Source organism: Saccharothrix sp. NRRL B-16314, from assembly GCF_000716595.1.
Taxonomy (GTDB): Bacteria; Actinomycetota; Actinomycetes; order Mycobacteriales; family Pseudonocardiaceae; genus Actinosynnema.
Window position 1 is genome coordinate 1 of the sequence record NZ_JNXC01000044.1, and the last position, 50368, is coordinate 50368.

Here is a 50368-nt window from a genome sequence, read left to right on the forward strand (position 1 = left end):
AACGACGCCACCTACCGGTTGGTCAGCGGGTACATCACGTTCGCCGACACCTCCGTCACCAACGCCACCAACGGACAACCGGTGCAGTCCAGCGTGAGCCCAGGGGTGCACAGCCTCAACGCCGGCACCCCTGTGGTGCGACTGCCCGCGCTCGACCACTTCGACCTCCCCTCGACCGTGCAAGGCCTCAACGTGGTCGGCGACGTCGAACTGATGATCTGCTGGCCCAGCACGCCATGTGACAAGTACGGGACGGCGCTGGTGAAGTTCACGCTCTTCGTCAACCAGTGGAAGTCGGACGGCACACTCTGCAAGACCGACAGCAGCGTCGAGGTCACGCACGACGTGCCGTACTGGGTGCACCACAAGTACGTACCACTCAACAAGGTGGACTTCACCGTGAGCAAGGCGCCGGGCTGCATCCCCCGGTTCAACGCCTACGTCAAGGCCGAGTGGCTCAGCGGTGAGACCGCCGGTACCCAGGGAACGGCCGTCGGACTCACCGACTCGCGCGGCTCGACAACCAAGCACGACTCCGACATGAGCCACGCGTACGTCCTGCCGTATTGAGCCCTTTGCATCGTGATGGTGCAGGTCACGGCGCAAGGGCTGCGGGACGGGCAAGGCACCCGGTAACACAGCAGGCGACCAAAATCCGATGCCACAACCGGGAGCCTCGCCGTGCTTTCTTACCTGCCTCGATCGACTGTCCAACCTGTGGGGTTCCAGAACTCTGCGTTGGGACGCTGAGCTGTGAGCTGCGGCGATCCTGCCCTCTGGGCCTCAGAGCAGGGTCGTGAGGTATGGCGTTACGACTGCTGTACCTGATCTTTGTCCGGCTTGTCGGCTGGCTGGCCCTGCTCGGCCGATCGTCGGCGACCAGAGATGTGCAGTTGCCGCCGCTGCGGCACAAGGTCGCCGTAGCGCGCCCGGACCAACCCGCACCCGCGGACCGCACCGATCACACAGCGATCGCCGCACCGGTGCATCAATCCCCGGCTGCTGCCCGACCACCGGGCACCCTCCCGTAACGGCACCAGCCCAGGACGTAAGGAAGCGGACCAGCACACGGTGGCAGCCGATCCGACCTGGCAAGACGTCGCACAACTCGCCCAACCGACCCGATCGGCAATCAACCGCACCCTGCGATCTCTTCGGCGCGTACGAAGTGTTCACCACGACACTTCGAATGTTGATCAAGACCATAGATGCGCGACCAGCAGTTTTATCACCGGAGACGAACGAATCCGACCACAAATGCGATCGTCACTAAAGGAGGTCTGCTCCCAGACTGCTCCCCAGAACGATCACCGGCCCGCAGACGATGATCCGCCTGCGGGCCGGTGACCTGCACAAACACACTGTGGGCGATACTGGGATCGAACCAGTGACCTCTTCGGTGTGAACGAAGCGCTCTCCCGCTGAGCTAAACGCCCGTATTCGGTTGTCACACCCGCTCTCGCGGTGTGGCCATAGCTTACAACATCATCCCCGCGAACCAAAAATCGGGCTCTGCAACCAGGCCCAGTCGAGCCCGAACCAGCCGCCGACCAGCGCGAACGCACCGAGCAGCCAACACGTCACGGCCACCACCAGGCCGGTGGCCGCCAGCACCAGCGCCTTCACCACCAGGTTCTGCCGCTTCAGCCACGCGACCCACGCGTCGTAGTAGCGCTTGGCGAACCTCAGCACCTTGCCCGCCCACTCGAACTCGGTGGCCAGGATCGCCAGACCCGCGAAGACGACCAGCCATCCCGGTCCGGGGTACGGGATCATCAGCACGCCGGCCAGCAGCACCAGGCCGCCGACCACTCCCACCCCGATGCGGTAAGTCATGTTCATCGCGGGGTTGCGACGGAACCAGTGGCGCTGCTCCTTGCGCTCGCCGGTGTCCTCGCGCTGCTCTGCGGTCATGGACACATCATCGCTCATAAGCCCCGCCCCCTCTGGGTCGAGCTCGGAAGACTTTCGCGGTGCCATGCGGGCACCTCGGTGACCGGATCGTCCGAACCGGCCCACCGGCCTGACTTGTGGCTGACACCACACCACTCGACGCGGCAGCGGTCGCCTGGCACAGGCCCGCACACCCGCTCCCTTGCACACCGCACCTACGCGCTACGGCACCACGCACCCTTTCAGTGATCGCGATGTGTGCGACCTCACCATGTTCACAGGTATATCGATCAGCACTCCACCTCCTACCTGCACAGACGCGCCGACTTTCGGCCGGGCGACGACTTCGTCCCGCTTCTCGGCCAGCCGTACCGACCCCGCACACCCTTTCGGAGACCTGGCCTGACAACGGGGCACTTCGTCTACGGTGGGTGTTCTCCCGGCGCACCGCGTCGACCGCGCGGTGGTGCACGACGGCCATCGATCACGCGCCGAAGCCGCCACGCGATCAGCCGTAGCGCGCCGGGTTGCCCAAGGTTCGGGAAGACCTCCCGGGCCGGGTCCTCGGTCAGGTCGCCGACCACGTCCGAGGTCGACGCGGATGCGCGGGCGAGTGAATACACCGGTTTTACTTGCCGGTCGTACAGTTCACCGAATGCCGCGCGGTCACCGACCGTCAGCCGTCCGACGAGCTTCACACGTCGGCGGGACGCCGGTCGGAGCGGACGGGCGGTAGGCCGTGCGGGGCAGCCACCAGAGACCCCCTCACGTCCAACATTCGCGCAACAGCCGGTACCGGGTACGGGCCAAACCCAGCAAGATGGGAGCGAGCCGGACGCAGTGGACACGGAACGCATCGAGCTGGTCGCCTAGTGGAGTGATATGGCACCAATCGGGTGATAAACCACCTGATCTCGAGCGTTCCACGCCACATATCCGTCACAAGTGGAGAACTCGGTCGTTCCATTGGCCGGGAAGGGAGAAGAGGGTAACGACGATGCGCAACGACCACGTGACACTCCGCTCAACAGCGGTGTTCGACCTGCTGGCCCCGAGGACCCCGGCCGTCCCGGTGCAGGTGGAGCTCCGTTATGACACGAAGGACCCGTACGCGGTAGTCGCCGCGTTCCGAACCGGTCGTGCCGGCTGGGTGGAGTGGGTGTTCGCCCGCGACCTGCTCGCCGACGGCCTGATCGCCGACGCGGGCGACGGCGACGTCCGAATCCGCCCCGCCGCCGACGACCCCGAGGTCGTGGTGATCGAACTGAGCTCCCCCTCCGGCCACGCCATGTTCGAGGCGTCCGCGCAGGAACTGGCCGACTTCCTCGACCGGACGTACGACGTCGTGGTGCCCGGCAACGAGCACCTGTGGGTCGACGTCGACGAGGCCCTGACCCACCTCATCTCCACCGATCTCACGTAAAAGCGCAGGTGGCGGGCCTGTCGAGAGATCAAGGGACCCCCGATTTGATCCCGCCGCGGTCCATGTAATAAAGTTCCTCTCGCACCGGGGAAGACCGGAACGACAGCCCCAAAAGGGAAAAGTTCCAAGAAATCCACGGAGCATGCGGATGTAGCGCAGTTGGTAGCGCATCACCTTGCCAAGGTGAGGGTCGCGAGTTCGAGTCTCGTCATCCGCTCGGCAGAGGGCCCTTGGGCTCAGGCCAAGACTCCTGAGTGCTAGCCTTCGGGAATCATGGCGGAGTGGCCGAGTGGCTTAGGCAAGGGCCTGCAAAGCCCTGTACACGGGTTCGATTCCCGTCTCCGCCTCGGACGATTAGCTCAGCGGGAGAGCACTACCTTGACACGGTAGGGGTCACTGGTTCAATCCCAGTATCGTCCACCAGCGATATACGCAGGTCAGAAGCCCGGCCCTCGATCTTGAGGCCGGGCTTCTTGCATGTTGTGCAAGATCAAAGGAGACGAATCGGAGACGATCTTCTCGCAAGGTAGTGCTCGTAGGTCTGCGACGGTGGTCCGCAGGTACGGGAACCATCCGATGATTGTGGCCAACTCGTCCTCCCGGAGCGCCAGCAGCGATCCGAGCCATCGCGCTTCCAGGCCGTTGATCAGCTGAGCCTTCATGACGCTCGTCACGGTCATAGACCCTGGCGATGCCCTTCATCTTCTGTCCGAGCCTGGCTCGACGGGCGACCTGCGGCACGCCGTCCTCGACCATCCAGGTCGCGTGCGTGTGCCGGCCTTCTTGGAAGGTGATCCAGGGCAGGATCGCCGGTGTGTGGTCACGTGCATTCGGCTGTTCCGGCTTGCGCCCGTCCCAAGCCGGTCGCCAGAACCGCTGTCGGAAGTTCGCCCGTCGCAGGAGCGCGCCGTCGGGCGAGGTGAAGGCGAACGATCCGCGGTGGCTGTCGAGCAGCGTTTCGTAGAACACAGCGATGCTAGGCGGCAACGCGATCGGCCTGGTCCCCGCCGGGGTCTTCGTCCTACCCCGCTTGCCCTTCGTGCGGCGCGGAGTGATGTGTCCCACATCCGGCCGGGCCGTCGGCCGGTCGTGCGATACCTCGACTCCCGCCTTCAACAGCTTCCCGTTGACCTCTTTGAGGGGATACCGGATGGTGATCGCCCGCTCGGACTCGTCGTACTCGTGCCGCTCCTGCCCGACAAGTTCGCTCCAGCGACCTCCTGTGTAGAAGTCGAGAAGGCACAGCGTGAACCCGGACAGGCCCATCTCGGACTCGTACAACCTCATCGCCGCGCGCAGCACCTGCACCGGCGTGGCGAGCAGCCGCTCGTTCTCGAATTCACCGCCGGTGACCCTGATGCCGTAGCACGGGTTGGCCGGGATGATCTTCGCCCGGACACCGGCGTTGAGGATCGTGGAGAACGTGGCGAAGATCGAGGCGATGCTCGACTCGGCGTACTCCTCGTCGTGCAGCCCTGTCAGCCACCGCTCGATCTCGACGTAGCCGTTGAAGATGCCGATCATCGGCCACAGCCGCCGCCACTGCGGCAGCAGGTGATTGTCCAGGTACGAGCGGTACTTGACCCTGGTGTTGGGTTCCAGACGCGGCACAACCGCCTCGTACCACTCTTCGGCGAACTCACCGAACGGCGTCTCCGTGTCACGCGGGTCGATCCACATGTTCCGACGGATCAACGCCTCTTGCTCCGCACCCCATTCCTTCGCTGCCTTCTCCGAGGGAAACCCTGCCTTGCTCCCCCACGTCCCATCGGGCCGTTTGTATCGGCATCGCCACCCGTTGGGGCCGTTCGACTCTTGTTCTCCGTATGCCACGTAGTGCTCCCGTTCGTCGGTTCCCGTGGGACGGCACCCGATCAGGCGATGTTCAGGCGCTTGCGCCGCGGCTTCGCCGACTGTTCGGAGAGCCGCAGGATCGCGCTGATGTCGCTGCGGGAGAACCGGTAGTGCCTGCCGAACCGGTGATGCGGCAGCACCCCGGCGGCGGCCTGGTCCTGCAACGTCCGAGGCGAGAGCTGGAGCAACTCCCCCAGCTGCTCGGCCGTCAGCAACGCGTCGGGATCGGCCGGAGCCCGCTCGGCCCAGACGCGTGCGAGCGTCGTCAACGCGGCGAGGCACTCGACGACCTCGTCCGGCAGGACGACACGCACGAACCGACCGGAATCAGCGGACTCCATGCCTCCTCACACCCCCCGAGTGATCAGCGCGACGCCCACGGCATGGCCGCGGGCCGCCGACGAAAAGTAGCGCCCTCCGCCCCGAACGGCCGATACCTCGATCGTGGCCGGCACCACCGTCACGCAGCCGCTTCGGTGTCGACCGACGCACCAGATCGGCAGGACCACGGCGAGCACCCGTCAGGATCGGCTTCTTCTGCCGGGTCGACGGCGAGCAATTGGAGGTGTCGTCTGCGCTTCGCCGGAGCGTCGAGGTCGACCCGATCCAGGGGGAGGCAGGAGCGGTGGAGGAAGTACTGTCCGCGCAGAGGCTGGCCTTGGGCTGTGGCGCGCGGGTGACCGTGGCGGATGGCCCTGTCGAACTCGACCGCCTCGGTCCAGCCGTCGGGGTCGTTGTCGCGGATCCATCGCCAGCCGGCGTTGCCGTGGAACGGGCAGCCGACGCATGCCGACTTCACCGTGTCGGCGAACCCTCGTTCGGCGAGGTAGTCGAGGCACGCCGTTCGATCGAGACCGAGTTCGATCAGCGGGAACACGTTGCGCAGGAATCGCAGGCCTGAGTCCTTGGCGCGCGTGAACTCGTCGGTGCTGATGCCGATCGCTTGCTCGGCGTACACGCCGCGAGGCACGCGGTGGGGATGCGGGTACCCCAGGAGTTCGCGAGCTGTCTTCTTCAGTGGCGTGATCTTGTACTCGTTCGTGCACTGCCTTCGTGCGAGACCACGTGACCCGTCGGGATTGAGCGTGTGCAGAGGCATGGAGACGAACCGGTGCCTGGGGTCGAGTGCGTCGGTTCGGATGTTGCCTGCGGTAATCGTGCGTACGGGTATGCCCTTCGATCCGGCGAAGGTGCGGAGTCGGTCCAGGTTGGCGTAGACGGCGCGTGGTTCCCAGCCCGTGTCTGCGAACAGCGCGTAGTCGAACCTGGGGATGGTGCCTTCACAGGCGAGCAGTAGGACCGCGGTGCTCTGCACTCCCGCCCCGAGCGACAGCAGACGGAGTGATGACGTTGTGACCGGCAGTCGAGTTGGAGGTGTCATGCCGCTTTTCCCTCGTCTTCGCTCATGGTTTCGAAGGTGACGAGGTCGGCCAGCATGAGATGCACGGCGTACGCCGCCTGCTGGGGGACGACGCCATTGCCAAGTGCACGAAGCTGTGCCACCCGCTTGAGCGCGAGGTCGGTTACCCAGCCTTCGGGTAGACCCATGAGCCACTCCACCAGGCGTGGCGCCAGCATGGGGCGTCCCTGTTCTCCCTGTTCGGTCGGCGCGGGAACGGCTCTGCCTAGGCTCGATTCCCATTGCTCGATGGCAGGTGCGTAGTCACCCCAGGTATCACCGGCAGTTGGAGGATGGTCGACGACAAGGTCAGATCGCCCTTCGAACCGCGTTGTCTTGGCGACCCGCTGACCCCTTCGGTGGCACGTGGTGTCGGCAGTAGACGGAGCACTTGCTGGCTCAACAGTGGGCGGAATCCGGGGCTTGACTTCTGGGTTGTGCCGCGGTCGGTCGCTCTTGGGGTTGGCAGGAGCCGGACCGCGATGGAGAGCGGCATACCCATGCCGTTGCCGTTGATTCCTCTGGTCTTGTGTGTCGTCTGACGGGCGAGCCAGGTCGAGGGTGATTCGCCGTCGTTGGGTTGCTGCCTGCCGGTGTGGGGAGCAGTCGCACGGCGTCGGTCAGCGAGGCGTCCGATGGCCGTCGGCTGGGGTTGGGTTTTCAATGGGTCAGCCGCGCGGAGGCTCGCGAGTCGCTGGCGGTCGGTGTGGGCAGCAGTCGGACGACGACCTCGATCGGTCGCGGCGCCGGTGTCGTGATCGGCGATGAATCGCGTGCCTTGCGGGAAGGCGAGGATGAAGACGCGTTCGCGGCGGTGAGGGGCGCCGACGTCGGAGGCGCGAACGCTTGTCCAGTTCGCGTCATACCCGATGTCGGCCAGGTCGCCGAGTACGGCGCCGAGCCCGCCGTTGCGCCAGCGCAACGCCGCAACGTTCTCCACGATGACGATCGGCGGTCGTAGACGACGAACGGCTTCGACGACGTGTCGCCAGATGCCACTGCGGGCCCCCTTCCGGATGCCGAGGCCTTTGCCGGCTGCGCTGATGTCCTGGCACGGGAAGCCGGCGGTGATGATGTCGACCTCTTCGACGTGGTCCCAGTCGACGGTGCTGATGTCGCCGAGGTTGGGCACGCCTGGTGCTCGGGTGGCGAGGATGGTGCGGACGTGCGGGTCGGGGTCGGCGACCCAGGCGACGCGGCCTCCGCCGAGGGCGGCGAGCACGCCGAGGTCCAAGCCTCCGTAGCCGGTGCACAGCGAGCCGAGGACGAGGTCCTGTTCGGCTGTAGGGCGCGAGGAGACGTCATGCGGAACGGTCATGTGCTGCTCGCCTGGGCGAGTTGGGTCGTCGTGTCGGCAGGTGGCGAGATGTCGAGACCGTTCGACGGCACGCAGAGCGGGCAGGTGTTCATGCGACTCGCCTCCGGGCCTGGTCTTCGAGACCGGAGAGGTTGTGACGTGTGGTCTGCATGGGTGAGGTCTGCCGGTGGGTTGCGGCGGAGACCAGCTCGGTGTCGGCGGCGCGTTGGAAGACGAGGACTTCGTGGTGAGCGGTGAGTGCGAAGGGTGTGCCGGTTGCGCACGAGCGGGCTGCGCGGCGTTCGGCGAATGTGGCGCGGGTGATCAGGCGGTTGCCTCGTAGTTCGGCGGTCAGGGCGACGCACCGGTCGACCGCGATCAGGCGTGCGGTGACGCCGGCGGTGATCAGCCGGGTGGTGACGTCAGCGAGGGATCCGTCGGGATGTCGCACAGGGCGGGCGATGACGATCAGGTGTCCGCCGGGGCGCAGCAGCGGTTCGCAGTGGTTCAGCGTCGTGGCGACGTTGTTGAAGGCGGAGTCGAGGTCGCGTTCCGGGCCTGCCGGGTCGGCGGTGGTTGTGCGCAGGGCGGTCAGGACGAGCCCGACTCGGCCCACCAAGCCGGCGGCGCGGGCGGTGGCAAGTGTCTTGGGTTCGGCGTCGAGTACCGAGCCGTCGTGGCAGGCGCCGTCGCGTCTGGCCGCGGTGACGTTGGCGCGGGCGATGGCCCACCAGCGCGCGTCGGAGGTCAGGCCGAGGGTGTGCCGACCGGCGCGCAAGGCTTCGGTGAGGACGGTTCCGGTGCCGCAGTCCGGGTCGAGGACGAGTTCGCCGGGGTGGGTGTAGGCGGTGATCGCGTGGCCGGCGATGGCGGGTGGAACGCGGTCCGTGTCGGCTTCGGTGCCGGGCACGTAGCCGCTGTCGTGAAGCTGGGTGACGTGGTCACGTTGGCCGGTCAACCAGACCGACAACCGGCGAGTCGCCGGACCTGGCGAGCGGTCACGCATCGGAGGTCTCCTCCCCACGGTTGCCGTTGAGGAGGTTGGTGCGGCGGGTGAAGAGGAAGAGTTCGGCGTGTGCCTGGATGTGCCGGGCAGGTGCTGTTGTCTGCTGGGGTGGTACGTCCGGACAGCCGCGCGACCCGGTACTCGAAGGGTCGGGAAGGCGGGTATGGAGCAAGGCGATCCGGTCGAAGTAGGACAAGCCGGCGTGGTGCGCGGCGCGTACGAGTGGGCCTGCCGGATCTATGAGCCTGCCGGTGGATCGATCACAATGTGTGACGACGGCGAGGGTTCCGTTCGGGTTGAGGAATCCGGCCCAGTTGGTCGGACGAAGCCCGTCGAGGGCGAACGGTTCGGCGGCGGCGATGATCAGGTCGAAGCGGTCCGGTCGCGGCGCGGTGGCAATGACGGGCGGATCGGGTCGGCGGTCGGGAGACTCTTCGGGACCGTCGTCCTGGACCAGGTGGACGGTTCGCGGTCCGGATCCGGTCTGTGGGTCAGCGGTGCGTGTATGGACGTCGCGGTCGAGTCGGGCGACGGTTCGGGCCGCGTCGAGCAGTCCGTCGTAGTCGTTCCGCGCGAGGCGGGTCCGGAGTTCGGTTGAGGCGGGTGCGGGCGGCCGGGCCGTGTCGGGGGGCGAAGCGAGCAGTAGGACGCGTTGGCCGGGTCGGGTGTAGGTGTTGACGATCTTGGCGACTGCGGCGAGAAGCCATGGGGTGCTAGCGGCGTCCGCGCGCGCATGCCTGACCAGCCTCACCCGCAGCACCCAGTTGCTCGACGGCAAGAGCCTGACCGGGACCGAACCCGACCCCGTGGTGGTGCTCAACCGCGACCTGCTGCGCAGCCCGTCGCTGCGCATGGACGGCAGGCTCGCGCCCTTGGACGACATCACGGTTGACCACATCGCCGCTGCCGCCGCCACCAGTTGGATGGACGCATTCGAGAACCGCCTCGCGCACGAGGACTACGTCGCCGCCCGCACAGTTGTGGACGTCATCGCCGACGACGAAGCCGACGCCGACCCGGTGAAGGTTGAAGAGATGTCCAACCGGCTGGAGCAGGGCATCACCCGCTCCCGCCAAAAACTCCGCGCGTTTCGCCAGGACATCTCCTCTCGCGTGAACAAGGCAGCGCGGCTGGGGCAGCTCGGCACGACAAAGTACGCGCAGGTGATCGCGGCCCTGGAAGCCGCACAAGTCGAGCGGCACGATCTCGGAACGGTGCGCCACCAGCTCATCGGTATCGCCGAGGACCTGCCCAGGTTCGCCGAAGAAGCGAAGGCTGCCCTGTGGTCGCGGGTGCAACAGGAGCTCAACGCCGCCGCCGGTCGGGTTGCGGACAACGCGGCGGAGACCATCAAGGCGTGCATCGACGCCGGTGACCTGGCCACGGCGGAGGAGTACCTGCTCAACGCGTTGGCAGGCGGAGAACCGCCAACTGCGGAGGTGTCCGAGCACCGGGCGGCGTTCCTGGCCGTGGCCCGGTCGTTCGGCACCGGTGTGGACAGCGACATCGTCCAGGTGGCAGAGCGTGGCGGATCCGTACACGGCTTGGAGTTCGGCCATCTGTCGGACGCCGCTCGGACTGCCGCCGAGGAAGGTCTGCGCCAGTGGGTGGGCATGAAGACCGTCCGGGAGCGGCGCGGTGCTCGGATGAAGTCGGTTTTCGCCGTGCCGTCGTCCCCAACCGCAAGTGGTTTGAGTTGACCGGGTTCAAGCGGATGCCCCAAGCGTTGATGCCGGCGTTCGGGTCCCGGACCGACGACAAGCTGAAGATCATGATGTGTTGGGGAGTACAGGACGCGCAGACCCTCCTCACATGGGTCGCGCAGGACGTGACCACGGACCCCATCCTGATCACGTTGTTCGGCACCATGACCATCGACCAGCGCAACCTGCTGGCGAAAGCCTGCGCCGACCAGCCTGACCGACCGATCATGGTGCTCGACGATGCCGCGATCGCCTACCTGGCCACGACCGGCGGAGGCCAGTTCCCGACGACCGAACGCATCCTGTTGCCGTTTGCGGCGACGAACCCCTATCACCCCCATGCGATCGGCAACGTCCCGCAGGAGATGTTCTTCGGACGCAGGCACGAGCTGCACCAGGTCATCGACGACTACGGAACCAGCCTCCTGTACGGCGGTCGGCAATTGGGCAAGTCGGCTCTGCTTCAAGCAGCGGCTCGTCAATTCGAGCTCGTGCCGGAACGTGTAGCCGTATACCTGTCACTCCCCGTCGGGTTCGGTTCCACCGACCAGGTGGACGACCTGTGGAGCATGATCGCCGACAAACTCGACCAACGCGGCATAGTCCCGTTGCAGCGCCGCCGGCGTGACAGCGCCCAGTTCGTCGAGGCGGCCGTCACCGCATGGCTGGAGGCGAACCCGAGCCGGCGACTGCTGTATTTGCTCGACGAGTGCGACATGTTCTTCGACGCGGACGCCAAGACCGGCTTCCGGCACACGACTCGGTTGCGCGAGTTGATGAACACGACCAAGCGGCGTTTCAAGCCGCCGGTTTTCGCGGGCCTGCACCAGGTGCAGAGGTTCGCTCACCTGCCCAACCAGCCCTTGGCCGGCGCCCACTTCGGTGACCCCATCGTGATCGGTCCGCTGTCGCCGGATCCCGCGTACCGGCTGATGTTCACCCCGATGGAGACCCTCGGCATCACGTTCGAATCCGACGAGCTCGTCCACCGAGTACTCGCCTACTGCAACTACCAACCCAAGTTGTTGCAGCTCGTCGGGGACGCCCTCGTGCGGGAGTCGTTGAGCCGCCCCGGCACCGAAGGGCCGGATTACCTCATCCGCGACGAGGATCTTGAACGGGTCATCGGTTCGGACACCGTTCAGCGCAAGGTTCGGGAGACGGTCCAGCTCACCCTCGAACTCGATTCGCGGTACAAGCTGATCGCCTTAATCGTGGCACTCGACGCGTTGGACAACGGTGCCGACCACACCGTCGACACCAACACGTTGCGCGACACGTGCCACGAGTGGTGGCCCGACGGGTTCCCGCATCGGGGCCCGGACGAGTTCCGCTCGTTACTCTCTGAGATGAGCGGACTGGGTGTGCTGTCGGAGCGGAACGGTCGGTGGCGGTTGCGCTCCAGCAACGTTCTGCGGCTCCTGGGAACCAAGGAGACGATCGAGGACGAGCTGTGCGGGGAGAACTGGAAGGACAAGGTCACCCGCCTGTCGGCCGAACACGTGCGTCGCACCTTGAAGGACGGATCGATCTCGCCGCTGACCGAGCGGCAGCTCGCCACGGTGATCGAGCGGGCCAACCGGTTGCTGCTCGTTGTCGGTACCCCGGCCGCCGGCATCAACCGGATCCAGCTGCTCCTGAACGAGGAGGCCGATCGGATCGGCGCGCGGTTCACCATCCACAAGGCTGGAAGCCCCGCAAGGTTCCGGAGGGAACTGACCGGTGGCACTGCGGGAGACCGGCATCGGGTGGTGGTGTCGGACCTGTCCGGAACCCGCCTGGAGAACGCCATCGGTTCTCTCCAGCAGGCTCTCGACATGATGCCGAATGCCGGAGTGACGAGGACGGTGGTGGCGCTGGTGGACGTCAGTACCAGCGATCTTCTCACCCACCCGGACGCGCCGCACCTGGCCGGCTTCACCGACCAGGTGATCGCCATGCGCCGACTGTCCGCTGATGGCTTGCGGTCCTGGGCGGTGTCGGAGAACGAGAAGGTCTCCCGGTTCAGCGACGCCGCCAGCCAGAAGTTGCTGATGGACGCGACCGGGGGCTGGCCGACGCTGCTCGACGAGGCCGCCCAGCTCGTTGCAGTCGGTCGCAGCGCCCGACGGGTGTGTGAACTTCTGACCGGCGGCGTGGCCACCGGCAGGTAACTTCCAAGATCACCAACAGCATCCGGAAACCGTGCCAGATCCAGCATTCACCCGTCGGCGACAGCCTCCTGCACACCGAGCAAGTTCATGACCGCGGGCACCGCGCAGACGTAACGATTTTCGACCTCGACGTAGTCGCGCAGAGTCAGTTCCCGGCCGTCGAAGACCTCCCCGATCTCATCGAACAACGTCAAGCCCCACTCACGTTCGGAACGAACTCGCGCGCGCTCCGAAGGTGAGTGCTTCGAGATGTTGAGGTAAACATCACCTCCTGACCTGCACGGACGAAATTTTCGGCAAGCACAACGGCACCGGGCCGAGCCGGACGTCGATCAGCCCCCTTGCTGGTGAAGGTGGGCGAAGAAGTTCAGCCATGCGCCAGGCCTCTGACTGACGGCCGCGATTCAAGCAGGCAGTTGTCGCGGCGCAGGCCACCGCCCGCACAGTCACGGCTGCACCTACGGGAACGCCGATCTTGGAACAGTGCCCCGTCCAGGCGCTGCTGTCTACAGGTCGCCGTGCTCGGCGAGGTACGCGGTGACAGTGTCGATTATCCGCTTGACGCGGTTATCCCCCGCTTCGACACCCGCCACCGATTCCGGCCACCAAGGCGGAGCGGATTTGTCCATGACGTGGTCGAACAGGTGGCAGTGCGCGCACCATTCCACGCCGTCCGCGGGGTTGACATTACGCCGGGCCTTGTCCTGCAGCCACTGGGGAGCAGCCGCCAGCTCCGCGGGGTCGGCTCTGCGGTGGCGGACGTAGAACTGGCGCAGCGCCGTAACCCCGCAGTTGGGGCAAGGGGAGTCGACTCGGATCGAAGGCTGCTCCCAAGCACGGTGAAACGCCTGGGACCACGACTCGCCGAACCGGCGTGGAACCACCTGCCAACGGCTGTCGCGGGCACCGTCGTCTGCGGTCGTCATCGCCTTCCCTCGATCCACTCCTGGAGCGCGTTGCCCGAACCGAAGGGCGTGCCGTCCGCTACCGACTGCTCGGAACCGTGCACTTCGTGCTCGAACGTTCCGTGGCGCAGGTAGTAACGGGCGTGGCTGAGTTCGTGGGCGATTGTATTGGCAGCCTCTGCGTCACCGCCCGCCAGGCCCAGTCTGCCGACTCTGATCAGCAGACCGCCGTCGCGACCGCGGGTCGCACCAGCCGACGGGATCCCTGGATCGAACATGACCTTGATCGTTGCACCCGCGCCTCGTAGGTTGATGCCGTAGCGCTTCGCGATCGCCTCCAGGTAGGCATCCGGGTCGTAGCCGGGCGACGTTTCGTAGGTCCGTTCGAACGGACGCGTCGTTCCTGGACGGTAGGCAACTTCATCGGACGATCCGCAGCCCCACAGTCCTGCGGATCGTCCCACCGCGCCGAAAACGTCGGCTCGCAGGAGGCCTCCGGTGTAACAGGCGTTCTCCAGGTATGCCTGGGCCAGGGTCGGTTGTGTGAAACCGGATCCGTACGACGCGGATTCAGGCTGGAACGGCTGCTGGCCGGCGGAATTCTCGACATGGATGACGCCGAGGTCGAGCGCGCTCATGGTGTTGGCGGCGTCGATGGCGGCTTGGACGCCGGCGGCGATGGTTGTGGTGAGAGCTTGGCGGGTGGCGGGGGTGAGTGCGTTGGCGAGCACTTGTTCGGCGTGGTAGTCCGGTACCGGGACTGGTTGCGGCACGGTGGAGCCGCCCGTGTAGTAGCCCGATCCGGGTTTGTGGCCGGATAGGGACGGGCCGGGTGGGGTGGTGGGCGGAGGGGTGTAGCCGGAGCCGGGTTTGACGCCGTCGGGGTAGTTGGCCCGACTGTTCGAAGGCGACGGCTTGGGCTTGGGTTTGAGGTTGATCTTCGGGTGGTGGAAGGTGGCGGTGGTGCCGCCCAGCGGAATGGCGAATCCGGCGCTGCTGGCCGCGCCTGCCAGGGCAAGGAAAGCGAACGATCCGGCCAGGCAGCCGCCCACCGCCACCGGTGCACCTGGGCCGGCCGCCAGTCCGGCCGCGCAGTGCGCGTAGTGGCCGGTGGGGTCGGTGTGGGTGAGGGGGTTGGCGGCGGCGTAGGCGTGGCGGTTGGCGTTGAGCAGGTCGGTGGGGTGGAGGGCGGCGGTGTCGCGGCTGGCGAAGGTGCCTGTGCCGGGTTGGTACCAGCGGGCGCCCATGTTGACGTTGCCCGTGGCGGGGTCGGTCCACTGGTGTTGGTAGCCGAGACCGGGCTGGGTGCCCGCGGATGCCTGGACTGCGCCGAAGGGACCGTAGGTGCGGGATCCGGTGACCTCGCCGGTGGCGGGATCGACGACGGCTACGAGGTCGGTGTGCAGGTCGGTGACGGCGGTCGCGGTGGTGGTGCCCTGCTTGACGCCGAGCGGGGTGCCTCCGGGTGTATGGGTGTAGAGGTCGGTGCCCGCGGAGATGATCGTCTGGCCGGCGCCTTGGTAGGCCAGGGTGTCGTTGCCGGTGCCGACGAGGCGGCCGAAGGCGTCGTAGGTGTTGGTGGTGGCGCCGTCGGTGACGAGTTCGTCGTAGGCGTTGAACGCCAGGTTCACCGTGGTGCCGTCGGTGGTGCGCGAGGCCAGGGTGCCGCGGGCGGTGTACGTGTTGGTCAGGCCGCCGCGGGTGAGCAGGTGGTTGCGCTGGTCGTACGTGGCGGTGGTCGGGCCGTCACGGGTCAGGTTGCCCGCGCCGTCCCAGCCGTAGTCGGTCGTGGTCGAGCCGTTGTTCCAGCTGACCAACCGTCCTGCGTCGTCGTAGCCGTAGGTGTTGGTGCCGGCTCCGGCGAGCCCGGTGGTGGTCTTGCCGGTCAGGCGGTCCTCGGTGTCGAACGTGTAGCCGGTCGAGGCGGTCACCGTGCCGCCGGGCGCTATCAGAACGTCGGTTGCCGGGTGGCCCAAGGCGTCGTAGGTGAACGTGCGGTTGGACGCGCCGGTGCCGTAGTCGATCGCGGTGGCGCGACCAAGTGCGTCCACTGTGTAGGTGGCGGTGCTGCCGGTGATCGGATCCTGTGCCGAGGCCAACCGCCCTGCGGCGTCGTAGCCGTATGTCGTGTCACCTGCCGAGGTGGAGACCGTGGACAGCCGGTTCTGGTTGTCGTAGGCGAACGTCGACGCACCGGATGGCCCGGCGGCGTTGACGAGGTTGCCCCGGTCGTCGTAGGCGTAGGTGTTCATCCCGTCGGATGCGCTTGCGGAGGTCATCCGGCCGGTCCGGTCGTAGCCGAACACCCGGTCCGGTGTGGCCGCCGACGCGCCCGAGCCGGTCTGCTTCAGCAGGTTGCCCAGCGGATCATAGGTGTTGGTGATGCTCACACCGCCCGGCTTGGTCAACACCGAGATCCGGCCGGTCGCGTCGTAGGCCGCGGTGAACGTGCGGTCGACGGCGTTGGGGGTCTGCGCGGTCGCGGGCTCGATGGTCGACTCCGGAAGCCCCCACGCGTTGGTGGTGAACGTCGTGGAATCGCCGTTGCCGTTCGTGACACGGGTGACGTTGCCACCCGCGTCGTAGCCGTAACCGGTCGTGATTCCGCCGGGGCGGGTGATGGACCGCATCCGGTTGAGGGCGTCGTAGGCCCAGGTCGTCGTCTTGCCGAGGCTGTCGGTGGCGCTGACCCGGTTGCCTGCGTCGTCGTAGGCGAACGTGCGGGAGCGCAGGGTGGTGCCGGCTGGGTCCACGTCGGCCGTGGTGATGAGTCGACCGGCCGGATCGTATGTCGCTGTGGTCTTGCCACCGAGGGGGTCGGTAGCCGTGACGAGTCGTCCGAAGGCGTCGTAGGCGGCGGTGCTGACGTTGCCCAGCGCGTCGGACGTCCAGACCAGGTTCCCGAGGTCGTCGTAGAGGTGCTTCGTCTCGTGGCCGTCGGGGGTGACGACTTCGCTGAGCCGGTTCACGCGGTCGTAGTCGAAGCGTGTCGTCAGGTTGCGGGTGGGGGCCGGAATGCGCTCGACGACCGTGGAGGTGATCCGGCTGCCCAGCATGTCGTAGGTCGCGAAGGTTTGAGCGCCGGTCGGGTCGGTCGTGGACAGCTGTTGACCGGTCGGGTCGAACGTGGCGGTCCACACGCCGCGCTGGTCCTGTCCGGGCAGGAGCGGGTCGGTTCGCCGCACCTGGTTGCCCAGTTGGTCGTAGCCGAAGTCGGTGGTGTTGCCTGCCGGGTCTGTCGTGCCGCTGACCCGGCCGAGGCTGTCGTAGGCGGTGGCAGTGGTGGCCGTGATCGGTTGCGCCGTGGACGGTGGCGCGTAGGTCGGTAGCGTTGTTCTGGTCGGCCTGCCTGCGGCGTCGCGCTCGGTGCGGGTTCTCTGCCCCAGGGCGTCAAGTGAATCGACGACCTCGCCGTAGGTGTTGTAACCGATCTTCTCCGTGGGGAAGGTCGTAGTCGGCGCGGCACCGTTGGTCTCGGTCTGCACGGCCGGACTCGTACGGGTGACCAACCTGCCGGCGTTGTCGTAGCCGAAGGTCCTCGTGTGGCCGTTGCCGCGTGGATCGGTGATGGTCAGCGGCAAGCCCTGCTCGTCACGCGTGGTGGTGGTTACCAGCGTGGACGGTCCCGCGTGGACGGTTCGGGTGAGTTCGCGGCCGAGGGCGTCATGGGTGTAGTCAGTCCGGGCGACCTCGGAGCCGACGGGGTTTTTGGTTACTTCTGTGGTGATGTTGTCGTTGGAGTCGTAGGTGTAGACCTTCGAACGGACGTGGCCGGTGTGGTAGCACGGCCAGCAGTCGTTGTCGTTGTCGCGTCTTTCCACCACCCGACCGCCCGGGTCACGGACGTATTTCGTGTGCTGGATGCCGCCCCACGTGTCCAGCCCGGTGAGCTGGCCGGCTCCGTTAAAGCGGTAGATGTGGAGGTTGACGTCCTTGACCGCACCGGTCACCGGGTCCTTGTACCCGAGGAGCGTCTCCGTCTGGAGCATGCCGGTGAACGCGTACTGGTATCCCGTCGTGCGCCCCATGGCGTCGGTGCGGCTGGCCAGTTGGCCGACCGGGTCGTAGGCCCGGGACTCCAGCACGACGTCGCGCGGTTCACCGCCGTCACCGGTAAAGCCCTTCACCGTGGTGGTGGCGGGCTGGTGCAGCGTCTGCGTGTAGGTGTAGGTGAACTCGGTGCCGGCGGCGTCCACGAGGCGGGTGCGTTGGCCCATCACGTCGTACTCGGTGCGGGTCACCGCACCGAGTGGATCGGTCGTGGTGGCGACGCGGCCGAAGGCGTCGTAGGTGAAGCTCGTACTGCGGCCGGGGTCGTTGAGGGCGGCGTCGTCGATCTTGGTGGAGGCCGTTGTGCCGTCCGGGTTGTAGGTGTTCGTGGTGCGCTTGCGGTGTGCCACACCGGTGACCGCGTTCGTCACGGCCGCCTCGGTGCGGGTGACGAGGCGGGACAGACCGTCGTAGGTGTAGGTGGTCGTCGCCCCGTTCGGGACGGTGGACGACACGACCTTCTCGTTGATCAGTCGACCGAGCCCGTCGTACAGCCTGACGGTCTTCCTCCCTGCCGGATCGGTGATCTCCCGCAGGTTGCCGCGGCTGGTGTAGGCGTAGGTGGTGACGCCGCCGCCCGCGTTGGTCTCGGTGAGCACGAGGCCGGCGGGCATGGTGCCGCCTTCGACGGCCGGTTCGGCGCCCGTCGTGTAGGTGATGGACGTCGAACGGCGTGACGTCGCGTCCGCCCCGGGCAATGTGGTTCCCGCGAGGTCACCTGAAGGGGTGTAGGAGTAAGTCTTGAGGAAGGCGTCGTTGGTGGCGCTTCCCGACCTGGCGTCGCGGTGTTCGATGACGCGGTCGTTGCGCGGGTCCAGTGGGTCCGCGGCGTTGAGGTAGTACTTGGTGTATCTGGTGTACTTGCCGCTGGTCGTGCTGTTCCAGCCGACGGTCTCGGAGAGCCTGTTGCCCCTGGCGTCGTTGACGAACGTCTCCAACACGTTGTTGGCGTTGACGGTCTTGTTGAGGAAGCCGCCGGTGTCGTAGCCGAACGTCTTGGTCGCGTTGCCGGGTCGCGTGATGCTGGTGAGACGGCCGCCGCGGCTCGGGTCGAACGTCTGGGTGGTGGCCTGGCCGACCGGGTTGGTCATGGTCGCCACGGTCTGTGTCTTCGACACGAGGGTGAGCGGGGCCAGGGTCCACGTCCCGCCGTTGGCGTCGACATGCATGCGCGCCCGGTCGGTGGCGTTGTCGTAGGCGATCTGGGCAGCGACGCGTCCTCCGGGCAGCGTGATCTTCGCCAGCACCTGGGAGGCGGCGGTGGCGTTCCAGTGCTCGGTGACCGTGCCGGCGCTGAGCGGCCGGTCGTAGATCGCGACGTCGGAGATGGTGCCGTTGAAGTGACCCCAGTCGTCCGCCGGGCGGGCGGGCCAGCCGCGGCTCGTCATCAGGCCAGCGCCGATGTGGGTATAGGCGTCCACGTGCGCGATGCGGCCGCTCTGGCTGCCCACCGCCTGCCCGTCGAGGTACAGCGTCTGGGTGTCCAACGCCCCGGACAGCACCACGTGGTGCCACTTGCCGTCGTTGACCGGCGCGGCGGTCGAGATGCCGGCGACGACGTCGTTCCAGAAGTGCCCGTAGAGCTTGCCGTCCGTGCCGACGTAGAGGATTGGCGCGGAGCCACCGGTCGGGGTTGTGTTGGGCTGGGCCTGGCCGGTGGTGCCCAGGAGCACACCGCCTGCGGTCGAGCTCGTCTTGAACCACAGTTCGGCAGCCAGGTGGCGCTTCGTGCCGATGACGCGGTCAGGCAGGCGCAGGAAGGAGGTGGTGCCATCGAACGCACCGGAGCCGATGGCCGAGCCTGGCATCGCGCCGGGCGCGCCCAGGGTCACGCTGGTGTATGTGCCGTTGGCCCTGTGGCCCGCCGATCGGGGCGCGATTCTCCGCGGTGGTGCCGGTGGCCTCGTCGAACCGCCAGTACGCTGCCGGGTTGGCGTCGAGCACGACATTGCGGTAGTGGACGACACCGCTGTAGTCGTAGGTGGTGCACCCGCCGGTGGGGTCGCAGACCTTGGTCAGCTTGTCGCCGTCGTAGGTGTAGCTCCACGTCAACGTGACGGTCGAGCTGGTGGTGACCTGGGTGACGTGCCCGCCGGTCCAGGTGAACCGCAGACTCCGGGTGGAGACCGTGTCAGTCGCCGAGCTGAGTCGGCCGCCGGTGTCGTAGGCCAGTGTCTGGCTGCGGCCGAAGTCGTCGGTGATCGAGGTGAGTTTGCCCGCCGCGTCAAAGGTATAGTTGACGTAGCCCTTGGTTACCAACTTCCAACCGCCGCCGGTGATCTGCACCAGGGTGGCGAACCTTCCCGGCGGCGGCGCGTAGCTGCCGTCGGTGTTGCGACCGAAGCGGGCCTGCTGCCCCTCGGGGTAGGTGACCACGACGTTGCCCGAACCGTCGGTGTCGGGCCTGATCGTGGTGTCCCAGCGAGTGGACCAGCCGGCTCCGAACGCCAGGTTCCGGCGCGGGTCGAGGCTGTTATAGTTGCGCACCACCGACAGCGCGGGCCCGACCGCACTGGCGACCGCGTCGGTCGCCGACGTCGTGTAGTTGCCCACACCCGGATCCACGGCCCCGCCGGGATCGGTGGACGAGGCGCCGAGGTGGCTGGTGATCGCGGGCTGCGGGACCTGCGCCGTCAGGTAGGAGCCCTGGCTCAACGGACTGTTGCTGCCCCAGTCCCCCACCGAGCCGTACCAGACGTAGGACTTGCCCCAGGTCATCTTGCCCGCGGGCACCGTCCAGGTGGACGACGAGATCCACCCGGACTCGGTGCAATTCTGCTGTCCGTCACCGCCTGCGTCGCACATCTTGAACAGGTACGCCAGCCCGTGGCCGGGGTGGTTGTCCGGATCCCGGCCACTGATCGCCAGCGTGGGTGTCAGCACCTCGGCGACGTAGTTGCTGGGCGGTGACATCGACTCCAGCACCGGGATCTGGTTGGCGACGGTGAACGTCACCGCCTGCGACATCGGCACGCCGGTCGAGCTGAATTTGGTGGTGCCGTAGTGATCCATGTCGAAGTGCAGCTTGTAGGCGCCCGGCTTGAGCTTGCCGATCGTCGCCGACACCGTCGCGGTCTGTCCCGGCGCGACGTCGTGCGGCACCGAGGTCTGCGCGACACCGCCCAGCTCCGTTCCGGCGCTGTCCCACAACCGGTAGCTGAGCTTGTAGTTGCTGCCCGGCGTCCAGGTGTCCCGACCGTGGTTGGTGACGGTAACCTGCATCCTGCCGTCCTGGGTAGACGTCAGCGGGGTGGTCATCGCCCCGACGTCGTAGGTCGCCCAATACGGGTTGTAGGTGATCTCCAGGTATGGAGGGTTCGCGCTGTTGCGGCTCGCGAACTTCTTCCAACCGTAGCTGTCGGACTCCGACGCCCGTACAGTCAAGCCGTTGTTGGCGGCACCGTGCGTCCACCCGTGCACCACGTTGCGCCCGTAGTCGCCCAACTCGATCTTCTGCCACGCGCCGCCCGGGCTGCACCCGCTGTAGCCGCTGTAGCCGCTGGCGAAGCTCGCGCTGCCCAACACGCCGCCGAAGGACGGCCCCGGCCACGACTTGTTGCCCGACACGGTCCAGCCCTGCGTCACCTCGTGCGCCCACACGGTGCGCGCCTGGCACGAGTAGGACCACGTGTTGTACAACCACAGGTTGGCGCCCAGGACGTACTGTCCGGTCAGAGCCGAGCCGACCGAGTCGAACTTGAGGAACCCGTTCGCCTTGTTCGTGCCGCCGTCGAACGTGCCCACGCTGAAGTTCGGGTCACCGGAGTAGTCGTTGGTCCACGGCGCCTGTACGAACGTCGTGCCGTCCGCCGTCTGCGCCATCACGCTCGGGTCCGCCTTCACCGGGAACACCCGCGCCGGATCCGCCAACCACGCCCGGTCCAAGCTCACGTGCAGCACGTCGCCGTCCAGGCGATACGCCACGCCCCACGACCGGGCACCCTCGCCCGAACGCGGGTCGATCGCCGAGTCCTCCATGAACCCCGGCGGGATCACCGCCTGCACCACGCCCGAGGAATCCTCCAGCCGCACGGAACCCGCGTCCAACGATGCGGTCAACCCGTTGAGCCGCATCGGGAAGTCCCACTCGGTCGGCGCATCAGCCGACTCCAGGACCAACGTCTCCTTGATCCCGCCCGGTGACGCCACCAACTCCAGGTCGACACCACCACGCACGTCGGAGTACGTGATCGTCCCGCCGTCGACCCGTCCGCGCGCATTCGCCGCACCGGCCACGCCGTAACCGAACGACACCCCCGGCGCCAACTCCAACGACACCACCGTCGACGCGTCGGCCGACTCGGCGAACCGCTTGCCCATCGAGTCCGACCTGCTCCGCCAGGTGGTGTCGTCCCACACCAGAGACAAGTCGATCGGAACCCACAAACCGTTGCGCGAAAAGAACTTGCGCCCTTGGAACATCCGACGCGTCTGCGTGCCGTCCGGGTTGACGAACACCTGCGTGTCGCGCGACCGCTTGTTCAACAGCTCACGACTGGCACCCTGTTCGAACCCGCGGACACTCCCCGCCGTCGCAGGCTCGCCACCGACCCCCACCACCGTTTCCGGCGCCAGCGCCACGTCGCCCAACTCCGGATCCGGGTACCGGACGTCGTTCGGAAAGACCACCCGTCGCGGGTGGCGCGTCGGGTACCTCGCCCGGCTTCTCCTCCGCCGCGGTCTGCTCGCTCGTCGCCTCGTGACTGCGCCCGGCCGCCGATCCCCACTCCTGCTGCGGAATCTCACCGACCACCCGAGGCTGCCCGGCACTAGCGGCAGCACCGCCGACCGAACCCGGCACCACCAACGAAAGCACGACGGACAACGCCACAACACGGACAGCACGACGCACCGGGCCCACCGTCACTCCTCAGCACAAGCGAGGCGACACGACGAAGCCTCAACGAGCCAGAAGGAATCCTCACCTACCGGGAGCCCTGATGACGATCGGCTGAAAAGTGATTGTCGCCATCCGCTGCCATGTAACGCTCACTCTCGGTGGACGACAACGGCCATAAAATCACACTTTGGTCACGCAGCGCACCGACACCGTTTGACCAACAAGATCTCTTCGCCGTAGCTAGCTGACCACGAGAATCTCGATCCTCGATCGCGCTCCGCGCAGAAGCGCGAATACTTCCTGAGCAACTCCGGGTCTAGGGCGCGCAGCACCCGGACCGGGACGCCCAGTTCCGCTATATCAACGAGCGGGTCAAGTGGCACCAGGCCGAGGGCGAGCCAGCAATCAGCGTGGACACCAAGAAGAAGGAGATGCTCGGCCGACTGCCCAACGCCTGGCGACAATGGCGTTCCGAGGGAGACCCGGTCGAGGTGGAGGACCACAGCTTCTTCACCGCACCGAAAGGCGAGGTGGCGATTCCCTACGGGATCTACGACATGGCGGCCGACACCGGCTGGGTGAACGTGGGCGTCGACCATGACACCTCGACCTTCGCCGTCGCGTCGATCCGCCGTCGGTGGCAGGCCCGCGGCCGGATCGACTACCCCGATGCGACCCGGCTGCTGATCACGGCGGATGCCGGCGGCTCCAACAACCACCGCTACCGCGTCTGGAAGTCCGAGCCGGCCAACCTGGCCGTCGAGACCGGCTGCACATCACGGTCTGCCACTTCCCGCCCGGCACCTCGAAGTGGAACAAGATCGAGCACCGGCTGTTCTCCCACATCACCTCGAACTGGCGCGGCAGGCCGCTGACCAGTCATGAAGTCGTCGTCCGGTCCATCGCCGCCACCCGGACCCGTGCCGGACTGCGAGTGGAGGCCGAACTCGATTCCCGCGCCTACCCGTTGGGGATCGCCGTGAGCAAGGAACACCTGACGCGGTTGGCGGTCGACCATCATGCCGAACGTGGTGCGTGGAACTACACCATCAGCCCTCGCGGCCCCTTCACCACAGCGACGCCGATGGCTTCGGTCCCGGACCGGACCCGCCGGGAAGCCCTCGCGATCCTCTCCGATCCGGAGCTCACCGGCATGCGTCCCGAAGCGCTGAAAGCCCTGACAGAGCAACTGATCCCGCACCTCGAGGCATCACGCGAAGAACACCTTCACCGGCAGCGAGGAGCCGCCTGCGGCAGGTCGGAAGTCATGGCCGCCCCATGCTCACCGGTGCCGACAAGGTCCTGGTGACCGTGCTCTACCTGCGCCACGTGTGCTCGCAGAACGTATTGGCGGACATGCTGGGCATCACCCAGCGCACCCTCGGCCCAGCGATCAAGGAGGTCCGCCGGGCACTTGCGGCGCAAAGGGTCACGATCACGCCCACCACCCTGTGCTTGCCCACCCGCCACGATGTCATCGCCTTCGTCCGGTACGGCACACCCGACGCCGGCCGATTCCACCTCTCCCAAGCCCTGTCCGATCCCGTATTGACCCGAATGAGCAGACAGGATCTCACCGTGCTGACCGAACGTCTCTCGGCGCGGCAGGCGGCCTTGATCGAGAAGCGCCGACACCGACAGGGCGGCGGCCCCCGCCAACCAGGAAGCCGAGGCGGCGTGTTCCGCCAGAAGATCACCGACACGGAGCGGATCCTGGCCGCAGTCCTCTACGGGCGCGAAATCGGAACGCGACCCGTTCTCGCCCATGCCTTCGGCGTCAGCCTCAGCACCCTCAACAACGCGCTCGCCGACGCCCTACCCGTTCTCCACGAAGCAGGAATCACACTGCCCCTGGCCACCATCCGCTTCCGCACCGGAGCCGAACTGCTCGCCAGTGTCGGCAACCCACCCGACGAGCACCCCATCGGCAGCGACACACCGACAAGTTGATTCTTTACGGCTCCACCTGCTGCGCAACAGATTCCGCTATGCTGGCCGCCGGCACCGGGACATGATCGTCAGTGGCCTCAAGCCGGTCTGCACCGCACCGACCGAGGCCGCGACGAAGTGCGGTTCACGGCCGCCGGACGCAAGTATTCACCGCGCGAGCGGGATGGTCCCCCAAGCCCGCCGCCAGCGTGCGTCGACGTTCGTCTTCCCCGCGCGAGCGGGGATGGTCCGCAGGTCGGACGCGGCGAGTTCCAGGCGGAGCGGCGACCGGTAGCTAATGTATCGGAAACCTTCGAGCCCCGAACGGCCCAGCCTTGCTGCCGGCCACGTTCCTAGTCGAGTGCAAGAACTGGAGCAGCCCAGTCGACAACGGAACGCTTGGATACTTCATCAACACCCTCGCCAACCGCAGTGTCGAGGTGGGGCTGATGATCGCGGCCTGCGGTATCACCGGCGACCCCCAGAACGCGTCCTACGCTCATTCCCTTCTACTCCAGGCGTCAGCACGCGGCATCAGGGTCTTAGTGATCACGACGGAGGAACTCACCGCCCTCAGCCGGACGTCAGACTTCGTCGAGTTGCTGAACAGGCGCTACCTCCGTGCCATGGCAAGTGGGATGGGATTCCCCAATTGGACAACCTCACCATCGCCGAACTGGTCGTCCCGCCCCGATCGACCCACTCGCACCCCACAGGAGATCCGCGACGCCGCGCGAGCGCATCGTGATCGGCAACCAACCCGAACCCGCCCAGCGCGCTACGAGGACGGTCGACCCGACGCTGGTCCGGGCGTGGGCGCGCCGAACCGGCAGGCAGGTGGCCGATCGCGGCCGGATCTCGCAGGACGTCGTCGACGCCTACGAAGCCGCTCACGGCTGATCACGCGCGCCAGCGGGTGCAGTGGATCACTCCGTGCACAGCACTGAATTCGGTGACCTCACGGCAGTCGACCTCCGAGCGGACCCATCTGCACAACCGGTTTCCCGGTTGCACGACCGTCCGCGCTGTCCCGTCTCCGGACATGGTCAAGACCAGCGGACACCGCCTCGTCTCGAGTGAAGAGGCAGTCCGCGTCACGCGGTCAGCGGCGACCGCACGACACCCGTTCAGCCCAGCAGGCACCACCCGTTCAGCGCTACGGCGAGGACGACCAATCGCCGTATGTACCACAAGACGATTAATCGGAACTCATTTGATGCACAAGCACCACTCAAGCCGAGTCGAGACATCCAAAACCAGCACATCACCGCACAAAAGGAGCACAAATATGACGGACGGCACTGCATACGACAAGCTCACCAAGGACCAACTGTCGGGCGTCAGTTGCATCCACTGCGGACGCGTTCCAGTCAATCTGAAGGTAGTCCAAGAAAGTCGCGACACGATGCTGGTTGCCTGCTCAGACGAAGATCGCGTGATGTGCGAGCGCAAGGTTTTCTGGCTGGATTCACCTTGCCCGCCGTGGTGTAATGGGCTACACGCGGATAATGACCACCCCGATGATCGCAATCACTATTCTTCTTGGCAGGGCAGGGGTGCCGTTGATCAACGATAAGGCGGAAACCTGCGGCGACCTGTCGGAGGGGCCGTTTCAACCGGAGTACGTCGCGCTCCACATTCGCCAGATGGTCCGTGAGCATGGTGCCGCGATCTGGTGCGGCCTGGGCGAGACCGCGAAAGGCTGGCACCTCACTCCCACGGAAGCTCGCACCTTGGCCAAGGTGTTGATGGAGGCCGCCGATTTGACCTCTATTGCTCCGAAGATGGCGCCGACCATCAAGGCTGCGTGACCGGCCGCCTCCACCTGGGCGACAGCAGGAGCACCTTGGCAGACGTCCGTACCGGTTCGGGCCAACTCCGTGCTTGCCCGGCCCGCTGGGAGGAGCGTCGTGCGAGCGGTGGCGGAGCTTCAGCAGTGAGAGGACCGATTGCGACCGCATCGAGTCATCGGAGGTGGCAGCCAGCCGACCCACGCGGAGGTCCGATGAGCTACTCGCCGATCGACCAACCGCAAGCAAGATCAAACGGCGATTTGGCGGCGACGGGAACGCGGCGGAAGTTGCTGGAACCCGACTTGACCGTCGGGAACGACCGGCTCTGACCTGCGCGAGGCGAGAAAGCGCAGGTCAGGGCCGGACCCCCATATCTTGACCCGGTTTGTCTCCGACCACGTCGAGGCGGCGCGGGTGGCCCGCGACCGCACGACCCGCCGACACGCTTTGCGCGTTCACGCCACCCGTCGCACCGCACCGTGGCGGGAGGACGCCGGGCCAACCAACTCCGGACCCGGCGGCATTGCTCCTGTCGTGCCCGCCTTGAGCGACGTGCTGCGCGCGGCGGTGGCGGGACGGCTCGCCGTCCGCGATGACCCAGCCGACATCATGCACAACCTGCTCCGCCCGCTCTTGGCCGTGACCACCGACGAGGAGGGCGCCGCGCGGATGCCGGTAGCCGCAGTACCCCTCGAACCCGCCGACACCACTGCGGGGCCAGCGACCACAACCGAGTTGCTGCGAATGGCTGGGATCAGAGCTCTGGAAACCCGGTCGAGGGCGACCTTCGTCGATGCCGTTGACCACTTGGTCCGCATGGCGAGCCGTTCCGCCACGACCCACCACGCGGAACTCATGCTCAGCGTGCTGGGTGCCGTGGCGTGCCGGTTCGACCCCCGCAGTGCCCACTACGTCCTCGACCGGCTGCGCGACAGCTCACCGGAAGGGCGGGCTGCGGGCATGTGGCGGATCGGTGCCGCCGCGCTGGTCTGCGGAACGTTGTCCGTGGCGGTGTCAGCCGCACGGCACCTGGCCTCGACATCGGACAGTACGACCCTGTTCTCGATCAGCGATCATGACGAGGCGATAACCGACGAACGGTTCCGGGCTGCCGTCTATGGCGAGTACCTGGGCGACGCACCCGAGACCACCTTGAGAGGATTCCTCGCGTTCATTCAGCGCGTGCAAGCCCTTCCTGGGTATTCGCCAACCACCGGACCGTGATGACGTCGACCTCGACTCCGGTCATCCTGAACGGCTGATCGAGGTCAGCCGACCCGCGCGGCGAAGGCTTCGCTACGTTCGCCGCCTTGGGCCAGTACCACGACGCGGAGACCGGCCTGCACTACAACCACTTCCGGTTCTACGACCCCAGGACCGCGAGGTACGTCTCCGCCGACCCGCTGGGGCTCGGCGGCGGCTACGCTCCGCACAGTTACGTCCGCAACCCCGGCACGTGGTTCGACCCGCTGGGTCTGACCGAGGACAGCCCCGTCGGGACGGTCGTCAACGACAGGGGCGTGCGAGTGCAGGCTTACTCCAACGACCACGCTCCCCCGCACGCCCATGTCAAGGGCGGTGGCGCGGAAACCCGGACCGGCCAGAACGGCAAACCGCTGGAGGGCGACCCCGAGTTGTCACGCAGGCAGCAGCAGGTCGTAGACGACCACATCCGGGAGATCCGCAACGCCATCCGCCGGGACATGCGCCGCTACCGACCCTGCGGGGGCTCGGGAGGAGGGTCGTCGTGACCGAGCACGATCGGTTCCCGGAGTTCGTCGCGGCGACCGGCTTGCAGGACGTGGACGTGAACGCGGGCGTGCACGACGAACACGTGCGGCACGAGGTGTACCTGCGTGCGTTGGCGGACGCCACACCACCCGACGGCCTCCCGGTCATCACGCGCGTGCTCGGAGATCCGGACCAGGTGATGGCGGTGGCCGCCGTCGTATGGCACCTGGATCGGATGGGCGAGTCACACCCGGACTTCGACACCTGGGCGGAAGCGGTGCTGCCAGTGCTCGGCGGTCGCGAGTTCCCGACGCGCCGAGTCGCCGAGTGGCGCTTGTACCGGGATCTGGTGGCGGGCGGTGAACCGGATCGCGATCGACTGCGAGAGGCGTCGGACTGGTTGCAGCGCAAGGTGGCCAACAACCTGACCAGGCCTGCGGTGCTGGAGGTGTTGGCCGAAGTCGGCCGGACCAAGCGAGTGCGCAACATCGCCAAGTCGAAGATCCGATGACCGCCTGGTTCGACGGAGGTGTCTGGCGTCCACGATGTGCTCCGTGTGCAGCAGCTCGCGGCGATCAAGCTCGGCATGGGTTCTCCGAGGACTTGCACGTCGGTGACGGTCGCGTCGGGTGGTGAGCACCTTCACGACCAAGTGCGGCGATCCCACAACGATGGTGTGCCTGCCGACAACCTCATCCATGCAGATAGAAGACGCACGCAGCCCGATACTTCGAAGCGCTCACGGACATGGTTGTCATCTGCCGTGGCATCGATCAGCGGACTCCATGCCTCCTCACACCCCCCGAGTGATCAGCGCGATGCCCACGGGGTCGGGCGCCGACGAGTCTTCCCCGCGTGAGCGGAGGTGGTCCGGCGGTCACACCCCGTTCGGCCTGGCCGTCAAGCCTGTTCGGTGAGGAAGGTCAGCACGGCGTCCAGGAACTCCGTCGGCCGTTCGACGTTCGCCATGTGCACCGTGGGCAGGACGGTGAAGCGCGCGCCGGGGACGACGGCGGCGAGCTCTTCCCCGTGGCGGGCGGACGTGACGGTGTCGTGCTCGCCCGCGATGACCAGTGTCGGGTTGGGAATGAGCGTGGCTGTGCGGCGCAGGTCGTAATCGCGCACCGCGGCCCAGCTGCCGGCCACGCCCTCGCGCCGCGTGGCGAGCAGTGTGCGGCGGAAGCTCTCGACGACCTCGTCGTCCCCTTGCCGCATGCGGGACGGGAACCAGTTCCCCAGGAACATCTCCGCGGTGGCCTCCATGTCAGGGGCCTCCAGCAGCTCGGCGATCGGCCGGTCCCACTGCCGGGGCGGGCCGAGGTACGCGGCGGTGTTGGAGAGCACGAGACGGTCGACGCGCTCGGGCACGTGGTCACCCAGCCACTGCGCGACGATTCCGCCGAGGGACAGGCCCAGCACGTGCACCCGCCGCAGGTCCAGCGCGTCCAGCAGCTCCACCACGTCACGTCCCAGCCGGTCCAGTGAGTACGGGCCGCTCGGGACGTCGGAGGCGCCGTGGCCGCGTGCGTCGTAGCGCAGCACGCGGAAGTGTTCGGTGAGCGCCGGCACCTGACCGTCCCACATGGAGAGGTCGGTGCCGATGGAGTTCGAGAGCAGCAGCACCGGCTTGTCCTGCCCGCCGTCGAAGCGGTAGGCGATGCGGACGCCATCACCGGTGGTGATGGAGGTGAGGGTCTGAGCGTGCATGTCAGCTCCAGGATCTGGTGGCGATGTCCTCAGCCTACGAATGCCGCCGGAGATTGCTATTACAAAGATCAGACCTGCTCTGTAGTCTGCTTCGACAATGTCGAGCTTCACGTTCCACGAGTTGCAGTGCTTCGACGCCGTCGTGAGCGACGGCGGCTTCCAGGCCGCCGCCGAGCGGCTGCACCGCTCGCATCCCTCGGTGTTCGCCGCGGTGGCCAAACTGGAGCGCCAGTTGGGCCTGACCCTGCTGGACCGCTCGGGCTATCGGGTGGGGCTCACCGAGGCAGGGCGGGCCTTCCACCGCAAGGTCCGCCTGCTGCTGCACGAGGCCGAGGAACTGCAGACGTACGCCACGCAGCTGGCGATGGGCGAGGAGGCCGAGCTGCGCGTGGTGCTCGGGGACCTGTGCCCGCTGCCGCCGGTGCTGGAACTGCTCAGCCGATTCTTCGGACAATGCCCGCAGACGCGACTGCACCTGCAGTTCGACACGGTGACCGGCCCCTGGGAGCGGCTGCTGGAGGACGAGGCCGACCTCATCGTGCACCGTGTCCCCAAAAGCGACGTGCGGATGGAGTGGATCGACCTCGGCCGCGTCGCGCTGGTGCCGGTCGTGGCACCCGGTTTCCTACCCTTCCCCCCGACGAGCGACATCACACCGCAGCGGATGCGGGCCTTCACCCAGTGCGTGATCCGCGATTCGGCGCGGAACCCGTCCGAACAAGGCCACTTCCTGCTCGAAGGCGCGCCCCGGTGTTCCGTGCCGGACCACCTCATGAAGAAGGAGCTGATCCTGCACGGCATGGCGTGGGGACACCTGCCGCGGTTCATGATCGAGGCGGAGCTGCGCGACGGACGCCTGCTGTCCGTCGCCGGACAACACTTTCCCGGTGTGGTCGAGGAACTCGCGGCGGCCCGCCGGCGCGACCGGCCGCACGGGCCCGTCGCCGACCAACTGTGGGACTACCTGGCCGGCCATGCGCCGGTGCTACGGCCGACGGTGGGCCGTATACCCGGAGTGAAGAGAGCACCGGCCGGCTAGCCCGCTGCTGCCTAGAAACCGACGTGTTCTGAGCCGTGTCACACGGCCTTGACCAGACACTCGAACGGGTGAGGTGGCAGCCACTGCAACCATGGTCAAGACCTCGGCGACCGGGCGAAAACCTTTGTTCCCGATTCAGCGACCGGGCAGGCCGGTTCACCACCTCGTTCGACACGGTCCTCGCCGAGGCCGTTGTTGACGTCGTGAAGACTTCACCAGGTGCGAACGGCTTCGCCGAGCCGTTTGTCGTCATCGTCAGCCACGACCGCGCCCTCATCTTGATCCCTGGCATCGTTCCCGATCCGGTAACGCGTTCATGTCCTCGCTGCGAGATCCGATGGGCCGGAGGCCGGTTCGAGATGCGATTCGCCGTAGAGCGGTCCCACACCAAACCGATGCTGAAACGGCGACTCGTCGCGTAACGTAGCTGGTCGAGAAGTGTCTTCCCCGCGCGAGCGGGGGTGGTCCCGGCTTCAAGGGGCCTACGAGGTGCTGTGCTCGGACGCGGTGACGAGGTTTCGCACATCCTGGGGCGTGTGCGTCAGGTAGTGCCGCAGCAGGTCGGCGGTGGCCCTGGCATCGGCGAGGGCTCGGTGGGCCGTGCCCTGACTGGTGCATATGCCGATCGCGGCGATGCAGTCCTCCAATTTACGGCGACCCGTCTGGTGGACGTGGTCGTCGAGCTTCATCGTGCACAGCGTCCCGCTCAACGCAAGCGGCGTGCTGGTGCGGGCGAACTCCGCGTTCAGGAAGTTCAAGTCGAACGAGGCATTGTGAGCCACGACCACGGCGTCGCCCAGGTGAGCAGCGAGGGTGGGTGCTATGTCGGCGAATGCAGGAGCGTCCGCCACGTCGTGCTCGGTGATGCCGTGAATCTTGGAGGCGGCGAGTGGACGTTGAGGATTGACCAGTGCGCTCCACTCACCCAGGACGGTGCCATCGTGGGCGACGCGGATGACCGCTACCTCGATGACCCGGTCCTTGCCCCAGGCGGCGAAGCCGGTGGTTTCGACATCCACGACCGCGTAGGCGGTCGGGATGGCGACGACTGGTGGCGGAATGGAAGGGATTCCGGTGATGACGTCGACGTCGTGCTCGGGCAGCCTGCCGACAAGGTCTGCCAGCGTGGAACGGGCCCCTGCCATGTCGAGGCACCCAGCGGCGTAGCCGCGGGTGCGCAACGGCTTGCCAAGGTGGACGTCGTGCTTCGCCACGACGGTGTCGGGCAGTGCGGAGGCGATGTCCTCGGCGGTGGTGTCGTCCTCCAGGGACAGTTGCTGGAGAACCGCACGCAGTTGGGCCGGTGTGCAGTTGGGCACTGTGAAGGCGACGCCGTCCCGGACGGCAGGCACACCCGCACGGGTCAGCCAGGCTGTCAGGGTGTTGAGGATGCGATCGCCGCGCCAGGGGAAGACGATGGTGTCGCTGCCCTTGGCCAGCGCCGGGTTGCCGGTGAGATCGAAACGGCGGTAGGCCGCGCGGCCTTGGTCGAGGAGCCGTTGCGCAGTGGCGTCGAGGTAGGCGGGGACGTCGTCGGACTCGTACCAGACGCGCATGCGGCGGCGGACTTCGTCGTGGATCTCGGCACGACCGCCGGCGAACTTGGGTGCCCGTCCGCCGTGCGAGGGCTCCACCTGGATCAGTGCCGCCTGGTCGTCCACGGAGACGATCTTCCAACGCCGGCCCGCGAAGATGACGAGGGAACCGACTTCGGTGGGTGTGGTCACGTGCAACACGCCGAGGGTCCGGGAGCCGTGGATCAGCCGGTACTCCTGCTTCTCCGCGAAGACCGCGTAGAACGAGTAGTGGTTGACGATCCGCTCCCCGGCCCTGCCGAGCAGCAGCAGGCCGTCGGGCTCCTGCTGGACGAGTTCGGCTTGACCGAGGTCGCGGAGCAGGGTGGCGAAGGTGGCCTTGTCGATGTGCGCGAACGGTCCGGAAAGGCACAGCGCTTGGAACAGCTCTGCCGGGTGGGCGCCCTGGTGCTGGGCGATGATGGACATGATCTGCTGGATGAGCGTGGACAGGTGCAACGAACATGTGTCCGCGGGCTCGTACCAGCGCTCGGACAGCAGGCTCATCATCGCCACGGCCTGGAACAGCTCAGCGCGCAGCTCGTCCTGGGGCGCGATGTCGGCGTTGATCTCCTGGGCGGTCACGTACATGCGCAGCACGGCGGGCTCGCCACGACGTCCGGACCGACCGATGCGCTGACGCAGGCTCGCCACGGAAGGCGGCGCTCCGATCTGGGCGACCGAGGTGAGTGTGCCGATGTCGATGCCCATCTCCAACGTCGAGGTGCACAGCACGGTGACCGGCCGATTGCTCCTGAGCAGGCTTTCGACGTGCTCCCGCACGTCTTTGGCGAGGCTTCCGTGGTGCGGGAAGAACTCGTTGGGCACGCTGCGTTCCTCGCTGCGGCGGCGCAAGCGGTCGGAGTACAGCTCGACGTCGCCACGCCGGTCTAAGAACACGAGGTTGTTGCCACCGCGCAGGGTGGTGAACACGTGGTCGCTGATCTGCTCGACGGAGGTCCCCTCGTCGGATTCCTCATCCTGGGTGGCGGGTGCCTCATTGAGGTACCCGCGGATTATGGCGCTGATGTTCCCGCTCTGGTGCGTAGCCGCCAGGAGGTGGACGTCGTCGCCGTTGCCCGGGCGCAGGTAGTCCCGCGCCGATTCCATGTCGCCCAGGGTGGCCGACAGGCCGATGCGGGGCACGCGACGGCGTGTCGCCAGCTCGACGCGGTGCAGCAGGGACTGGAGCTGCGCGCCGCGCTCGGTGCCCATGAACGAGTGCATCTCGTCGATCACGACCCACCTCAGGGCGCGCAGCAGCCAGCCGATCTCCATGCCGCGCAGGACGAACATCGCCTCCAGTGACTCCGGCGTGATGAGCAGGATGCCGTCGGGCTTCTTGAGGACCTTGGCCTTGGCCGAACCGGGCACGTCGCCGTGCCAGCGGTGCACCGGCAGGTCGAGTTCGTCGCACAGCTCGTCGAGGCGGCGGTGCTGGTCGTTGATCAGCGCCTTGAGCGGCGACACGTAGAGCACCCGGATGCCGCCGTCGTCCACCTCGTCGAGCAGGGCGGAGCAGATTGGCAGGAATGCCGCCTCCGTCTTGCCCGACGCGGTGGCCGCCGAGACGATCACGTCCTCAATACCCTTGAGCACCAAGGGGATGGCCTGTTCCTGCGCGTCGTTGAGCTTCGGCCACCCCTGCCGGTGGATCCAGCGCTGGACCTTCTGGTGGAGGCGGAAGAACTGCGAGGATTGCGGCGGGGTGTCAGAGGCGGAAGGTGGCCAGCTCATCGTCCACTCTCGACTCGTCCTGCGCGACCGGCTCCAGTGGTTCGAGGTCGGGGTTCAGCTCTGCCTCGAACCGCACGCCGCCGACGAGCGCTTCCCACGGTTGGCCGGGGTTGTGCTCCAGTACCGACAGCAGGTTCAGGAACTCCCGGATCGTGGTGCGCGGCGTGCGGAAGTAGGCGTCGCCGATGTTCTGCGAGCAGTGGTGCATGAACGCGTGCAGCGCCTCGTCGGGCACGAGGTACCGCTGCGGGTCACCCGAGGCGTGCACGTGGCGCAGCTTGGTGAGCAGGATGTAGAAGTCCTCTTGCGTCAAGTTGGTCAGCCTCAGCACCGGGCCGGAGTGGTCCACCAGGCCGTTGGCGGCGAAGGCGTTCTCGGCCAGGCGGGACTGCAACGCCTCGTAGGAGTACAGGCCGCGACGGGTGTCCATGAGGAACTCCGGTGTGCCGCCGAACAAGAAGCCCACGTGGGTGCTGATGCCCTGGAGGCTGTCGTTGACGATGCGCAGGATCTGTTCGTAGTTGGCGGAACGGGCCTGCGAGGAGGTCAGCTTGTAGAGGTTGACCATCTCATCCAGGCACACCAGCAGGCCGCTGTAGCCGGCCATGCGCACAAAGCGGGACAGCAGCTTGAGCTGGTCGTAGAAGCTCGCGTCGTCCACGATCGTGCGCACGCCGAGCGCCGCGCGAGCCTCCGTCTTGGTGGTGAACTCACCGCGCAGCCAGCGCACCGAGTCGATCTTGAGCTGTTCGTTGCCGGTGTCGTGGCCACGCCAGTACGCCTCGATGACGGTGCCGAAGTCGTAGCCGCCGACCAGCTCGGACAGCTCGGCCATGCGCTGCCGGATGACGTTCTCCGGTGACGTGCCCTGCTCACGAGCGGTGGTGAGTGCCTGGGAGACGAACCGCTCGACGATGCCCGCCAGCGCGCCGCCGTCCGGCTTGGCCGAGGTAGAGGTGTTGCGGGCCAGTTCGGCGTAGAGGCTGCGGGCCTGGCCGCCGGTGGCGTGCAGGCGACGGTCGGGCGCGAGGTCGGCGTGCACGGTGACCAGGCGCTTCTTCAGCGCGGCGGCGCGGATGAGGTTCAGGAAAAAGGTCTTGCCCGAGCCGTACTCCCCGATGACGAAGCGTGCTGTGGAGCCGCCGTCGGCGACGCTGTCGAGGTCGCGCAGCAGCGACTCGACCTCGCGCGCACGCCCGACCTGCACGTGCTGCTGCCCCGAGCGGGGTACGACGCCGGCCCGCAGCGACTGGATGATCGCGTCGCGGTCGCGGGGCCGGATGCGCGTGTCGTTCATGCGAGCAGTTCTCCCATTGCGTAGTCGTTGATCACGAGCTGGTCGCCGTCGTCCTCGACGACCGGTTCGTCGGCGGCCTCGACCGCCGCTTCGTTGAGCACGTCCAGCGCGCCTTCCGGTAGCAGGCGTACCCCGGCGCAGAGGGCATCGAAGTCGGCACGGCTCCAGGACGGTCGTGTGGCCAGTTCACGCAACAGAGTCGAGTGGGAGGCGTCGAGGGACCCGACGAGGTCCACCGCGACAACCGGTGCGAGTGGCGGTGGTGCGGCCTCTTCAGGGTCGTCGTCGAAGACGTCAGCGAGCAGCGCGGCCACGGCGGCGCTCTCCCGCATCTTGGCCTCCACCAGCGCGGGGTCAAGGCGCACGGCGCCGACCGGTGGCTCGGGCTTCGGTGGTGGCGGGATGAGGTAGCCGGTCGGGCCGGTGTCCGCGGGCACGACGACCACGGGTTCGGTGGCCGGTGCGGGGCGGGTGGACGCGGCGGTGAGGGCGTGCAGTTGGGTGTACACCGAGTCCGGTTCCTGCCCCAGCAGTTTGTAGATCTTGCGCAGCGTGTCGACCTCGCCGGGCGAGACGACGCCGTCCACTGCCGCGATCGCGGTGGCGAACTCGGCGACGTGGGCACGTTGCGCGTCGGTGAGGCCACCCAGGCGCTTGGTGAGCCCGGTCAGCTTCAGCTTCGAGGCCAGCAGCCAGTCCAAGTGGGCGGTCAGCCTGACCCGCTCCCCCGGCGTCAGGTGCAGGCTCGACTCCAGGTGGGAGATCAGGTGGTCCCGTTCAGCGGCGGACACGTCGTCATCGGCCGCGGAAACCACGGCTGCGAGGTGCAGCAGCGTCGTGGCGGCCGTGTACTCGGGCGTCGTGGTCGCCGGCTGCGCGGCGGTGACCCGGAACAGCACGGCCGGTCCCATGCTCTGCACGGGTGCGCCCATGCGCACGTCGGGCTCGATGCCGATGCCGAACTTGTCCAGCAGTTGCGCCAGTCCGACCGCCTCGGCCTTCGCGAACTTCCCGGGCGTGCGGGACGGCCACAGCGAGGTTAGGTCGGCCAGCTCGAACCGGGCCTGCGATGCATCGTCCGGGAGGGTCCGGTCGACCAGGTCGCGCACCGGGTGCAGACCGTCGAGGTCACCGGTGAACAGCTCGTCCGGCAACAGGGCCAGCGCGGGCAGTGTCCCCGCCGCCTCGGGTTGCCGGCCGATCAGGCGGCTGTAGGCGTCCAGGTCATCGGTACACGACTCGATCAGCGCCTTGAGCGCCTTCGTCGGCGCGGCGGCGGTGAGCACGTCAGGCACGTCCAGGTGCCAACTCGTCGTCCGGAGCCCGCCACTGGCAGGGCGGTAGGAGAGGTCCACCCGGCTCTTCAGGGTGCGGACCTTGATGCCGTCGGTGTAGCGGGCCCGGTAGCGAGTGGCGAACAGCGCACGGAACTCGTTCGGGCACCGCGTCGCGGGCGTGCGGGCGTAGATCTCGGGGTGGAGCATGGCCCACGACCACGCCCAGTCCACCGGGACGGGACGCCCCTCGGCGGCGAAGCGGCCGATGCCGACGCGCAGCGTGAGTGGCGGGGGCCACTTGTCGTGCTCGACCGGGTCGGGCGCAGGCCCCTCTCCCCTGGTGACGAGGGCTCGCAGGACCTGTTGGAACTCGGTCGCGTACTGCCGGAACGACGAGTTGTCGCCGTAGACCGTCAGCAGTCGAACCACCTCGCCCAGGATGCGCGGCAGGTCGGCCCGCGCGGCCGGGTCCCGCTGCGCATCGACCAGCGCCCGGCGTTCCAGGCCGTAGAAGTAGAGGAACACGAAGCCGATGTAGGTGTCGGGTGCCCACCGACCGCTCTCCAGCCACAGCAGGTACGCGGCCCTGCTCCGCGGCGTGATCGAGTGGTAGGCGGGCCAGTAGTCCATGTCCTGGCCGGTGAAGTCGGGCTTGCGCCAGTCGATCGGCAACGTCGGGTCGATGATCTCGACGTTGCGGCCCGGCACGGCCTCTCCGCGGGAGAGCTTGCCGAAGTAGATCATCCCGCCGGGCAGGGACCGCCCCGCCACCGACGTCGTCGTGCCGACCGGCACCCAGGCCGGAGCGGACACTGCGGGTCGGCGTGGTGAAGCTGGTTGCGCCGGCTGGGAAGGCGGCGCCAGAACAGGCTGCGGCGGGTGGGGCGCGAAGACCGGCGGGCGGGCGGACGGTGCGTATGGCGGTGCGGGTGGCGGTGGCGCGGCCACGGCGGCTCCGCCTCCGAACCTCTGTCGCAGCCGGTCGAACAGCCCCACTCGGTCTCCTCGGATCTTGCGCCGTCCGAGCAAGGACGGTCTGTCGAAAACAGTGACAGCGGCTACGTCGTGTCAGTTCCATTCGGCGTTAGCGTCCGAACAGGTGAATCACGCCAGTGACACTTTCGTCTTGTCGCAGTAACGAGCCAATAGGCGAGGATTACTCATCGAATCGTGTGAATGGTCGATGTAGCGCTACGGCGTACGGCTGCGATGTGCGGGCCATGAGGCTCTTGCATGATCACCATTTGGTTCCACTGCCCGCGGTTCGCCCGCACCACCGAAGCGCGCAGCGGTGACCGGGGTGCGGATCGTGCACGCGGCCGACATCCACCTCGACAGCCCTCTGCGCGGGCTCAGCAGATTCGCCGACGAAGACCTCGCCCAGCAACTGCGGTTGGCGTCGCGGCGCGCGATGGAGAACCTGGTGAGACTGGTCGTGGACAAGGGCGCCCACGCGCTCGTGCTGGCCGGGGACATCTACGACGGTGACTGGAAGGACTACGCGACAGGTCAGTTCTTCGCCCGGCAGATGGACGTCTTGGACCAGCACGGGGTGCGCGTCTTCATGGTCGCCGGCAACCACGACGCCGCCAGCGTCGTCACGAGAGCCGTGCCCCTTCCCGACAACGTCACGGTGATGAGCACCGACGAGGCGCAGCGGGTCACCGTGGACGACCTGGGTCTGGCGGTCCACGGTCAAGGCTTCGCGTCGAAGGCCGTCGACGACAACCTGGTGCTGTCGTACCCCGATCGGGTCGACGGCCTGGTGAACGTCGGCATCCTCCACACTGCGGTCTCGGGGGCGGAGGGGCACGCGAAGTACGCCCCGTGCTCGCCGGCGGACCTGGAGCGGAAGGCCTACGAGTACTTCGCCTTGGGCCACGTCCACACCCGACGAGTCGTGAACCAAAACCACTGGGTGGCCGCGTTCTCGGGCAACCTCCAGGGCAGGCACGTGAACGAAACCGGCCCGAAGGGCGCCTTGGTCGTGGACCTCGCCGTCGAGCAGAAGGCGGTCCTGTCCTTCGAGCCGCTGGACGTAGCTCGGTGGGGGAAGGTCGAGGTGGACGCCACCGGCCTGCGATCGGTCGACGACGTCTTCGACTCGGTGGCGCGTCGCCTGGCCGAGGAACGGGCGACGACGGGTGACCGCCCGCTGCTGGCCCGCGTCACGATCACCGGCGAGACCGCGGCGGCGGGGGCGTTGAGCGACCGGGTCCGGTTGACCGAGACGGTGCGGTCACTCGCGGAACGCACCGGGGTCACGGTCGAAAGAGCCGTCTCGCAGGCGCGCGCGCCGCAGACCGGGAGCAGGGTTGAGGACCGGTTGCTCGACGCGATCCGGCGTCGGGGCCTGGAGTTGACCGAGGACCTCGGTCTCGTCCACGAGGTGGCGAAGTTGCCCAACCGCGACTTCGGCCTCGAACTGCGCAGGAGCGGCCTGCTCGACCTGCGCGACGAAGACGTCCTGCGCAGGATCACCGCCACGGCGCTGGACGACCTGGTGGCCAAAATGTCTTTCGAGGTGAACTGATGCGCGTCAGCACGCTCGAACTCGCCCGCTACGGGGCATTCGAGAACAGGTCCGTCGACTTCGGCACCGGTCTCAGCCTCGTCCTCGGCGGCAACGAGACCGGCAAGAGCACGACCCTCGACGCCTTGGCCGACCTGCTGTGGTCGATCCCCTTCCACTCTTCGCGCAGCTTCCGCTTCAGCAGGCAGGCACTCGTCCTGCGCGCCACCCTCCTCCTACCGGACGAGGCGGAACTGCGCGTCGAGCGTGTCGCGAGCGGCTTGAGCGACATCGCGACGGGCGCCGGGATCACGGCGGTATGGCAGGGCGACGGGGACGACCGCACCCTGTGGAAGACCTCGTTCGGGTTGTCGCACGAAGCCCTGCGTGCCGGCGGACGTGACCTGTGCCGGGCGAAGGGCGACCTCGCCTCGTTGATCTTCCAGGCCCGCAGCGGGCACTCGGTCGACGACATCCTCGAAGACCTGTCGGCACGGGCCGACGCGCTGTACAAGAGCCACCGCAACAACAGGAACGTCGAGGCGCGTCGGGCACTCGCCGAGTACCAGGACGCCGTGGCCGAAACAGAACAGGCGATGGCCCGCGCCCATCACGTGATGGACGTGCGGGCCGCCATGGAACGGGCCGCGGGTGACCTCGCCCTGCGGCGTGCCGAGTCCGAAAGGGCCAGAACCGACCACGACACGTGGAGCGCGAAGCTCAGGGTCGCCGGGGAGGTCCGGGATCTGGCACAGGTGCGAGCTCACGCAGCCGAACTGCGCGCCGCCGGTCCTTGCCTCTCGGGTGAGGACCTCGTGGCCTGGGACGAAGTGACCGACCGGCTCCAGATTCTTGACGACGACATGGCGGACATCGAGCGGCAGCGGGAGGAGGTCTTCGAGCAGTCGGCGGCCGTCACCGTCGAGCATGACGTCCTGACCGAGCAGTCCGCGATCACCCTGCTGGCCCATGAGTGCACGGCACGGGTCGAGGGCATGGCCACCGCCGAGAACGCCCAGTCCGGTGCCGACCTGCTGGACGGTGAGGCTCGGGCGCTGATTTCCGGTCTCACCGGTGACGACGACCTGCTGGTCGAGGACGGGCTGTCCCGGCTGTGGCTCGGTGAGGACCGGATCGCCGAGTTGGACGCCGTCGCGGCGGAACTCCACGACGCGGACAAGGCGTTGGTCATGGCCGAGGAAAAGCTGTCCGCCGCCCGCGACCAGGAGGCCGCCGACAGTTCCGACCCGGCCTCGACGCCTCCGGCATCCATCGCGGCTCTGCGCGAGGCCCTCGGCTCGCTGAAGGCGACGGGTTCGGCATTAACGGCGTTCGACGAAGCGCTGGGCGCAGCGCACGAGGCGACCTCCGAGCGCGCCGAGCTGCTCACCCGAGCAGGTCTCCCTGTCCACACGACGCTGGGCGCCGTCCCGTCACCGGGCACGGTCAAGACCAGTGGCGACCGGCTCGTCGCGTGCGAGGAGGCAGTACGCGCCGCGCGTTCCGCATCGGCGATCGCGGCACAACGGGTCGACGAGCTCGAACAGCGCTTGCGCGCGAGCGGTGATCACGATGTCCCCGCCCTCACCGCGTTGGTGGACGCGCGTGCCGAGCGGGACAGGCTCATCGACGACGTCGTACGGGCATGGGTGACGGGAGCTCTCGCGTCAGACACACCTGGCCTCCCGGTGGCGGCGGAGCGCGCCGTCCGACAGGCCGATCGCGTAGCCGACCTGCTGTCCGAGCACCGGGAAGCAGCCGCGGCACGAGCGGGTCTGGCCACGCAGGCCACGGCGGCCCGGGTCGAGGCCGCCGACGCGGCGATGGCGATCGATGCGGCGGTGTCCGCGCTGGCCGCGGCGTGGCAGGAATGGACGGCCGTCTGGCAACCGGCGGGTGTGGTCGCTCCCCCACCCCCGGAGGCGATCGCACATCGTGCGCTGCTGGTCGACGCGCTGGCGGCCGAGGGCAGGGCCGGGGCGGCGCGGGACCTCGTGGAGAACCTGCGCCCCCAGGTCGAGCAGCTGCGCACCTACCTGACCGAGGTGCTCGCGCGAGCCGGACGTCCCCGTCCCGGTGCCGATATGGACAGCCTGCTGACGGCTGCCGAGGAGGTGCTCGTCGAGGACGCCGACGCGCGAGGGTCGCGAGCCGTGGCGGAGCGGATGCGGAAGCTGAGGGAGGCCGCGCAGCTTGGCCGTGACCGGGCGTCGACAATTCGCGACTCGATCGACGCGAGGTGGAAGAGCGCCCTCACCGCAGTCGGGCTGCCCATGTTGAGTCCGACGGGGTGGTACCGACGACGAGATGTCGCGGCGCAGGCCCGTGAACTCCACACCGACGCGAACCGTCACCGCGACGAAGCTCGTGCGCTCCGCGAGCGCTACCAGTCCTTCACCGGGGAACTCACCCGAGTGACCGCTCTGCTGGGCATCGACGTGGCCGCTGATCCCGCCGGGACCACCGCTCTGCTGGCCGACCGCCTGCAAGCCGCGCAGCAGGCCAAGACGAGATCGGACGACTTCGAAGCCCGACTGGCCGCTCTGGAGAAGGGAATCGAGCACACCGCGCAACAGCGGCAATCCACTCTCGACGAGTTGGCGGACCTCGAACACCGTGCGGGCACCGGAGACCTGGATCAGGCGGCGGGGCGAGGGCGACGCCTCGCCGACCTCGAAGAACGGGTCGCGAAGCACACCGAGGTGATCGGGGCGGCACTGCCGGACCTCGATGTCGAGCAGTTGGTGTCCGAACTGGCGGATGTCGACGCCGAGTCCCTGCACTTCGCAGCGGAGTCCGCCGAACGACTCGCCCACGCCGCCGGCGAAGCTCATGAGCGGGCGTTCGCCGACCACGTCAGGTTGAAGCAGCAGTACCGCGAGCTGACCACGCGTCCCGGAGCGGCGGAACTGCACGCCAGGGCCGAGGAGAAGCTGGCCGCGCTCGCCGAGCACGTCGAGGAGTACCTGGTCGTCGAGATCCAGCGGACCGTCCTGCGGGCCGAACTGGACGCGTACGAGCGCAAGCACGCCTCCCCACTGCTCGACGCGGCGGGCCGCATCCTCGAGCAGCTGACAGGGGGACGGTACGTCGGGCTGCGCCCCCTTCACGGCAAGGACGGGCGATCGCTCCGGATCGTGGGAGCGGACGAACAAGCGCACGCACCCGACGAGTTGTCCGAGGGGACCGCAGACCAGGCGTTCCTCGCCCTGCGGCTCGCGGGCATCGCGTCGTTGCAGGAAAGCCGCGTCGCCCGCGGCCTGCCCACCCTGCCGGTCGTCCTCGACGACGTGCTGATGACGTTCGACGACGCACGCGCTGCGGCGGCCATCCGGGTGATGGCCGGGTTGGCGGAGCGGTGGCAGATCATCGTGCTCAGCCACCACACGCACATCCGCCAGGTGGCGGTGGGCCTGGGCCTGGCCAACGTGACCGTGTCGGAACTGGTGACACCGGCGGTGCTGGAGCCGACGCGTGCCGCCGAAGACGTGCGTGCCGCGATCCGCGAGGGCACGGCGCTGGAGCAGGTCGCACCGGTTCACACCAGCCGCGCCGGCCTGGCGCAGGACTTGACAGCTGTGCGGGTGTGGGCACGGCAGAACGGGTTCCAGGTCAAAGAACGGGGCCGCGTGCCCAACGACGTGATCAAGGCGTACGAAGCGGCGAACGCGTGAACAGGTCGGACGAGTGTGCGGACGACACCGTGCCCTCAGCGCGGAGCGAGGCGGTGTGGCCGCGGTTGGTCGGAAGTCTGGCGGCCTACCGGCAACACGTGTCCCACGCCTACGACGAAGTCCTCGACGAGGTCGCGGGACGAATCGCTGTCGTCGGCAGCATCGGCAAGGCCGATATCGGCGCGCTGCTGATGTGGAAACGGCTGCGAGCGGACACGCGGTGGGCACGCGAGCTTTCCGACATGCACGACGCCGACGTTCGAGCGGTCACCGCCCCTGCGGTCGCTGTCGTCCGCGACGCCGATGTTCGGGTCGTCGACGCGGCGTGCGCCGGGCGAGGATTGCTCAGCCCACTGCCCGGGTTCCGGTTCGGCGACGCCCTGGCCTCCGCGATCCTGGTCGCCGCTGCACCCCACCGCATGGCCGTCTACGACCGGCATGCGCACTCGGGTCTGACCTCGCTCGGCTACGACCTGTCCTCCGAGCGAGGGCGTTACGGCCGCTACATGGGCATCGTCGAGGAGCTGAGGGAGATCGGTCTGGAGCACGACTCCGAGTGGACGGCCCGGGATGTCGACCTCGCTCTTTACCAGCTCGGTCGAAGCGGGCCCGGATGAGCTAGATCCTCCTGATCCGGGTCTCACGCGGCTACGAGGTGGCGCAGAGTCCGTGCTCGCGTTCTGCCGTTCCAGTGAATGTTCGGCGGCTTGAGCCGTCCATCCGGGGTGTTTCGGCCGTCCGGCCATGGACGCTGCGTCCGCAGCAGGTCAACCTGGCTTGGGTGTGGAGGGGGTGTCCGTGAGCTTCTTCGATGCACGAAGAGCACCTGCGGTGGTCAAGCACGGGCTGTTGCGGAGGTACTGCCAGCCTTTCGCGTACAAAGCAGGCTCTCGGACCGGCGGCCGAGTCACCTTTCTCGACGGCTACGCGGGGGCAGGTTGCTACGAGGACGACACTCCCGGATCACCTCTGGTCCTCCTCGAAGCGGCGAAACGGGTATCACCGAGTCGGGACGTCGAGGCGGTCTTCATCGAAGAGGACCCTGCGACGTTCAGCCGATTGCAGGAGGTGCTCGACACTCGCTGCGGAGGGCAGAAGTACCTCCCTTTGGCGGGTGACGTCGACGAGCACCTCGACTTCGTGCTGCGGATGTGCCACGACCGAGCGTTGTTCGCCTTCCTGGATCCGTTCGGTCCCGCGCTGAGCCGACATCGTCTTCAAGATCTCTTGCGGCGGAGGGCTCACGAAAACCTGCCGACAGACGTCCTGCTGCATGTCTCGGTACGCAGCGTGTGGAACTTCGGCTCGCGATTGACCAAGGCGAAGCGCGAGCGGCGACCGCTCAGCCGACAGGACGAGGCGTTCGCCGGCCGCTTGGACGACTTCCTGGGCGCGGGGTGGTGGCGGAGCAGCTTCGAAGAGGCCGCCGCGGCCGGACCGGAGGAGGGGAAACCTGCTGCTATCGCGCTGCGTTTGGCCGAGCAGTACGCGGAAGAGGTCGCCCGCCAGACCGGCTATCTGGCCATCAGCATGCCGGTGCGGCGACGCCCGCAGCACGCTCCGATCTTCGTGCTGACCCTGTTCACCCGACACCCCGACGGTGCCTGGCTGTTCGCCGACTGCGTTGGTCATGCGGGGCTCGACTGGGAAGAGGCTTGGCGAGACGCCGAGGCTTCCAAGGAGGGCGCGAACGGGCAACTCGGCTTGTTCGCGCCTGGGAACGCGTCGATCTTCGATCGTGAGGACTACGAGCGCAACCACAGCGAGAAGTGGATCGGGATCATCCGCGACAACATCGACGGCTTGCTCGAACGCTTCCAGCCGTTGATCCTCCAACGGCACGTGGTGGAGGTGTACGGGGCGACGCTGGGCACCGGAGCGAGGGAAACCCATGTCCGCAAAGCGGTGAAGCGACTACACGAAGACGGCTTGGTCGACCACGACGGCAAGGGGAGGAGCATGGAACGTGCCGAGATGTTCAGACCCGCGCGGTACGACTCGTCGACGTTGGCCGGGTAGGCATCTCGTCCCAGGTGCGCCCGTCCAACAACCGGCCACCGGCTTTGGGAGTTCGCCCTCCCCACTGCTTGAAGAAGAACGGAACCCCAACTCGTTCGCACTGGTCACGGACGCCGACCACCCACTCCTCGTCCATCGGACGGCAGTTGGCTCCGGACTCACCGCCGACGATGACCCAGTCGATGTGGTCGAGGTCCATGTCCGGAAGGGGGCCCAAGAGCGGCTCGCACGACAAGAATTTGACTGCGGCCGGCACCCGGCTGAGTTCGGCGATGCGTGACGTGGCGGCCTGGTCTTCCACCGACGTACCGATCCACACGTTCTCCGGCCAAGGAAGCTTGTCGGCAATGCGGCGCAACCGCAGTGCCCGCTTGGTGAGCACCTGGTAGGTGTGCCGCGGGGTCGCGGCCATCACGTCGAAGACCTGACGGATGAAGTCGAGTGGAATCTTGGCGTGGAAGAGGTCACTCATCGAGTTGACGAACACGAGTCGCGGTTCACGCCAGCGGAACGGTTCGGCGAGCGACGCGAGGTGGGCGGCCACCCCAAACCCCGGCCCGCTGGTGCGTGGATCGCCGTCCAGCTGGTACTTCGCCGACCCCATCGCTTTCAACCTCTTCGCGAGGGTGAGTGCGTAACAGTGGTCGCAACCAGCGGACACCTTGTCGCACCCGGTACTGGGGTTCCACGTCGTCTCGGTCCACTCGATGCTGGATCTGGCGCTCATCACCCTCCCTATGACCAGTCGCCACCGTAGGCCATCACATAGCTCCTCGAACGAGCACTATCTGGCAACATGCCTCGAACACGGGTTCGAGTCAATGGTCATGACCAAGGTGCGTCGGGGCGGTCAGCTCACGGTGAAGTCGGTAGAGGCGCTGCCCGTTTGCCCGGCGTCTGTGACGACGTCGACTTGGAGCCGGGAACGGCCTGGCGTGTCAAGCGAGTCGCTGAAGTCGAACATGGTGATGCCGCCGGACGTGCACCTGCCATTTCGTGTCTTCTGCACCTCGGCACCCTCGCGCGTCAGCACCCACGAGGGGTAGCAGCCGGAGCTGAGTCGATCAACATCGTCATAGACGCTCTCGCCCAGTCCTCGCAGATCAGGTTCACCCATCACGAACACCGCATCTTCCACGCGCGGGCGGTGAGCTGGCCGAGGCAGAAATCTCGATCCCCGCTCCGACTGTCGCGGACCGGGGGTCGGGAGGCCGTTCCCGGGAAGTCACCGCAGTGCGGTGAAGAACGTCCGGATGTCGTCCACCACGATCTCCGGGACCTCTAGCGCGGCGAAGTGGCCGCCCTTCTCGAAACGGCTCCAGTGCACGATGTTGGAGTTGTCCCGTTCCGCGAACACCTTGATGGTCTGGAAGTCATCGGCGAACACGGCCACGCCGGTCGGGGCGGCGTTCACCGGGGCGGGCTCGTCGGCGGGAGCGGCCGCGTTGTCGAAGTAGGACCGGGCCATGCCGGCTGCGGCGTTCGCGAACCAGTTGACGGACACCTCGGTGAGGATGGTTTCCATTGACACCAGGGATGTGCCGTTGCCGAAGGAGTTGAACAGCTCGCTGTAGGCGAGCATCCCGACCGGCGAGTCGCTGAGCCCGGCCGCGACCGTCTGCGGCCTGCTGGCGTTCATGGTGTTGTAGCCGCCGACCTTCTGGAACCACTGCATGTGCTCCAGACCGGCGTAGTCCTGCGGTTCGAGTCGTTCGAACTCCGCGGGGTCGCCCGACGGGAAGGAGAACAGCTGCAGCACGTGCAACCCCAGGAAGCCCTCCGGGGCGAGGATGCCGAGTTCACGGGCGACCATCGCGCCGTGGTCGGAGCCGTGGACGCCGTAGCGCTGGTAGCCGAGCCTCCGCATGAGGGTGTCGTAGGCACGGGCCACGCGGGCGGTGGTCCAGCCCGATTCGGTGACCGGGTTGGAGAAGCCGAAGCCGGGTGCGTCCGGCACGACGACGTGGAACGCGTCCTCGGCGCGCCCGCCGTGGGCGACGGGGTCGGTGAGCCTGCCGATCATGTCGAGGTAGTCGACCGACGAGCCGGGGTAGGTGTGCGCGAGCAGCAACGGCGTCGCGCCCTCGTGCGGCGACTCGACGTGGATGAAGTGGATCGGCTGGTTCTCGATCTCGGTGATGAAGTGCGCGTGGGCGTTGATGCGCTCCTCGGCGGCGCGCCAGTCGAACGCGCGCCACGCCGTCACGGCCTCACGCAAGTAGTGGTTGGGAGTGCCGTGCTCCCACGTGTCGCCCGGCGCCGGCTGCGGCAGGCGGGTGCGGTCGAGGCGACCGGTCAGGTCGTCCAGCTCGGCCTGCGTGACCTCGATGCGGAAGGGGCGGATCTCCGTGTTCGTCATGACACAGACGCTAGAGTGCTTATAGGAAAGGTTCGTTCCTATAAGCTGGAGGTGGTCGCAGTGACCGCGGACACATCGGCGCGGCTCCTCGCACTTCTGGGGCTGTTCCAGTCGCGTCCGTCGTGGAGCGGCACCGAACTCGCCGCCCGGCTGGGCGTCACGACCCGCACCATCCGCAACGACGTGGAGCGCCTCCGCACGCTCGACTACCCCGTCGAGGCCACTCGCGGCGCGACGGGCGGCTACCGGCTCGGAGCCGGCGGCAAGCTCCCCCCGTTGCTCCTGGACGACGAGGAGGCGGTGGCCGTGGCGATCGGGTTGCGCGCCGGCCGCGGCATCGCCGGGCTCGAGACCTCCAGCGCCCGCGCGCTGGCCAAGCTCGAACAGGTCCTGCCGCCACGCCTGCGGCCGACGGTGGAGGCACTGGCCTCGGTCGTCGACCACGCGCCGGAGAACACCGACACCGACGCGCCGGACCCCGAGGTGGACCCCGCCGTGCTGCGCACCATCGCGACCGCGATCCACGACGTCGAGTGGTTCCGCTTCGACTACCGCGACACCTCGCTTCTCGTCGAGCCCTACCGCCTGCTCGCCTGGAAGCGACGCTGGTACCTCGTGGCCCGCGACCCGTCCAGTGGCGAGTGGGACGTCTACCGGGCGGACTGGATCACGCCACGCATGCGCACCCACCGCCGGTTCGCCCCAACCGCCCTCCCCGACGACGACTACACGAGCTTCACCATGCGCCGTGTCGCGTTCAGCGGCTGGCAGGTGCACGCACGCCTGCGGGTCGACGCGCCGGCCCAGGCCGTCCTCGACCGGATCCACCCGGCCGTCGGTGTGGTCGAGACGGTCACCGACACCACCTCGGTCCTCGTCACCGGCGCCGACTCGCTGGACACGATCGCCGCCTACATCGGCATGCTGAACATGGACTTCACCGTCGAGTCGCCCAGCGAGCTCAGGCCACTGCTGCGCACCCTCGCGGAGCGCTACGCCCGCGCATGACCACGAGGCCCGCCGTTGTGAGGAAGAGACACTGACTGAATGCCCGATCAGGGTGAGGAATTCCGTGCCACGCGGTTCAACTTGAGTTCCAGTAGTGCTTACCTGGCACGACACCCCCGACGGCTTGGCGGGCTCGTCGGCGGGTCGCGTCGCCTTGGACGGTGTTCATGGAGAGGTTCCGATCGCGGCAAGGGACTGCACCGGCGCGCGTCGTGTTGCAGCGCGCCGGTGACAGCCGTTCACAGCTGACCGCGACCCCGACCCCTACCCCGCAGTCGAGCGCGGAGCGCGGCGTACCGGGCCCCGGCGCCCAGGTGCCGCTCCCGGCGGGCCCGAACGCGGCCTTGCCGGGCGGCGTGGCGGCTGCGGCCGGATGACGGACCGTGGACGTGCTCGTCGCCCTCGAACATCCGCCGCCGATCGCGGTCGAGCAGTGGGACGTGGATGCGTTCACGGCTGGGCACCCTCGGTGTGCGGACGGCGGGCAGGCCGAGGCCGTCGAGCACCCACAGCGCTTCGCGGTCGATGCCGGACCCGGGACGTTCGGCGGGCAGGACGGTACGGCGGAGTTCGCTCATGGTTTCCGTGGACTCCAGTGCTCGTGCAGGAGGCGTGGTGCGGTGCATCGCCTCGGGACCAGTGGTGTGCGGCCGGCACCGATCACGCGGTGCGGGCTTCGAGCGGCACGCCGGAGGGCGGCGGGGAGTTGCTCGAACCCGCCGTTGGCCTCTCCGGTCGTCACTGGTCACTGCTGCATGTCGGCCATGATGTTCATCCTGCCGACCGCCGGTCAACGGATTTTCGGGATGCTCCCGGCTCGACCTGGGCCGGCGCAGCACGCGACGACGGGGTTATTGGTCGTGCCGCGACGGCGGACACGCAGAGCGGTGCGGTCCGTGACGTCGTGCAGGCGCGGGACATCCACGGGGGCGTCTGCCTGGACACGCCTTCGCGGCTGCGTTCGTGGGCACCCGCCGCAGACCCCCGTACTCCGGGTCCTGAGGATGCACGCGGTACTCGGCGACCGGGCGCGCATGGCCACCGTCGACTTCGGTGGACACGACACCATCTGCCGGTGAACAGGCCGTCATCGGCATGAGCGCGTGGTCCCACCGGCGCTATTCGGGCCTCCCGCGTCGGACCACCAGCCCGGCCATCTCCCGCAAGCGCTCGAAGTACTCGGACGCGCGCTCGTCGTCACCGATCAACGGCAGGACCTTCTCGACGGCCCCAAGACACCTGACGAGGATGCGGTCGCGTCGCTCGTCCAGATGCTGCGACAAGGCCGAAGTGACACAGCCCGCGATGTCCGAGTCCAACACCACCATGTCCTCGCCGTCGATGTCTCGACCGCGAAGGTGCGGCGGGAACGGCGTGCGCAAGTGTTCCTCCCACAGCAGAGGCAGGAGGTCCGGTCCGCTCATAGCTCGGATCGTGCCTTCTCACCGGGCTCCGTGGAAGAGAATCCCTGGGCAACCGTCGGCTCACTTGCTTCCTCTGCGACCTCAGAGCCCCTGAGGTCACGCCACCAGCCCGCGTCGATCGCCAACGCGTACATCACGCCGTCAGTGCGCTCTGGAGGACGAGCCGCTCGACGAGGTCCGGGTGACGGGCGGCCGTCGTGATCGCGGTGGGTCCTCCGGCCGAGATGCCGACGACGGCAGCGACACGGGTGATGCCGAGGTGGTCGCACAGCGACGGGATGACGTCGGCGAATTCCGCGGTCGTGTGGCCGGTCGACAGGGGTGTGCGACCGTAGCCGGGCCGCGAGGGCACGAGCACCGAGTAGCCGGCGTCGGCGAACACGTCCTCGCCGAGCGCGAGGCCGGCATTCATGTGGCCGCCGTGCAACACGACCACCGTGGCGGCGTCGCGCCGGTCGAACCGGTACTCGACCACGCCGCGGTCCAGTTCGACGGTCGTGGTGGAACGAGCGACTCCGGTCAAGACGGACGTACTGGTCCATCGGTCGATCACTGCGTCCGGCGACGACTGCTCCCGGTGTGCTTCCGGCCTTTCGCTCAGAGCACCGACGACGGATCGCGGCCGTTGGGGTGGCCGCGATCCGTCGTCGGTGAGGGTGGTGCTGTGCGGGTCAGGCGGTGGGGATCATGACCTTGTCGATGACGAAGACGGTGGCGTTGGCGGTGGGGATGTTGCCGCACAGCACCTTGGCGCCGTTGACGGTG

The 50368-nt window shown here is 67.5% G+C and carries 40 protein-coding genes, 4 tRNA genes and 1 pseudogene; 21 read left to right on the plus strand and 24 right to left on the minus strand.

Annotated elements, in window-relative coordinates; translation table 11 throughout:
• On the plus strand, window positions 1–570 hold a 570-nt coding region (locus OQ02_RS45230; protein WP_033443242.1), incomplete at its 5' end, for a hypothetical protein.
• A 794-nt stretch (window positions 571–1364) separates the two neighbouring features.
• Here OQ02_RS45230 and OQ02_RS36425 read toward each other — a convergent pair.
• Both OQ02_RS36425 and OQ02_RS36430 read right to left on the minus strand, forming a co-directional pair.
• Window positions 1365–1436: transfer RNA gene (locus OQ02_RS36425), tRNA-Val, on the minus strand.
• Between the two features lie 49 nt (window positions 1437–1485).
• Complete coding sequence (locus OQ02_RS36430) at window positions 1486–1914, minus strand: TIGR02611 family protein (protein WP_033443243.1); 429 nt, start codon at window positions 1912–1914, stop codon at window positions 1486–1488.
• Window positions 1915–2890: 976 nt separating this feature from the next.
• On the opposite strand from OQ02_RS36430, the gene OQ02_RS36435 reads away from it, so the two are divergent.
• The 4 genes from OQ02_RS36435 to OQ02_RS36450 all read left to right on the plus strand — a co-directional run bounded on the left by OQ02_RS36435 (window position 2891) and on the right by OQ02_RS36450 (window position 3739).
• Complete coding sequence (locus OQ02_RS36435; RefSeq protein WP_033435346.1) at window positions 2891–3316, plus strand: SsgA family sporulation/cell division regulator; 426 nt, start codon at window positions 2891–2893, stop codon at window positions 3314–3316.
• A 144-nt stretch (window positions 3317–3460) separates the two neighbouring features.
• Window positions 3461–3533 (plus strand) — tRNA-Gly (locus OQ02_RS36440).
• Between the two features lie 58 nt (window positions 3534–3591).
• A tRNA-Cys gene (locus OQ02_RS36445) sits at window positions 3592–3663 on the plus strand.
• 1 nt (window position 3664) lies between these two features.
• Window positions 3665–3739, plus strand: a tRNA-Val gene (locus OQ02_RS36450).
• On the opposite strand, the gene OQ02_RS40470 is transcribed toward OQ02_RS36450, so the two are convergent.
• From OQ02_RS40470 to OQ02_RS44420, 7 genes are all read right to left on the minus strand, one after another.
• Window positions 3710–4996 carry an integrase gene (locus OQ02_RS40470; protein WP_331281572.1) on the minus strand — a complete coding sequence of 429 codons (1287 nt, stop codon included), beginning with the start codon at window positions 4994–4996 and terminating at the stop codon, window positions 3710–3712. The two genes, OQ02_RS36450 and OQ02_RS40470, sit on opposite strands and share 30 nt — an antisense overlap.
• Window positions 4997–5190: 194 nt before the next feature.
• A complete protein-coding gene (locus tag OQ02_RS36460; protein WP_081916191.1) occupies window positions 5191–5511 on the minus strand; it encodes a helix-turn-helix domain-containing protein in 321 nt (106 codons plus the stop codon).
• A gap of 119 nt (window positions 5512–5630) precedes the next feature.
• Entirely contained in the window at window positions 5631–6485 is an 855-nt protein-coding gene (locus tag OQ02_RS36465; protein WP_033443244.1) for a hypothetical protein, read from the minus strand.
• Window positions 6486–6547: 62 nt separating this feature from the next.
• Window positions 6548–6748: a hypothetical protein gene (locus OQ02_RS36470; RefSeq protein WP_033443245.1), complete on the minus strand. Its 201-nt coding sequence runs from the start codon at window positions 6746–6748 to the stop codon at window positions 6548–6550.
• A gap of 47 nt (window positions 6749–6795) precedes the next feature.
• Entirely contained in the window at window positions 6796–7887 is a 1092-nt protein-coding gene (locus tag OQ02_RS43130; protein WP_081916193.1) for a DNA cytosine methyltransferase, read from the minus strand.
• An 88-nt stretch (window positions 7888–7975) separates the two neighbouring features.
• The gene (locus OQ02_RS36480) at window positions 7976–8872 is read right to left on the minus strand and encodes a DNA methyltransferase (RefSeq protein ID WP_156077526.1); all 897 of its coding nucleotides are present in this window, start codon (window positions 8870–8872) and stop codon (window positions 7976–7978) included.
• A complete protein-coding gene (locus tag OQ02_RS44420; protein WP_156077527.1) occupies window positions 8865–9623 on the minus strand; it encodes a hypothetical protein in 759 nt (252 codons plus the stop codon). Before OQ02_RS44420 ends, OQ02_RS36480 begins: the two co-directional genes overlap by 8 nt.
• A gap of 13 nt (window positions 9624–9636) precedes the next feature.
• Here OQ02_RS44420 and OQ02_RS36490 point away from each other — a divergent pair, with 13 nt between their 5' ends.
• Both OQ02_RS36490 and OQ02_RS36495 read left to right on the plus strand, forming a co-directional pair.
• Window positions 9637–10572: a hypothetical protein gene (locus tag OQ02_RS36490; protein WP_156077528.1), complete on the plus strand. Its 936-nt coding sequence runs from the start codon at window positions 9637–9639 to the stop codon at window positions 10570–10572.
• A 155-nt stretch (window positions 10573–10727) separates the two neighbouring features.
• Window positions 10728–12728 (plus strand): hypothetical protein, encoded by a 2001-nt coding sequence (locus tag OQ02_RS36495; RefSeq protein WP_231500388.1) that lies wholly within the window; start codon window positions 10728–10730, stop codon window positions 12726–12728.
• 47 nt (window positions 12729–12775) lie between these two features.
• Here the strand turns inward: OQ02_RS36495 and OQ02_RS44425 are convergent, their stop codons facing one another.
• From OQ02_RS44425 to OQ02_RS36510, 4 genes are all read right to left on the minus strand, one after another.
• Window positions 12776–12922 (minus strand): hypothetical protein, encoded by a 147-nt coding sequence (locus OQ02_RS44425; RefSeq protein WP_156077530.1) that lies wholly within the window; start codon window positions 12920–12922, stop codon window positions 12776–12778.
• A gap of 312 nt (window positions 12923–13234) precedes the next feature.
• Window positions 13235–13654, minus strand: a complete 420-nt coding sequence (locus OQ02_RS36500) for a hypothetical protein (RefSeq protein ID WP_033443249.1) — start codon at window positions 13652–13654, stop codon at window positions 13235–13237.
• A complete protein-coding gene (locus tag OQ02_RS36505; protein WP_033443250.1) occupies window positions 13651–19515 on the minus strand; it encodes an RHS repeat-associated core domain-containing protein in 5865 nt (1954 codons plus the stop codon). Before OQ02_RS36505 ends, OQ02_RS36500 begins: the two co-directional genes overlap by 4 nt.
• Window positions 19427–22312 (minus strand): DNRLRE domain-containing protein, encoded by a 2886-nt coding sequence (locus OQ02_RS36510; protein WP_033443251.1) that lies wholly within the window; start codon window positions 22310–22312, stop codon window positions 19427–19429. Before OQ02_RS36510 ends, OQ02_RS36505 begins: the two co-directional genes overlap by 89 nt.
• A gap of 531 nt (window positions 22313–22843) precedes the next feature.
• On the opposite strand from OQ02_RS36510, the pseudogene OQ02_RS46355 reads away from it, so the two are divergent.
• The 8 genes and pseudogenes from OQ02_RS46355 to OQ02_RS36540 form a co-directional block, all read left to right on the plus strand.
• Window positions 22844–23581: pseudogene (locus OQ02_RS46355) on the plus strand (ISAzo13 family transposase); the annotation flags it as partial.
• 220 nt (window positions 23582–23801) lie between these two features.
• A complete protein-coding gene (locus tag OQ02_RS41695) occupies window positions 23802–24473 on the plus strand; it encodes a hypothetical protein (protein ID WP_051773245.1) in 672 nt (223 codons plus the stop codon).
• Between the two features lie 723 nt (window positions 24474–25196).
• Window positions 25197–25352: an Lsr2 family DNA-binding protein gene (locus tag OQ02_RS45240; RefSeq protein WP_197043656.1), complete on the plus strand. Its 156-nt coding sequence runs from the start codon at window positions 25197–25199 to the stop codon at window positions 25350–25352.
• 505 nt (window positions 25353–25857) lie between these two features.
• Window positions 25858–26028, plus strand: a complete 171-nt coding sequence (locus tag OQ02_RS47335; protein WP_442973732.1) for a DUF6907 domain-containing protein — start codon at window positions 25858–25860, stop codon at window positions 26026–26028.
• Complete coding sequence (locus tag OQ02_RS36525; RefSeq protein ID WP_156077532.1) at window positions 25961–26263, plus strand: hypothetical protein; 303 nt, start codon at window positions 25961–25963, stop codon at window positions 26261–26263. The genes OQ02_RS47335 and OQ02_RS36525 overlap by 68 nt, the downstream gene beginning before the upstream one ends.
• 525 nt (window positions 26264–26788) lie before the next feature.
• The gene (locus OQ02_RS36530) at window positions 26789–27469 is read left to right on the plus strand and encodes a hypothetical protein (protein WP_156077533.1); all 681 of its coding nucleotides are present in this window, start codon (window positions 26789–26791) and stop codon (window positions 27467–27469) included.
• An 86-nt stretch (window positions 27470–27555) separates the two neighbouring features.
• Complete coding sequence (locus OQ02_RS47040) at window positions 27556–27996, plus strand: RHS repeat-associated core domain-containing protein (RefSeq protein ID WP_033443254.1); 441 nt, start codon at window positions 27556–27558, stop codon at window positions 27994–27996.
• Window positions 27993–28487 (plus strand): hypothetical protein, encoded by a 495-nt coding sequence (locus OQ02_RS36540; RefSeq protein ID WP_051773246.1) that lies wholly within the window; start codon window positions 27993–27995, stop codon window positions 28485–28487. The genes OQ02_RS47040 and OQ02_RS36540 overlap by 4 nt, the downstream gene beginning before the upstream one ends.
• Window positions 28488–28876: 389 nt before the next feature.
• On the opposite strand, the gene pcaD is transcribed toward OQ02_RS36540, so the two are convergent.
• Window positions 28877–29683 carry a 3-oxoadipate enol-lactonase gene (gene pcaD, locus OQ02_RS36545; protein WP_033443255.1) on the minus strand — a complete coding sequence of 269 codons (807 nt, stop codon included), beginning with the start codon at window positions 29681–29683 and terminating at the stop codon, window positions 28877–28879.
• A 97-nt stretch (window positions 29684–29780) separates the two neighbouring features.
• Between pcaD and OQ02_RS36550 the strand changes: the two genes are divergently transcribed.
• A complete protein-coding gene (locus OQ02_RS36550; RefSeq protein WP_033443256.1) occupies window positions 29781–30722 on the plus strand; it encodes a LysR family transcriptional regulator in 942 nt (313 codons plus the stop codon).
• A gap of 482 nt (window positions 30723–31204) precedes the next feature.
• On the opposite strand, the gene OQ02_RS36555 is transcribed toward OQ02_RS36550, so the two are convergent.
• The 3 genes from OQ02_RS36555 to OQ02_RS36565 are packed head-to-tail and all read right to left on the minus strand — an operon-like array spanning window position 31205 to window position 37420.
• Window positions 31205–34033 (minus strand): DEAD/DEAH box helicase, encoded by a 2829-nt coding sequence (locus OQ02_RS36555; RefSeq protein WP_063747215.1) that lies wholly within the window; start codon window positions 34031–34033, stop codon window positions 31205–31207.
• Window positions 34008–35330 carry an ATP-binding protein gene (locus OQ02_RS36560; RefSeq protein WP_033443257.1) on the minus strand — a complete coding sequence of 441 codons (1323 nt, stop codon included), beginning with the start codon at window positions 35328–35330 and terminating at the stop codon, window positions 34008–34010. Before OQ02_RS36560 ends, OQ02_RS36555 begins: the two co-directional genes overlap by 26 nt.
• Window positions 35327–37420, minus strand: a complete 2094-nt coding sequence (locus OQ02_RS36565) for a tellurite resistance TerB family protein (protein WP_051773247.1) — start codon at window positions 37418–37420, stop codon at window positions 35327–35329. Before OQ02_RS36565 ends, OQ02_RS36560 begins: the two co-directional genes overlap by 4 nt.
• A 487-nt stretch (window positions 37421–37907) precedes the next feature.
• Between OQ02_RS36565 and OQ02_RS36570 the strand changes: the two genes are divergently transcribed.
• From OQ02_RS36570 to tcmP, 4 genes are all read left to right on the plus strand, one after another.
• The gene (locus tag OQ02_RS36570) at window positions 37908–39140 is read left to right on the plus strand and encodes a metallophosphoesterase family protein (protein ID WP_033443270.1); all 1233 of its coding nucleotides are present in this window, start codon (window positions 37908–37910) and stop codon (window positions 39138–39140) included.
• Window positions 39140–42793 carry an AAA family ATPase gene (locus OQ02_RS36575; protein ID WP_033443258.1) on the plus strand — a complete coding sequence of 1218 codons (3654 nt, stop codon included), beginning with the start codon at window positions 39140–39142 and terminating at the stop codon, window positions 42791–42793. The genes OQ02_RS36570 and OQ02_RS36575 overlap by 1 nt, the downstream gene beginning before the upstream one ends.
• 98 nt (window positions 42794–42891) lie before the next feature.
• The gene (locus tag OQ02_RS36580; RefSeq protein WP_197043658.1) at window positions 42892–43410 is read left to right on the plus strand and encodes a hypothetical protein; all 519 of its coding nucleotides are present in this window, start codon (window positions 42892–42894) and stop codon (window positions 43408–43410) included.
• A gap of 181 nt (window positions 43411–43591) precedes the next feature.
• A complete protein-coding gene (gene tcmP / locus OQ02_RS36585) occupies window positions 43592–44812 on the plus strand; it encodes a three-Cys-motif partner protein TcmP (RefSeq protein WP_197043659.1) in 1221 nt (406 codons plus the stop codon).
• Here tcmP and OQ02_RS36590 read toward each other — a convergent pair.
• The 3 genes from OQ02_RS36590 to OQ02_RS36600 form a co-directional block, all read right to left on the minus strand.
• Window positions 44772–45539: a DUF5131 family protein gene (locus tag OQ02_RS36590; RefSeq protein ID WP_033443273.1), complete on the minus strand. Its 768-nt coding sequence runs from the start codon at window positions 45537–45539 to the stop codon at window positions 44772–44774. The genes tcmP and OQ02_RS36590 overlap by 41 nt on opposite strands.
• A 123-nt stretch (window positions 45540–45662) precedes the next feature.
• Entirely contained in the window at window positions 45663–45950 is a 288-nt protein-coding gene (locus OQ02_RS36595) for a hypothetical protein (protein ID WP_156077534.1), read from the minus strand.
• Window positions 45951–46037: 87 nt separating this feature from the next.
• Entirely contained in the window at window positions 46038–47171 is a 1134-nt protein-coding gene (locus OQ02_RS36600; RefSeq protein WP_033443260.1) for an epoxide hydrolase family protein, read from the minus strand.
• 60 nt (window positions 47172–47231) lie between these two features.
• On the opposite strand from OQ02_RS36600, the gene OQ02_RS36605 reads away from it, so the two are divergent.
• Window positions 47232–48179 (plus strand): helix-turn-helix transcriptional regulator, encoded by a 948-nt coding sequence (locus OQ02_RS36605; RefSeq protein WP_033443261.1) that lies wholly within the window; start codon window positions 47232–47234, stop codon window positions 48177–48179.
• Window positions 48180–48418: 239 nt separating this feature from the next.
• On the opposite strand, the gene OQ02_RS36610 is transcribed toward OQ02_RS36605, so the two are convergent.
• From OQ02_RS36610 to OQ02_RS43155, 4 genes are all read right to left on the minus strand, one after another.
• Entirely contained in the window at window positions 48419–48757 is a 339-nt protein-coding gene (locus tag OQ02_RS36610) for a hypothetical protein (RefSeq protein ID WP_033443262.1), read from the minus strand.
• Window positions 48758–49297: 540 nt separating this feature from the next.
• Window positions 49298–49603: a hypothetical protein gene (locus tag OQ02_RS36615; protein WP_033443263.1), complete on the minus strand. Its 306-nt coding sequence runs from the start codon at window positions 49601–49603 to the stop codon at window positions 49298–49300.
• 133 nt (window positions 49604–49736) lie between these two features.
• Entirely contained in the window at window positions 49737–50126 is a 390-nt protein-coding gene (locus OQ02_RS36620; RefSeq protein ID WP_081916198.1) for an alpha/beta fold hydrolase, read from the minus strand.
• Window positions 50127–50274: 148 nt separating this feature from the next.
• On the minus strand, window positions 50275–50368 hold a 94-nt coding region (locus OQ02_RS43155; RefSeq protein WP_197043660.1), incomplete at its 5' end, for a fasciclin domain-containing protein.

Bases quoted from the DNA above. Each gene is read 5' to 3' on its own strand.
- OQ02_RS36500 (WP_033443249.1), bottom strand. From the start codon at position 13,654: ATGACGACCGCAGACGACGGTGCCCGCGACAGCCGTTGGCAGGTGGTT.
- OQ02_RS36460 (WP_081916191.1), bottom strand. From the start codon at position 5,511: ATGGAGTCCGCTGATTCCGGTCGGTTCGTGCGTGTCGTCCTGCCGGAC.
- OQ02_RS36615 (WP_033443263.1), bottom strand. From the start codon at position 49,603: ATGAGCGGACCGGACCTCCTGCCTCTGCTGTGGGAGGAACACTTGCGC.
- OQ02_RS40470 (WP_331281572.1), bottom strand. From the start codon at position 4,996: ATGTGGATCGACCCGCGTGACACGGAGACGCCGTTCGGTGAGTTCGCC.
- OQ02_RS36525 (WP_156077532.1), top strand. From the start codon at position 25,961: ATGACCACCCCGATGATCGCAATCACTATTCTTCTTGGCAGGGCAGGG.
- OQ02_RS36470 (WP_033443245.1), bottom strand. From the start codon at position 6,748: ATGCTGGCGCCACGCCTGGTGGAGTGGCTCATGGGTCTACCCGAAGGC.
- OQ02_RS36575 (WP_033443258.1), top strand. From the start codon at position 39,140: ATGCGCGTCAGCACGCTCGAACTCGCCCGCTACGGGGCATTCGAGAAC.
- OQ02_RS36590 (WP_033443273.1), bottom strand. From the start codon at position 45,539: ATGAGCGCCAGATCCAGCATCGAGTGGACCGAGACGACGTGGAACCCC.
- OQ02_RS36600 (WP_033443260.1), bottom strand. From the start codon at position 47,171: ATGACGAACACGGAGATCCGCCCCTTCCGCATCGAGGTCACGCAGGCC.
- OQ02_RS36430 (WP_033443243.1), bottom strand. From the start codon at position 1,914: ATGACCGCAGAGCAGCGCGAGGACACCGGCGAGCGCAAGGAGCAGCGC.
- OQ02_RS43130 (WP_081916193.1), bottom strand. From the start codon at position 7,887: ATGACCGTTCCGCATGACGTCTCCTCGCGCCCTACAGCCGAACAGGAC.
- OQ02_RS36610 (WP_033443262.1), bottom strand. From the start codon at position 48,757: ATGAGCGAACTCCGCCGTACCGTCCTGCCCGCCGAACGTCCCGGGTCC.
- OQ02_RS36560 (WP_033443257.1), bottom strand. From the start codon at position 35,330: ATGAACGACACGCGCATCCGGCCCCGCGACCGCGACGCGATCATCCAG.
- OQ02_RS47335 (WP_442973732.1), top strand. From the start codon at position 25,858: ATGCTGGTTGCCTGCTCAGACGAAGATCGCGTGATGTGCGAGCGCAAG.
- OQ02_RS36480 (WP_156077526.1), bottom strand. From the start codon at position 8,872: ATGCGTGACCGCTCGCCAGGTCCGGCGACTCGCCGGTTGTCGGTCTGG.
- OQ02_RS36555 (WP_063747215.1), bottom strand. From the start codon at position 34,033: ATGAGCTGGCCACCTTCCGCCTCTGACACCCCGCCGCAATCCTCGCAG.
- pcaD (WP_033443255.1), bottom strand. From the start codon at position 29,683: ATGCACGCTCAGACCCTCACCTCCATCACCACCGGTGATGGCGTCCGC.
- OQ02_RS36550 (WP_033443256.1), top strand. From the start codon at position 29,781: ATGTCGAGCTTCACGTTCCACGAGTTGCAGTGCTTCGACGCCGTCGTG.
- OQ02_RS36435 (WP_033435346.1), top strand. From the start codon at position 2,891: ATGCGCAACGACCACGTGACACTCCGCTCAACAGCGGTGTTCGACCTG.
- OQ02_RS41695 (WP_051773245.1), top strand. From the start codon at position 23,802: ATGCTCACCGGTGCCGACAAGGTCCTGGTGACCGTGCTCTACCTGCGC.